Here is a 55,840-nt window from a genome sequence, read left to right as displayed (position 1 = left end):
TTTATATTTTTAAAAAAATTTACAAGACAAAGTCGGTACAACTCTCATGAGTCATACCGACTTATTTTATTGGCTATCTATTTCCCGATATCCCCTTTTTTCTATTCCTTAAAAAAATCATGAATATAGTAGGCTAATTGAAAATGAAAACAATCTTCTTGATTATTTAAAGCATAACCTGTCAGTTGTTCTATTTTTTCTAAACGATATTTTAATGTGTTTCTATGGATAAAAAGTTGTTTCGCCGTGGCATGCATATTTTTACTATTCTCTAAAAATCTTTTCAGGGTTTCAACCAAATGGGTTTCGTTAATTTTATCGTATTCATAAAGGGGAATTAACATTCTTTTATGAATTTTTTTTAGTACCTTGAGATTCTCAACTTCCCCTAATAAAGAAAAAATCCCCATCTCTTCATAAAATATAATTTCATTTTTATGATTTTTTTGGTTAGATACTTTTAGTGCTTGTCTTGCTTCCTCCATACTTTTCCTATATTGAGAAAGCTGATTGTATTTTGTGCCTATACCTATACTAGCAGTTAATCCAATCCCCTGTTGAATCTTTTCCTGTAATAAAGATAGCGTTGTTCTTAGCATTTGTTTGTCAAAGATCTCCCCATTAACCAACATAATAATAGCATCGTTAACGAAAAGAGAAAAACCTTTGTATGTATCCTTTAAAAAATTTTCTATTATTTGCTGAAATTCTTTTTTGAAGGCTATAACAGTACTTTCCTTCATCTGATTATCTTTGATAAAACTAGCAAAATTATCTAACTTTATTACAATCACCCTATGGCTTTGATCAAAATCATGCCCAATAAGTGCTGCTTGTTCTTTTAGACTTTTCGAATTTTCTCCTTCTAAAAAGAGAATTTGCTGTAGGAATTGTTCCACCTCGTTACATTGTCTTTCCCTATGAATAAGATAAGTACAAATATCTTGTGTCACTTCCACTAAGGGTACTTCCCATGGTAGTGTAAACAAAGGAATATTGAATGTATTAGCTAGTTCTATCACAGAGGTAGGTATTTTTTCAATGTAGGGTCCTATACATACGATGAGTCCAGCTAAGTTTTTTTCATGAATTTTTTCCATCAATTCAATAAAAACTGCCTCTTTGTTTCGAATCCCTATTCCTGTGATAATAACAAGTTCTCCACCATGTAACCACTGTGTAAGTTCTGTAACATCTTCAATAACTTCAGCTGCATAAACCCATCGAATATTTCTATCTAGCCCTTCTTTCCCTGCTATTAACTTCAAAGATTTTAAAGAAGGTAACGCAAATAATTCTTGGCAACAAATCGACATCTTTATCCCTTCTTCCATCGAGAAACTGCTTTCTTTTTATTGTAAAATCCCTTGCTTCATAAAACAAGGGATTTTCTATGTTTTTTTGTTATAAGCTTCTTTCAATTGCTTTTTCTAATACATTCATTCCGTCTTCTACTTGTTCTTCTGTCATAACCAAAGGAGGTAAAAATCGTAGGACATTACTGTAAATACCTGCATTAATAAATATAACCCCTTTTTGCAATGCATATTCAGTAATCCGTTTTATGATTTCTGGATAAGGTTCTTTAGTTTTTTTATTTTTCACAAACTCTATTGCATACATAGCCCCAACACCTCGGACATCCCCAATAACTTCAAATCTATCCTGCATGCTTTGTAATCTTTTCTTTAACTGTTTTCCTATACTTTCTGCTTTTGCAAGGATGTTTTCTGTTTCAATAACCTTTAAAACCGCTAAAGCAGCCTCGCAACCTAGGGGACTACCTCCATAGGTTCCTCCTATTTCACCTGCTGCTGGTGCATCCATGATTTCGGTTTTTCCAACAACAGCGCTAATGGGAATGCCTCCCCCGAGGCTTTTGGATAATGTCATTAAATCAGGATCTAATCCACATCCTTCACTGGCAAACAAGGTACCGGCTCTAGCAAACCCTGACTGTATTTCATCTACAATAAAAACAATATTATTTTCTTTACAGATTTTTTCTAATCCCTTTAGAAATGCTGATGGCTGTGGAATGAACCCACCTTCCCCCTGTATAGGTTCAACAATTAAAGCGGCAATATTCTCGGGAGATAATTCCCCTTTTAATAGATTTTTTACTTTTTCTAAACAACCCATATTGCAGTTTTCTGCACCTCCATATGGACATCTATAACAGTAGGCAGATGGAATTTTATAGGTTTCCGATGCATAGGGACCAAAACCATTTTTATAGGGTTTTACTTTACTGGTCAAAGTCATAGCCATATAGGTTCTTCCATGAAAAGCACATTCTAAAGAAATAATTCCTGGTTTCCCTGTATATTTCCTTGCTATCTTAATAGCATTTTCCACCGCTTCTGCGCCACTATTGGCTAGCATTGCTTTTTTTTCACCTGTTCCTGGTGCTTTTTTCGCTAATTCTTCCGCCAGTTTTATATACCCTTCGTACATTGTCACATGAAAACAAGGATGTACTAAACTCTCTACTTGTTCTTGAACGGCTTTGATCACTGCATCATGTCCATGGCCTATGTTCTGCATCCCAATTCCAACTGCAAAATCAAGAAATACATTACCATCTAGATCCTCTATCAGCGCTCCTTTAGCTGTTTTTGCCACGACAGGAGTGATGTTACCGACCCCTTTTGCCACATACTGCTGTCGCTTTTGGATCCATTCTAAAGATTTATTGCCTGGAACCCTCTTTGTTATTATTTTTCTAGCTGGAATTTCTCCTATGATTACTTTTTCTACGACACACTCCATTTTGTTCCCCTCCATTTTCTATATACATATATAAATTGCTAAATACTTTCTTCTGCTTCTATTGGAGATTCCTTGAGAGAAACTTCAGTATAGGATAATTTAGCCCAAACATAGAAGATTACACCTAACACTGTCCATCCAAGAACGATCATCCATTCATATGGCCAAATAAGAGCTGCTGGTGCTCCAGGTAGATATAGAACCATCATTCCTAAACTTAATACTACTGCTATAAACCCTACAGCTTTTCCGTTTTTTACTTTATATGGTCTTGGCATATTTGGTTCTTTGCAACGTAATACTAAGAAGGATAAAGCTACCATAAAATAAGCTACAACAATTGTTAAGCCACCAGCATCTACTAACCAAACCAACATACGTCTTCCCAGTAAAGGTGCAAAGGAAGAAAGAATTCCAATTAACAAAATAGCATTAGTAGGTGTTTTATATTTTGGATGCAATTCTCCTAAAAAAGCTGGTAATTGTTTGGAATGAGCTAATGCATAAATGGCTCTACTACCACCTACAAAGAAGGAATTCCAGCTGGTTATTATTCCTCCAATCCCTGCAATAACCATTGCTTTTGACGCTAAAGAACTATTAAAGAAAACCGCCTGCATCCCATCAGCAGCAGGTATAGTGGAGGCTTCTAATGCTTGTTTCGGTAGAGACAATGAAATCCCTAAAATAATCATCACATACCAGCCAATCGCCATGACCACTGATAAAATCAGTATCTTACCAATTTTTTCAAAGGGCATATCAATTTCTTCTGCTGCTTGAGGAATTACATCAAATCCTACAAACATAAAAGGTGTCATAATAGCAACCGCTAAAATCCCCTTCATTCCATCAATAAAAAGTGGTTGTACATACTGGCTATTTCCATTAACCAGTGATCCTCCGAAGAAGGACAGACCTACAACAGCCACCATTATCGTAACCGCTCCTTGCATTACTGCCACTGGTTTGACCCCATAATAGTTCAAAACTGTGATTGCAATAGAACTAATAACCCCCACCAATACCCAGGTCAAATACACATCATATCCTGCCACTGTATACATTTTCACTTGAAGATAGTTAGGAAATAAGTATTCAACTACTGTGGGAAAAGCAACCGCCTCAAAGGCAACTACCGAAATATACCCTAGAATAATGGCCCACGTACAAATGAAGGAAGCATTTTTTCCCAAAGCACGTTGACTAAAGACATGCTCTCCGCCACATTTCGGCATAGCAGCCGTTAGTTCTGCATAAGTAAGACCAACAAACAAGACCATTACTCCACCCAGCAAAAATGCAGTCATGGCCCCTAAGGTTCCTGCCTTATGGATCCATTCTCCTGCTAATACAACCCAGCCCCATCCAATCATGGCACCAAAGGATAATGCCATTACATCTTTTTGAGATAATACTCTACTAAAAGTCTCCTCCTTGTTTTTCATAACCTCTCCTCCTTATACATTATAGTTTTATTGAAAAATAATAATTAATAATAACATGATTTCTATTTTTAGAATTTCCTGCCTTTTGTTGAAAATCTATAAACATGCCACATATAATTCTTTTAAAGATTTTTCTTTACAGGGAATCGGATGATTAGAGATTGCATAAGTCATTGTTTTCATTGCATTTTCCACCAACCAATCTACATGGGTTTCCTTTACTCCCAATTGACTTAGTGTCACCTGTAAATCCAGCGCCTTCAACAATTTTTCAAAAGCTTTAACACATTGCAGTGCCGCTTCTTCTTTTGTCAATCCTTGCTCCTCAATACCTATTACTTTGGCCATCCTTAGAAATTTTTCTTGGCAGCCTTTATAAGAAAATTCTAATATTTTCGGAAATAATGCTGCCAATCCCTCTCCATGGGTAGCATTAAGTAGACCGCTGACAGGATGTTCCATACCATGGGGTAGTACCACCCCTGCCTGGTCAATGACAATCCCTCCTATCGTATTGGCATAAGCCACCTTTTCCCAGCTTTCAGTATCTGTTGAATTTTTATAAACCTTTGGTAAAAATTTGAACAGTAATCCTATCGCTTCTAACGCCATTTCCTCTATATCAGATCTGCTATTTTTTGCTAAAAATGCTTCAACCGAATGAGATAACGCATCAAATCCTGTAGCAGCAATCATGGAAGAAGGTAATGTCATCATCAACTCTGGATCAATAATGGATACTTTTGGATAAATATATGGACTTTTTAATGATTTTTTATCTTTGGTCTCAGGATTCGTCAAAACTGCTAAACTGTCTCCTTCACTCCCTGTTCCAGCTGTTGTAGTAATAGCAATGATAGGAAGGGCATTTTTGCCTTCTTTGCCAAAAATATAATCGGAAATATCTCCTTCATTAACGGCAGAAAAAGCAATACATTTAGCAGCATCCATAGAACTACCTCCCCCTAAGCCGATTACCACATCACATTCATGTTCTTTTAATAGACTCGCTGCTCTTTTTACTGTAGTAGTGAGGGGATTGGATTCTACTTCATCAAACACAACCGTATCTATATCCTTCTCCTTTAGATATCCAATCACACGATCAAGCACCCCAGTCTTTTTAGTGCTACTACGTCCCGTAACAACAAACGCACGTTTCCCATAGGACTTTGTTAATACTCCAATATTTTTCAAACTTCCTTTTCCAAAAACAAATTTTATCGGAACTTGATTGACTTTTTCTAACACTAGAAACTCCCCTTTCTTTTTCAAAAACACAAAAAACGCCACGGACATTTTCATGTCAGTGACGCCTTTGCCACTAAAATATAAAATTTTAAAACAAAATATTGATGTTGATATAAAAACGTTTCATTTCTCAGAATTATTTGATTATTAAACTATATCATAGTGTTATTTTTACGTCTATGCACTAATTTCCCAAATATGTTTGTGCATTTTGTCAATAGCAACATAAAATAAGACAAACGAAATGTCCCCATGACTTCTCATAGCAATATGTTTTACTCCTATACTTTGTGCATACCTTTTGGCTTCATTAAACTCCCTTTCTGGAAATGTAGAGGATCTAGCAGTAACTGCAATTACTTTTTCTCTTAATGCCTCTTGTGCTATCTTTAATAAAAAAGTGCTATCTACTCCTCCCGAAAAAGCAACTGCTACACTTTCAAGCCTTTTTATGTTTTCCCTTAATTTATTACATTTTTCTTGTATCATGTTATTAACCCTCCTTCTGTAAAACCCACTCTTTCCATTGTTCCTATGCTATTCTAGCATAAATTGATAACTGACAAACTATGTTTTAAGGAAAATAAACTATTACTTACTCACTCTAAAAGAGTTACAGCAGAAAACATAAGGATACTTTAACATATTTTTTACTCTCGAGGCTTTCATCTTTTATAATCCTTGTGGCTCAAAAATAACTCTAGTATCTATCAACATTTTTTTTATTTTTAGATATATTCTTTCTTTCGTTTCATTTTCTTCTATATTTACATCTATAGGAAGGAAATAATCCTCTGTACCTCCTACCCATACTAGTTTTAGATTTTCCGAATTCACTATCCTATTTATAGTATTTATATCTTCTTCTTGTATATCTTCTATAGCTGTTATAAGTATATTCCCTGCATTCAGCAATAAATTCGATACTTCAGCAAACTGTTGAAACTGTTTTTTTCTATTTTCTATAGAATTTTCTTGTTCTATTTCTGCATCCGTTCCCAAAAAGGTACTTTCGCTATCAAAATAATAGACATTTCTTCCCTCCGTAAAAAGTCCCCTTTCAATATAGGTTGCAATATCCTTCTTGTCTAAACCTTTTTCACCAGAGATCAAAACCATTATAGGTCTTTGTACAAATCGACTAGCTCTTTCTTTCCTTGTAACAGCATTTTCCTTCCACTTTATCTTTCTTTCATTAATTCTTTGACTTAACCAAATCTCCTCATTCTCTAAGCTGTCTACAATAATCCCCCCACCAGATATTTCGTAGTTGTCAATAAGGACAAATTTTGAGGTTTCTGTTGAGTTTTCTGCCTTATCAAATGCAATAGCTTTTTCTAATTTAAAAACCACTTCTGCTACTTCATGTCTTTGTACATACTGTCTTTCTGTATTAGATAAAGTGGAGGCATCAAGAACAGTTACTACCTCTTCAAGTTGTGCTTTCACCTTTTGTGTTCCTATTTTTAAATAATAGTCTCTAGTGTTATTTAAATCTTCTCTTCCTAACCAAAATAGTTTTGTTTTTATCTGGGTGGAAACCTCCGGCTTATTTTCTCCTGCTATACAGGCTAATTCCCCTCTAGTAATATATATCTGCTCTTCAAGGGTAAATCCTGTTGCACTTCCGACTGTATCCTCATCCATATTTGGAGCATGAAATCTCTCTATAGATTTTACTTTTGATTTTTTACCACTAGGATAAAAAATCACTTCATCTCCCACTTTTACTTTGCCTGTGTCAATGGTTCCCGCCACAATTCTTCTGTCGTCTCCCCCGGCGGTAAATTTATATACTCCTTGTACAGGCATTCTAAATATTTGGTTTTTAACATCCTTTTTATTTTCTAACTTATCTAATTTTTCTAATACCGTCATTCCACTATACCATGGCATTTTGTCAGAACTTGAAGTGATGTTTTCTCCCATGAAACCACTAATAGGAATAAAAGATTCTGCTTCTACTCCAATTTCCGAGAGAAAAGCTTTATATTCTTCTACAATTTCTTCATACCTTTCTTTCTTGTACTCCACAAGATCCATTTTGTTTATCAGAACAACAACTTGTTTTATTCCTAGCATAGATAATAGATAGCCATGTCTTTTGGAGTTTTCCCTTACCCCTTCCTTTGCATCTATTACCAGTAAAGCAGCTTCTGCTCTTGCTGCACCGGTAACCATATTTTTTAGGAATTCAATATGTCCAGGGGCATCTATAATAATATATTTTCTTTTTTGGGTTTTAAAAAATACCCTGGCAGCATCTATTGTAATTCCCTGTGCTTGCTCATCCTTTAAAGCATCTAATAGAAAAGCATATTCAAATGGCTTTGCATTTTTTCTACAGGTTTCCTTTACTTGTTCTAATTTTCCTTCTGGTAATGAATTGGTATCAGCTAAAAGCCTTCCAATAATAGTGCTTTTCCCATGATCTACATGTCCTACTATAACAATATTCATATTTTCGTTAATATTTGACTGTTGAGATTTTATCACTGACAATTGATTCTTATTTAAATTATTGTTCATCATCAATCCCATCCCTTGCTATTATTTGCTATTTTTCATGTAATATCCGCTACGCCACGGGGACGGTTCCTCAGTCTTCCCTACGGTTGCCGGCTTTGCCGGCAAGACAGACGAACCGTCCCCATGGCTCCCTCATGGCTCCGCTTGCCGCACTTATCGCACACTCTTGTTGCATTTACATATATCCAGCTTTTCTTAATTCCTCTAAGCCTCCGCCGTCTTCTTTATCCTGTGCTCTTCCACTTCTCTCAGCAATATTAGAAAATTTACCTGTTCTTAATTCCTCTACAATTTCTTCTACTGTACTGGCAGTTGACTCTACCGGTTGAGTACATGGACCACATCCCAGTGATCTATATCGCTTTCCTTCTCCTTTGTCAAAATATAAAGATACCATTGGAATCTTTTCCCGTAAAATATATTCCCAAAGATCTAATTCTGTCCAATCAAGAAGAGGATGTATTCTTACATGGGTACCGGGGGCAAAGTCTGTCTTATATTGGTTCCAAAACTCTGGAGGCTGCTCTCCAATATTCCAGTCATTTTTTTGATTTCTAGGAGAAAAATATCTTTCCTTAGATCTTGACCCTTCTTCATCGGAACGGACACCAACTATGACTCCTGTGAAAGCCGTTGGATTCTTTTCTGGCTCGTATTTGCCTGTTTCATGATTTAATCTAAATCTTGGACCTGTTCCATTCAATGTAGCTCTTAGTGCTTCTGTCTTTAATAATTTACAACATTCTAATCTACTGCAGTTTCCATGAGGAAAAGTATTTTTAGATGCCAAAGCTTCAATGTTTTGTCCATAAATCATATCAAGTTTCCATTTTTTTGCATAATTATCTCTATACTCAATCATTTCTGGTATCTTATAATGAGTATCTATATGAACTAGTGGAAATGGAACGTGACCAAAAAAAGCCTTTCTTGCCAGATGTACCAGTACAGTACTATCTTTACCTATTGACCAAAGCATACCTAAATCTTTAAAATTTGCATAAGCTTCTCTTAAAATATGGATGGACTTATTTTCTAGTTTCGTTAAATGATCCATTTTCATCCCCCTCTAATACGCATTAGAATCTTTCTTATTAATTTTTATATGATACTTTCTATTATCAGAGCTTACCACATACCAGTCCATGTAATCTCCATGATTTTTACTATATAGGTATCCACCTTTACCACCTATATCTGCTGCTAAATAATATTTGATAGCTTGTGCCGGACACTCTTTTAGACAAGCAGTACATCCCCAACATTCTTGTGAATATTTTATAAAAGCTTTATTTTCATCATCTTTATCAATTAGATTACCAGGACAAACATTACAACACTTACCACACGAGATACATTTATTTTTATCAATTCGTATGCTCATAAATTTTGTCCCTCCCAACTAATTGTCTAAATAAAATTTCTACATTACCATTTTTATATACTGAATTAATATATTTCATCCAGTTTTCATCATCTTTCTCAGGGAAATCAGTATTCTCTTGGTAACATCTCCATCTCGTTTCTTTTCTAGATTCTAAGTGTTTAATCAATACTTTGCATACATATAACCGATCGATAATCTCAAATATAGATAGCAAATCATATAAACTATTGGCCTTTAATGTATCTACTATATCGAAAAGTTCCTCAATACGTTTGGCTGCGATTTCTAATTTTGTCTTGTTATACATATAAGCCTTTGATATACCACCTGCATATTCATCCATAATTTTTTGCATAGCTATTTCAATTTCTTCGATACTGTGTTGGGATGAAGGATTATTAAAAAAGCTAGATATATATGTGATTTTTTCCCTTATTTCTTCACTATCCAGCTTAATAATTGCTACATCTTCTATTGTCTTTATGATGGACATAGCAGCTATTTCACCTTCTACAAAACATCCGGTCACATATTTTTTAGGACTTCCACCCGCTACATCTCCCACTGCATAAAGATTTTTCAAAGTGGTTTTCCTATCACTATCTATCCAATAACCACTGGCAGTATGACCTCCCACAATATATGGTTCGGTTCCTTCAATTTCAACATTTTGACTAGTTGGACCAGTATTCCCCTCTAACCATTTTAAAGTTTGGGCCGGAGCCATATTTAAGTAGGCTTTAAATAACTCCTCTTGTTGTTCTTCTGAAATTCCTTCTGTTTTTAAAAAACAAGGACCATTGCCCTTAAGATTTTCCATCACTGTAGAGTAAAGTCTCATATGAGTTGTAGGTTTGCCGTATTTTCCTACATACTCTTCACCTTTTCCGTTAATCTGTACTGTTTTTATCCCTTGAGCAATAGTACCTGTAGGTGCTATCGTATCTTTGCACCTCAAGGCTATAAATCTCATTTCAAAAGAAGTCATTTCAGCTCCCGCTCTAATACCCATAGCGTATCCGGTTCCCGTATTAAATGGACTGTACCACATTTTATGTTTAGAAAAAATAGGATTGTTTGGTTTATAGAGTCCTGAAGCTCCCCCGGTTGCACATATGGTCTTTTTCGCATAGATTTCATAAATTTTATTTTCTTTTAGAGAAAAACCTATAGCCCCAATGACATCACCATCTTTAAATAGATAGTCTACAATGTTTACATTATTTAAAACAGTGATATTGTCTTTATCTGTTACCGTTCCTGCAAGGAGAGGTTTTATGTTTTCACCATTAATTTTTATACTTCTCTTTCCCCTTTGTACATACTCACCATTTTCGTCTTTCAAAATTGGTAATCCTAAATCTTCAAGCTGCTTCATTACTTTATTAAGACCTTTTGCTATACTGTAAACCAAATCTTCACGAATAATTCCTTCAGAATCCTTTTTTACATATTCTACAAAGGATTCTGGAGTCTCACCTTTACCAATATAGGCGTTTATAGCATTGACCCCCGCTGCTAAACAACCACTCCTTTTTATATTGGCCTTATCTGTAATTACAACTTTTAAATTAGAATTTTCACTAATGGTAAGTGCACTGAAACAACCAGCGGTTCCCCCACCAATAATAAGTACATCTGTTTCTATCATCTTTATATCAAATTTCAAAACTACCACTCCTTTATCCGATAAATCCATTTACAGTTAAGTACTTGATTATTTCACTTGCACATTCGTCAACCCTTTGAATGTCGGTACGAACTATAATTTCAGGATTGATAGGTTTTTCATAAGGAGAATCTATCCCGGTAAAGTCTTTTATTTCTCTTGCTCTAGCTTTCTTGTAGAGTCCTTTAGGATCTCTACCCTCACATACGTTTAAAGAACAATCAACAAATATTTCAATATATCTATCTTTTAGCAGACCCCTTACATTATTTCTATCTTCTATAAAAGGTGAAATAAAGGCACTAAGTGTAATAATGCCGGCATCCACAAAGAGTTTGCTTACTTCTGCAATTCTTCTTATATTTTCTATACGGTCTCTTGTATTGAAGCCCAAATCTTTGTTTAAACCGTGCCTTATATTATCACCATCTAGTAAGTAGGTAGCTCTACCTGCTTCAAACAATTTCTTTTCTACCGCATTAGCTACTGTAGATTTCCCAGAACCAGATAAACCGGTAAACCAAAGTACCACTCCTTTTTGTTTTAATAAAGCTTCACGATCTTCTTTTTTTATATTAGTATCGTGCCAAACAATATTATTGTCACTCATCATTATAACCTCCTAATAAACACCAATTATACGCCAGTAGGTTAAAGCAAACACAGTAACTATTGCTATAGATATAATATTTAAAGCAAACCCTATCTTCAGGGTATCACTGGATTTTATATATCCAGAAGAAAATGCTATCGCATTAGGTGGTGAACTCATAGGAAACATAAAAGCTAGCCCGGAGGGTAATGCCACTAAATATACCGCTAAAGTAGAGGGAAGGCCTAGAGCTGCTGTTGTTTTTATAACTACTGGAAGTAAGATTACCACAACCGCTGCATTGGAAACCCCCTCAGTAAGAAATACGCTTATAGAAAACACAACCAGTATAAATCCTAAGGTAGAAAAATTCATATTAGAAATATAGTTTTGGTTTATATACTCTAGCAATCCGGTTTCCTCTAAGGCTTTTCCTAGAGCAATTGCTCCACCGTACATAAGGATTGCGCCCCAATTTATTTCTTTTTTTGCATCTTCCCAATCTATGACATTGAGTACAAAGAACAAGGCTGCACTAATAAGGGCTACATTAGCAATTCCAAATCTTTTACTATGAAAAATCCACATATAAATTGTCCCTACTAGTATGATTAATGCTTTGATCTCTTTTAGATGAATTTTACTCATTCTTTCTCCGGTCTCTGAAAACAGTTCTTTTAAGATTTCTGTATCTCTTGTTGAGACACTTACTTGTTTTGCAAGATAAATAGAAACCATGATCATAATCAAATAGATAGGTGGTGCCACTGCTATCATCCATTCCAAAAATCCAATGCTTTCGCCAGTAGCTTCTTCCAGAATACCTATGGCAAGAGGGTTTCTTGCACCACCCAGAAAGGTCACAACACCACCTAACACACTGCCCCATGCCAATGCAAAAAACATGTATTTTCCTAATATAGAACTACTATCTAACTCTAACCTTTTACTTATGGACATTAGTATCGGAAAAAGCATTGCTGCTACCGCATGTGCTGGCATAACATGGGCTAAAAAAGCAGATAATAGAAAAATCGAAAGTGTTAACTTATGGGGCTTATCTCCAAACCTTGACAAAAAATAATATGCTATTCTTTTATTAAGCCCAGAAGTAGAAATTCCAGCGGATATAACAAATGCACCTATAATAAAAAACAACGCCTTATTACCAAAAAAAGAATATATTTTTTCATCTGGTAGGACATTGAAGGTGGCTAAAAGCCCCATAACCATAAGGCTTGTAATAGCAAGAGGAATGACGTTGGTTATCCATAGAAAGTTTGCAAATAAAAATATAACCAATGCCTGGTATGCTTGTATCGACATATCTTGAGGAATATTTCCATTTGAAATAAATATAAAAAATACAAAAAAGGAAAATAATAGTAAAATCGCATTCTTGTATTCTATTAAAAATAATGTGATTAATGGTCTTCTATCTATATAAAAATTGCTCTTTGCTGTGGTCTTCACTAGCACATCCCCCCTATAGCCCGCTGGAATTAAAGGATTCATCTATACTTTTGATCATGAGTTTTTGTCTTAAATTTAAGGTTTCTAAAAGCATTTTCATTTTTATTTTATCTGCTAGAGAATAACTGATCTGTTTCTTATCTAGCAAAGGTATTGATTTTATTAGGTTACGTGAAGTTTTGTTAAAATCCTCATGGGATTTAATGAAATTTACCAGGGTAGTATCATCTTCCAACAATACAGGTATAATCTTTAGTGATAGTAATTCTTCTATCATACCTTCATTGTTTTGTGTATTTGCAAAAACCCAGCCACGTGGAAATAATTCTGTGGCAAAAGCCATTATTTCAATGTCTTCTTTGGAGTAAGTATTTGGGTTCTTATCAAAATAGATACCATGCACCCCATAAGAAAAATATTCTTCTATATGTTGTTGATCGTTAGGTATATCTGATTTTAAAATCACAAAAATATCAAAATGCTTTTTTATTATTTCAACAATCTTTTTCCCTTCAGTATCCTTCACATTCTCTTGAAAAGATAAAATTGTATATTTTGTTTGATATTTTACAATCTCATCTTCAATAAAACTCAGTATAGATTCTATAGAAGTATCCTCTATTACATCTATTGGGTGCATAATCCCCCTCCTTCTAAAGGCTTTTTAATGCCTGCTCTATATCCTCCAAAATATCTTTAGGATCTTCTATCCCTACAGATATTCTGACTAAATCTTCATAAACCCCCATCTGTTCTTTTTCTTCTAATGTATTATTCACACTTCTTCTATATCTAGAACATCAAGCTTAGGATTACCTATTGTCTCAGCAAATACTACTTTCGTTTTTTCCGTAATCTCGTTACTTAAAGTTGATTCATCTAGTTTATCTAGAAACTTTACGTGAATATTATAGTCTCCAAGGTTTTTAAAAAGATTATAGGTTCCTCCAAACACCCCAGAAGAGCAGATCATCTCATCGTTAGGTTTAAGAATATTCATTACTGCAAGATATACTGCCGACATGCCAGAGGATGTGGCTACAGCTGCCATACCACCCTCAATAGCAGCTATTCTTTTCTCAAATGCTTCAACACTTGGATTGGCTATGCGGGTGTAAACATAACCAGTATCCCTCCCTGTAAAAATATTCTCAAGTTCTTTTGCTGATCTATGCACAAAAGCATTTGAATAATAGATGGGTACGTTGGTAGCTCCTGTTTGATGTTCTCCTCTCCAGTTGCCATGAATCAATTTTGTTTGAAATTCCATTTAATCACCTTCTCAATCATTAAATAATATGGTAGAAAGATAACGCTCCCCAGTATCTGAAATAATCGTTAGTACTTTTTTTCCTTTACCTAACTTCTTTGCTACCTGAAGAGCGGCATAAAGATTGGCCCCTGCGGAAATACCAGCCAAAATACCTTCTTTTTTACCAAGCTTTTTAGCCGTTTCAATTGCTGCTTTATTACTGACTTGTATTATTTCATCATATACATTTACATTTAAGGTTTTTGGTATGAATCCAGCTCCAATCCCTTGAATCATATGGGCTCCTGCTTCTCCACCAGATAATACAGCTGATTCCTCAGGTTCAACACCAATAACCCTTAACCCACTTAAACTTTCCTTAAGAATTTCTCCTACACCTGTTATGGTTCCGCCAGTACCTATCCCTGCCACAAATGCATGTAAATCCTCCCCAAAGTCCTTGAGTATTTCCTGAGAAGTTGTTTTTCTATGGGCATCTGGATTTGCAGGATTTTCAAATTGCTGTAGCATAAGATACCCCTTTTCTTCCACCAGTTCCATAGCTTTTTCAATAGCTCCCTTCATACCTAAAGGTGCTTTTGTCAAGATGATTTCTGCCCCGTAGGCTTTAAGCAGTTTTCTTCTTTCCAATGACATTGATTCTGGCATGGTAAGAATTAAATTATATCCTTTTGTGGCAGCTGTAAGTGCAAGACCTATACCAGTATTACCACTGGTTGGTTCTATGATGGTATCTCCTTGTTTTATAAGCCCTTTTTTTTCAGCATCTTCAATCATATTCAAGGCGATCCTATCTTTAACAGAGCCTCCAGGGTTAAACATTTCCAGTTTTAAATAAACCTCTGCAGCATCATCCTCTGCCATATTATTAAGTTTTATTGTAGGTGTATTCCCTATGGTTTGAAGAATGTTATCATAAAGCATTTCCTATATCCTCCCTACTTTTTCTTGACAATAAGTAGGTTATATCCCTCATACTTATCATCTGTTTTTATCATTTCATGTCCTTCTGCTTCAAGGCTTTTAGGTACATTTACTATAGGGTCTCCATTGTCTAAGTAAAACCCTATGGTTTCATTAGATGAAATTTTAGCTATTTCTATTTTTGCCTTCACGAAATTCATAGGACACTTTACACCCTTCAGATCCACTATATTTAAAGATGTATCGTTAGACGCTCCAAGTGTATTTTGAGACGCTTCAATTTCCTGCTCCTTAGCTAATGTGATTTCTAACTTTGGGTTTAGAGATTCATACATTTGGCTCACCCTATGAATGAGATGTTTTACCGCTTCATAATGGTTTTCTAGACTATCTATGTCACCAAGTTTATAGTCAAGAAGATCTTCTATAAGATTTTTTATATCTTTCTTCATATATCCTGTATCTACAAAATGACCAACAAATTCCTTGAAAATTAGTCTATCTTTGGTGGTATCAACACCTTTCAATATTAAAAGGGCTCTTGCCGCTGAGACACTGGCATCATATAGCTTAATAGACGCTTTTGTTTTTTCAAATTCACTGATATGAGCTTGAGCGTTTGAAATATCTAGTTTGATAACATCTAGTACACCTGCACTACATTCACCTGGTCCCCTCCCTTTAAGAGAGAACTTTTCCTCTGAACCGAAATCATAATATAGATTAGGATTTTCAATCTCAGATTCTATAGTAGAAAAACCTTCAATAAGCTTATCTATAGCCACTTTTTCTTTTTCCACAAATTCGGTAAAATCTATTAACCCAGATGCCTTTTTCAAGTTGGCCAATCTATATAAAAGTTCTGGTATCTTTTTAGCTGGAATCGTTCCATAATCAGTACCTAAAACAGCTTTATCTACACCAACAGCCCCTCCAAATAATACAACATACATAGGTACCAATCCGTCCTCAACTCTTCTAGCTCTACCATATAGTCCGATCTCTCCTTTTTGATGTTGACCACAAGAGTTTTGACAACCTGAAATAAAAATTCTTGGAAGTTGTTGTTTTATAGCTTCATCAACATCTGAAAATCTATTTTTTATAGCGGACAATAGATTTTGTGATAAACATAGACCTAACTTACAAGTGGCAGCACCAGCACATGCAACAGAATTATCAATATCAAATGTCGAAGTAAAGTTACCTATAATATCTAGTAGCCTTTTAGCATCCCTACCTAGTAAATCTCTCACAAAAAAGCCTTGGGTATTGGTTAACCTTATAGAAGGTTCATAGTCCAAACCACCTATGAAATTAATCACTTTATCCAGATTTTCAACCTCAAGATTCCCATTTTCAGCATGAACATATAGGGCGTAATATCCTTTGTTCTTTTGCTCAAATACCAGGGGATTAGAGTTTTCTTCAGGTTTACTTATCGGTTTAGTCGGAATTTCCTCCTTAAAAAAGACCTCTATACTTCTTTCTATTTTGATCTTTTGTAAAGTCTCTTGGTATCTAGTCCTAAATGCTTCTTCTCCTAACCGTTGCAATATATATCTTATACGGGCCTTATGCTTGTTGGTTCTATCCCCTTCATCTTCAAATAGTTCCTTCATGGCTTCAACATGATATAGCACTTCTGAAGCAGGAATAAAATCCTCTAGCTTTATAGAAACATTAGGACTTCCTCCTAATCCCCCAGCACCATATACTTCAAAACCCATTTCACCATTTTGTATTTTTGCAACAAATCCTAAATCAGCAATCGTTGCATTTCCTGTATCCTCTGGAGAATTTGAATAGGCAATTTTATATTTTCTAGGAAGATTGAGCATTGTAGGGTCCTTAAGGGCATGCTCCGTTGTGGCTAAAGCATAAGGCGTAACATCAAACACATCATCTTGAGACACTCCTGACAAGGGAGAACACCCCACATTCCTTGCAGTATTTCCTCCTGTACCCCTAGTAACAATGCCTGTTTCCAAAAGTCCTTCCATGATGTTGACGGTATCGTCTAACGTAACTTTGTGAAACTGAATGTCTTGTCTAGTTGTAAAGTGAACATATCCATGGGAATATTTTTTTGCCAATTCACTTATTTTTTTAAACTGTTCTAAACTAATTACCCCTGATGGAATTCTAGTTCTAATCATATAAGTATCATTGTCTCTTTGTTCATATATTCCCATAGAAACTCTATAGGGTTTAAACCTTTCTGCCTCAATCACACCTTTTTTCAAATCTTCCACTTTAGTTCTATAATTTTTTTCTTCTTCTATGACTTGCTGAGGTATTTTTATCATCACATTTTCCCCCTTATAAATTAGATAAATACCCATTTAAGCTTTTCTACTAATTCATTAGAAATTATTTTAAAAAAGTTAAGTACTGGTTCCTGGTCTTCTAAGGATAGTATTCCATAAAGTATATTAGCATCATATGCCAATCGTTTATCTTCCTCTGATGGTCTAGAGGACGTATAAGGATGAGAATGATAGTTTCCCACCAACATATGCCCATCTGTTCTCATCTGTTTTATAGCAGTAAATTGCTCTTTTGGATCCATTGAAAAATGCTCACTACTTTGATCAATATTGGTAAGTGGATATATATTTTTTATTAAAATTTCATCATCTGTTTTAATACCTGCCAATAGTCCACAACATTCCAATGGAAATTGATCTTTCGCTTGCTTTACCATTTTGTTATAATTTTCTTTCGATATTTTTACCATCACTAGTTATCACCTCTTTAGACTGTTTAAGTCATACTATATATGTTATATCCGCTACGCCACGGGGACGATTCCATCGTTTTCCCTTTGGTCCTCCGCTGCCTTCGCGACACACCACTGTCCATGACTCGGTTATTTTATGCCTGACTGTAATATACTTAGTGCTATTTATCTGCCTCTGCTTATATTCCACAAACAGGTGGTTTATAGTCTGTATCTATTAGTTCTTTAATTGTAGGATCGTTGCCACATACACTGCATTTTGCATTATGTTTTATTTTTATTTTTCTAAATTCCATCGTGATAGCATCGTAGGTTAGTAAATATCCAGCTAAATTTTCCCCAATCCCTAATATATATTTAATAGCTTCTGTAGCCTGAAGTGTACCAATAACGCCACCCATAACCCCCAATACTCCAGCTTGACTACAGGTGGGAACAGCTCCTTCTGGTGGTGCCTCTTTAAATATACATCTATAGCAAGGTGTATTATTGTCTGGAATATAAGTTGTCAGTTGTCCGTTAAATCTTATGATTCCAGCATGGGAAAAAGGCTTTTTAGCAAGAACGCAGGCATCATTTATTAAAAATTTAGCGGAAAAGTTATCAGTACCATCAATGATGAAATCATAGTCTTGGTCTTTAATGATGTCTAATATGTTTGAAGCATTTGCGAAGGTATCATAAGTAATTACATTGACATCCGGGTTCATTTCATTGATGGTTTCTTTACCTGATATTACCTTTAGCTTACCAACATCCTTGGTTTGATGTATAATCTGTCTTTGTAAATTAGATAAATCCACCTTATCAGCGTCCACCAATCCTATAGTACCGACACCTGCTGCTGCCAAAAATATAGTCGCTGGAGCACCAAGCCCCCCTGTTCCTATAACAAGGACCTTTGCATCCAATAGTTTTTGCTGCCCTTCAACACCTACTTCTGATAAAATAATATGTCTTGAATACCTTTCTATCTGTTGATCGTTAAAATCCAAAACCTCCACCTCCCATGAAGTATAATAACTCTATAACATCATTTTCTTTGATCAATGTCTTTTCAAAATCATCCCTATCTACAATCTCTCCATTTAATTCTACAGAAACCATTTCCGGCATCTGTACCTTCTGAGTTACTAAGAGTTCTAATATATTCACTTCTTTTTCCAGTTGTTTTTCTTCACCATTCATTTTAATTTTCATTCAGAAGCCCTCCCAAAATTTAATTCATACTATTCCTATATGAAATATAGGGATTATTTTTAACAAATTTATCATATTGTGACGGTGTTGTCAATATTTTAATGCGAAAATTTTTCGAAAATTTTCTAAAGCCGATACTTTTCCTCTTGATAAAATAAAAACTCTCTTCTAACAAGAATTAATAAATCAACTCAAGTTCGAAGGGAGTAAGGTCAAGGCATCCTTTAAGACGTTTCTATCTAGGCTGAAGGATACCTAATTTTATACATATTGCGTTATGAATTTTTCTATAGTATCAGCTGTAGCCATTTCTAAAACTTTATCTGCTATTTCTTTCATTTCTTCATAGGATAAACCTTGAATTTGTTTTCTTGCAGGAAGTATAGAACCAGCACTCATGCTAAATTCATCAAGTCCCATTCCTAATAATATAGGAATTAGTCGTGGATCTCCAGCTACTTCACCACACATTCCTACCCAAATCCCTGCTTCATGTCCATTCTTAATTACCATATTTATCAGCCTTAGAACAGCAGGATTAAAAGGATTGTATAAATATGAAATTTTTTCATTCATTCTATCTACAGCAGTTGTATATTGAATCAAATCATTGGTGCCTATGCTAAAGAAGTCTACTTCCTTCGCCAGCATGTCAGAGATAATAGCTGCAGCGGGAATTTCTATCATAATCCCTACTTCAATATGAGATGAATAGCCTATATTATCTTTCTCGAGATCCCTCTTTACTTCTTCTAATACTTCATTGGCTTGTCTAATTTCTTCTAAGGAAGAAATCATTGGATACATAATTTTTAGATTGCCATATATACTTGCTCTTAATAACGCTCTTAACTGGGTTTTAAAGATGTCTTTTTCTTCTAAACAAATTCTAATAGCTCGATATCCTAAAAAGGGATTCATTTCTCTTGGTAGATTCATATACGGCAACTCTTTATCTCCACCAATATCTAAGGTTCTAATAACTACAGGTCGTTCCCCCATAATTTCTAATACTTCTTTATAGGCTTGAAATTGTTCTTCTTCAGTAGGAAGACTTGTTCTATCCATATACAAAAACTCTGTTCGATATAATCCAATTCCTTCTGCTCCATTTTCATTAGATTTTTTAGCATCCTTTGGATTTCCTATATTTGCTCCTAATTCTACTCTTCTTCCATCCCTAGAAATAGTATCACTATTTACTAGTTTCCTTAACTCTTTTTTTTCAGCCATTTCTTTTTCTTTTCGCGCCTCATATTCAGCTATCATCGACTGATTTGGATTCACCATAACAATCCCTTCACTGCCATCAAATATGAGAAAATCTCCAGTTTTCACATTTTCTGTTATACTTCCTAAACCTACTATTGCAGGAATTTCCATAGATCTTGCCATGATAGCGCTATGAGAAGTTCTTCCTCCAATGTCCGTAATAAAACCGATTACTTTTTCCTTATCCATTTGTGCTGTATCAGATGGTGTAATATCATGGGCTACAATAATTACTGCTTCTTCTAGTTCTGCTAAATTTAACATCTCTTTCCCAAACAGATTCATCATCAATCTTTCTCCTACATCTCGAATATCAGCAGCCCTTTCCTTCATATATTCGTCCTCCATAGATTCAAAAATAGAAGCCAACATATTTAGTACATCCTCTAAAGCTGCTTCAACATTTAACTTTTCAGATGTAATTTTTTCTTCAACATTGCTGATCAATTCAGGATCTTCTAAAATCATCAAATGAGCGTTTAAAATATTTTTTTGTTCTTCATCTGACTTGTTTTGGATAGCTTCAACTTGTTGTTTTGATAACGCTAATGCCTTTTGTAGCTTACCTTTCTCATTTTCAAGATTTTCGATAGTATTACGTTGAATATTTAAAATTTCTTTTTCTAAAACAAATGCTTTTCCTATAGCAATTCCTGATGAGGCACCAATTCCTTTAAACATTTCTTCAACTCCCTACTCTTCACCAAAATTAAACTCAAACAGAGTGATTATTGCTGCTAAAGCTTCCTTTTCATCAGAACCATCAACTCTAATCTCTATCTCATCTCCTTTTTTAGCGGCCATAGCCATAACTCCTAAAATACTTTTAGCATTTCCTTCCCGATCATTTTTAACTATCGTAATATCACTTTGGTACTTACTAGCCTCTTTTACCAATAAAGTAGCTGGTCTTGCATGTAATCCTGCAACGTTTTTAACTGTAATTTTTTGACTAATCATGTTTTCTCTTCCCTTCTGATTAAATAAATTGTTGATTGCGTATGGATAAAAACAGAATAGAGAAGCTCCCTATTCTGTTTTTATAATTTTTTTAATATTACTCATTAACCTTCTTCTTTAATAATCCCGTAAGAAGTGCAGTTACTACAGTACCTACTATAATTGCTACTGCATATCCACCTAGGTTTCCTACAGCATTTGGTATCGGTAATACAAAGAGCCCTCCATGAGGTGCTCTTAATGTTGCTCCAAATACCATCGATAATGCACCCGCTACAGCAGATCCTGCTATAATTGAAGGTATTACTCTAACTGGGTCTGCAGCTGCAAATGGAATAGCACCTTCAGTAATAAACGCCAGACCCATGACCCAAGCTGCTTTACCTGCTTCAATCTCGCCCTTTGAAAACTTATTTTTATATAGGACTGTTGCTAAAGCTAGCCCTAAGGGTGGTGTCATACCTGCTGCCATGACTGCTGCTTGTGGCTCGAAAACGTTAGCACCTAAAAGACCTACCGCAAAGGTGTATGCTGTTTTATTAATCGGACCACCCATATCAAAGGCCATCATTGCACCTAATATAGCTCCTAATAATAATGCATTTGTACCGCTTAAGCCTTGAAGCCATGCTTTCATGACATCCATGATTCCTTTTACTGGTATACCTATTACATAAATCATTAATAATCCAACAAATAAAGATGATAATAACGGTAAAATCAATATAGGCTTTAGACCTTCAAGTCCCTTTGGTAATTTAATTGTCTTTTTCAAGAATTCAGCTGTATACCCTGCTATAAGCCCTGCAATTAATCCACCTATAAATCCCGCACCAATTTGAGAAGCAAGGGCACCACCAATTAATCCAGGTGCTAATCCAGGTCTGTCTGCAATTGAGTAGGCAATGTACCCTGCTAATATTGGTATCATTAGGCCAAAGGCTGCCCCCTCACCGATTTGCATTAAAGCAGCTGCCAAGGTTCCTTCCTCTTGAAATGCTTCTATACCAAATATAAAGGATAGGGCAATGATTAATCCTCCTGCTACTACCAATGGTAACATAAAAGACACTCCTGCCATTAAATGCTTAAAGGCACCAGTTCTTTCTTCACTTCTTTGTTTTTTTATATCCTCTACTTGCTTTGATAGATCCGGTTTCTTGGCTTCTAATTTTGTTGCTCGTTCAATTAGTCCTTCTGCATCCTTTATTGCTTCAGAAACTCCAACCTCTAAAATAGCTTTTCCTTCAAAACGTTCCTTTGAAATGGTTGCACCTGCTGCAATAATTACAGCATGAGCTTTTTGAATCTCCTCCATGGTCAGTTCATTCTCCACTCCAACAGAGCCCTGAGTTTCAACTTTAATATCAATACCCTTCTTCTTTGCGGCTTTTTCCAATGCTTCTGCTGCCATATAGGTATGGGCTATCCCTGTAGGACAAGAAGTTATTGCTACTAATTTCATATAAATCCCCCTTTTCTATAATTATTCATTAAATACTTCTATTACTCCCTCTTCACTTGTTGCTTCCATCAGCTTTGTACGTATCTCTTCGTGCATCAACTTTCTGGATAGCTGACCTAACACTTTTAAATGTTCGTTATCTGATCCCTCTGGAACTGCAATAAGAAAGAATATATAGCTAGGTTCATTATCCAAAGCTTCATAATCTATACCTTTTTTTGACTTGCCAAAGACAATTGATGGCTTTGTGACTACATCTGACTTTCCATGGGGTATAGCAATTCCCATCCCAATCCCGGTTGTTGACTGAGCCTCTCTATCCATTACTGTTTTGAAAAAACTATCTTTGTCTTTTACAATTCCCTCCTTTACTAGTGGACTAATTAACTCTTCTACTACCTCTTGCTTGCTTTTTGACTTTAAGTCTAAAATCATAAGGTTTGAATCTAGTACATCTCTTATTTCCATCATAACTCTCCTTTTATCTTAGTGTTTTAATCTCTACTTGTTCTTTGAATTCCTCTATCTCGTGAATCTGGTGCAAGGTAGTACCTTTGCTTACACTTAATGTCGCTGCTGCTACTGCTAGTTTGAAAGTTTCTTTTAACTGATAATTCTTCATGATACCATAGGAGAAAGCTCCTACCATTGAATCCCCTGCTCCTACTGTGCTCTTTACTTCTACTGGTATGACTTCTGCCTTTAATACTTGATTGTCACTAACCAATAACGCTCCTTTATCTCCCATCGACACCACTACAAAGTTAATACCTTTATTAATAAAGCTTTTACAGTAATAAATTACATCTTTCTCATCATTTATTTTAACTTTTAACGAGCTTTGTAATTCATGAATATTAGGTTTTATCATATATGGCTTAGCATCGATGCCTTGTAGTAATCGATCTCCTTCGGCGTCCAGTATTGTTTTACATCCTTGATTCCTAGCAATCTGAATCAAATCATTATATATTGTATTTGGCAGACCCTCTGGAATGCTTCCTGCAAAAACCATTACTTTGCTTATTTTCGCCCACTGCTTTATTTTGTAATACAGTTCTCTTAAATATACTTCTTCTATTCTTTTTCCTCTATCATTTATGTCAGTTATAATACCTGCTTCAGTATCTACAATTTTTATATTGGTTCTAGTCTCTTGATTAATCCATACAAAATCTGTTTGTATTCCCTCATCCTCGAGACATTGATTTATCCATTTTCCACTTTCGCCACCTACAAATCCAGTGGTTAAGGTATTTGCCCCTAAAGATTTTACCACTTTAGAGACATTGATTCCTTTTCCCCCCGCTTCTACTCTAGAATCTTGTATTCTGTTCACTACTCCCGGTTTAAAGCCATGAATCTCCAATGTTTTATCAACTGCGGGATTCAGCGTTACAGTTGTAATCATATTGTCCTCCTTAAGTGTAGATAATCTGTATATTTTTAGACTGATATTTCTCTAAGATATTTTGATCAATTTCTTCATCTGTAATGATGCCATCAATTTCATCTAGCCTAGCAATTCTTGCAAAGGATACTGTCCCAAACTTGCTATGATCAGCTACAATATATATTTCCTTCGCTGATTGAATCATAATGCTTTTTGTATGGGCTTCATCAACATTAGGTGTAGTACATCCATCCTCAATAGTAATGCCATTAGTACCAATAAAGGCCTTATCCACTCGCAAACTCTGGATAATCTTATCTGTTATGGGCCCTACAATCGAAACGATTTCCCTACGAGCATAACCTCCTGCTATTATTACTTCCACTTCTTTATTATTTAACAATTCTAATGCTATTAACATTGAGTTAGTTAGTACTGTAACATTTCTAGCCTGTATATTTTTTGCTATTTGAAGTGTAGTAGTTCCCGCATCTAAAATAACAGTATCATTATCCTCTATAAAGGCGGCAGCTTTTTTGCCAATTTCAATTTTCTCCTCTATATTCGTCAGTTCTTTTTCGTTCATGGTAGGCTCAAAACTTGTATTCTCCAGTTTCACTGCTCCTCCATGAGTTCTTTTTAGTAATCCCTCCTGTTCTAAATCCTGTAAGTCTCTTCGTATAGTAGATTCCGATACCTGTAGCGCCTCCGTCAAATCATTTACTTGAATCCTATAACTTGTATTTAGTATTTCTAGTATTTTTGCTTTTCGTTCCTCCGCAAACATTTTCATCCCTCCCTAAAATGATTATTTGGGAATAGTTTTATATGCTTTTGTATGATTATCTTTGAATGTTTTTGATCGTATTTGATTATTTATGATTATATCATTAGTAGAATCTTATGTCAATTGATTGAATTTGATTTTTTCCCAATTATTTATGCATCAAATCTTTTAATATTATGGGTAACCAACTACAGAACTTAAGCAGATGACTGAAATCTATGATTTCATGTCAGTCGCTTATACAAGGTGAAATTTTGATATACTAAGGGCTACATTTGCAGCCCTTAGTTTTGGGCGAAACTGTAGACCGTGTATATCAAAATTAAAGTTTAAAATTGGTTATCTATAGTAATTTCTAAAAATATAGATTTAATGTGAAATTTGAATATAAAGAAGAAGGACTTTAATACATTTGAAAAAATAGTATAAGTAAAATATAATTGAATATGAGCATACGTACTAATTATTTTAAAAAGGGGTAGAAAAGAATATGAAAAAAAGTATAAAATGCATGAAAGACATGGATTTGTTTCAAGCCCTTGATGATATAGAAAAGCAAAAGATTGTAAAACTTGCACAAGGAAGAAGCTACTTAAAAGGTGAGATAGTATTCTCTGAAGGTGAAAAATCTGATACTATATATCTCATACGTTCAGGACGTATACTTCTTTTTAAAGTTTCTGAAGAGGGCAAGAAAATTATCCTTGATATTCTCGAGGAAGGTGATATCATTGGAGAAAATACAATTTTTGATGATATGTGTCATACTTTCAGTGCTAAAGCTATAGAAGATGCTTTTGTTTGTAGGTGCTTTAAAAGTGATTTTTCCAAGCTTCTTATAAACCCTGATATTTCAATTAAAATCATCAAATCACTAACAGATAAGCTTAATAACTATACTGATACAATGGCTAATATGGCTTTTTGTGATGTGAAAAACAGAGTTTTAAATACGCTTATACGTTTGGGAAGAAAATATGGAAGCATTACGCCAGAAGGTATCAAACTCGACATATACTTAAGTCATGAGGATATTGCACATCTTATAAATGCTTCAAGGGTAATGGTAACCAATACTATAAAGGCATTGAGGAAGGAAGGTAAAATCTTTGTTTCTAAAAGGCATTATATTATTAAAGATGAATCCTTGATTAAAGGTAAGATTAGAAATTTGTAAAAAATTTATTATTTTTGTAAAATACTTTACAGAAACAAAAATTTAGATATGTTAATATGTACATAAATAAATTGAAAGGAAGTGAATATTTATGGATGTACGTGAAACTATTAAATCTCAAATTATTGGAGCATTAAAAAATGCTGATTTTCCAATCAGCTCTCCTGATGAACTGCTGGCAGCATTTCCATTGGGTGCAGATACAACATGTCAGGCAGGTGACCTAAAAGTCACAGCTGGTGACGCTGGTAAACTACTTAAAGCAGATGATTTCCCATTTAAAACTGCAGAAGATGTAGGAGAAACGATTGTAAGCCGTGCGGGGCTTTAGAGAGTTAAAAAATCAAACCTTAAGAGGTTTGATTTTTTTGCCAATTTACCTACTACGGACTCAGGCGACTCTTTTGAATCGAACCTTTCCTGCCGGTCGCCTCTTTAACAGATGATAAGGCATACCAACACCAAGTTCATTTTCATCCCATTTTACAGCAAATCTAGTATTGGCACATAATCATGAAATATTTAAGTCATTTGATTCATAAGGCGTAGCAGTACATTCAGTCTCAAGCATTTGATTGTAGATAAACCGTCCACATCCAAAAGTCTTCTTGATGGGTTCTTTTTATTCTTTATTAGGATATATTCGATATTTATAGGCTTTGTTCATATCTTTTCGCCTTGGCTTTCGATATATCGTTTTAAACTTCTAACAATTAACCTTTAATTCTCTCAACTCTATACCCAATCTCTTTATTTCTTTTTCTATAGCACTCTCTAATCAGATCTTCTTCTGATGAATCTGTTCCCATATAACTATCGAAGGTTACCTGATTTCCTTCACCATAGTACTTTTTTAAAAGCCTTTTTTCCATTTCTTTTTGAGATGCTAGTGTATAATCATCTAATATGTGTTTTACATTAAATCCTTGTTCCCTCAATTCCCTTCCCAACAAAATGCATCTGTGACAGTTCATTGGATCTTGCTTTGCTCCCATTAAGGCAATTCTAAATCCCTTATTACAACCAACTTTTAAACGCTCTATCCCTTTTAAGAAATCTTTGTCATATATGACTTTTTCAAAGTCCGCATATCCTTCTCCCGTATATAGACTTTTATCTACTCTTTGGACTGCAAATTCCTTTCCCATATAAATATATATGTATCCATTGTCAGTAAGTATTTGGGAAATAGTTTCTTTATTGTATTGGACATTATACTTAGAATAGGGTGTTCCTCTAATGTCCACTATACAATTTATATTGTATAGTTTTAGCATATCTAGCAGCCTATCTATCGAATAATTTGAATGTCCTATCGTAAATATATCCATACTTCCCTCCTACCTTTTCTATCTACCATCCTACTTCTATTTTAACATTATTTGGGCCACATAAGCTAAATTTATTCTTATAGTATTTTGGTATTAAATATATATTATTTACAAAGCTTCTATTCTTTTTTAATGGTGCTCAAAAGCATATTCGTTTTTATAATAAAAAAAATAACATTAAAAATATTAACTTTCATTATGATTTTAGGATTATTTTTAACTGCTTGTACAAAAGCAGAAGATGTACAGATTTTAAGAGTTGCTGCTACTCCAGTCCCCCCACGTCGATTTATTAGAATTTGCAAGACCGAAATTAGCTGAACATGGTATTAAACTTGAAATTGTTGAATTCTCTGATTTTGTAACACCTAACCTTTCTTTGGGTGAAGGCAGTACTGATGCCAATTTGTTTCAACATTTACCCTACATGGAGAACTTCGCTAATGAACATAATATTGATTTAGTAGCGTTGGGAAGAGTAAACCTAAACCCAATGGGATTGTATTCTAATGAAATTGAAAGTTTGGCAGATATTAAACAAGGATCTACAGTATCTTTAACCTATGCTTCAAGACCTAATATTTTACCAAATAATTGAGATGCTATTATAAAACAAACAAAAGCACATAGTTCTGATAATTCTGCATCTGAAAATTTTTCTTTCATTATATTTATAGTTTGATCATCTATTTCATGTGGGTCTTCTGCTACCAGCAGAGCGAAGTTTACAGCCAAAGACTCCCTTACATCTTCATAGGTGTCTTTAGGTTCCCCTTTGGACATTCAGTAGCTACATTGATTTTTGTAAGCTAAGCTTCTTCTAATTTGTTCTTTTAATTCACTATTCAATTTACCCTGTTGGGATAATGTTTCAGCAAGTTCTTCCCAATTAGCTAATATTAGTTTATTATGTCCTAATAGTTTCTGAAATGGAGTCGTCCCTATCTTAGAAAATTCAATTCTTGACATAGTATATTACCTCCTAAATATAGTCTTCTTTTACTCCACATTCTATTATTGTTGATAAAAGAAAATTAGTGGTCGTTTCTTTTATTCCTTTTATTTTCCATAGTTCATCAATAAATTTTGTTACGTTTATGGTACTATTGCTTCTAATCTTTAACATCATGCACCATTCGCCAGATAATCTATATATGTGTTCAATAAATACATCTGTTAGATGAATATTACCAACTTCTTCTACAAATAAATTAAAACTTGATGAATTTATTTTCACATAAATTAAACACTGTATATCGTAACCAAGTTTGTTCCAGTTTATTAGGGTTGTATATTTCTTTATTATTTCTTTTTCTTCCAACTTTTTTATTCTTTGGTGAACAGCTGGTCTAGATAAGCATAGCTTTTCTGCAATTTGTTTATGGGTTTGTCTACCGTCCTGTAGAAGTATTTTTATTATCTCTTTATCTAAACTATCCATGTTATCCCTCCCTAATCAATATGTTATCACTAACTTGACTATTTGTAACTATTATTCATTAATTTCAATCAATTAGTTATAATAATCGCATTTTAAATTAACTATTGCTATATTGATCTTTAATTATTACCTAAAATAGATTGTAGTGCTTACCATAGGTAATATAAAATTATACAACAATAAATTACCACAAATTAATACATAGGATCATAAATTCTACAACTCTATGTATAGTACAGTCTTGCTATGTTATCCTTTGATAGGTAAGTCTAAATGAGTAATATATACCATGATCCTTATATATATTACTCATCTAAGAAAACCTCAGTCAAAGTAGCTCTCTTTTCCTTATTTATATTATTTTCATCAATCATTTAGTCTCGGTTTATTCATTTAAATAATAAAAAAACAGAGTAGGTAGTATCTTATATTACTTACCTTACTCTGAAAGTTTATATCTATTTAACGTTATGGCAAGATTATGCTTTTACAGTACGGTCAATGATTTAATTGGTGGAGGCGTGGTGGATGAAATCCACGACATCAGTGAGATAAAATACCCTTTGCCGATGTCCCTTTAGTTTTATAAATATAATTCCATTTTTAAGTCAGATTCTATGTATTTGTTGTTAATAATCGGCACTTCAATAAAATTAAATTTTTTGTAGAGTGCTATTGCTGAATTTAGTTTATGATTTGTATAAAGGATTATTTTCCTAGTGTTCTTTTGCCTAGAAACATATAAGCAATGTTCCATTAACTTTTTTCCTATTCCTAAACCTTGATATTTTTCTGTTACTGCAAGCTTTGCTATTTCAAATGTAGTATCATTCACCCTTATCAGTGATACAGTCCCTACTATTTCCTCACCATATTTAGCTAAGAAAACACTTCCACCTTTATCTATAATTACTTCTTTAGGATTACTTAGAATTCTTTCATCTTCAGGTTCTACTGAAACATACTTCTCGAGCCATTCATAAGAAAGTCTCTTAAAATCATTATGGTATTTTTCTTCAAACTCGATTAATTCTATCGTATTCACGTATAAACACTCCTTTCAAACTTCAAATAAGAATAAACTTCTATAAGTTAATATTTCGTTCACTCAAGTACTTTCTTTTACCGCCTTTTTTGACTATTTCCCAATCAGTTTCAATATTTTTTCTTATTTTATAAAGCAATTTTAAAATAGTCTCTTGCTCTTCTTGGGTAAGCCCATTAAGAGCCATCTTGTTGGAGTATTCCTCCTCTCTTTTTAAAAATGGATAAAGCCTCTTTCCTTTTTCTGTTGGATAAAGCTTTAATATTTTCTTATTATCACAATCAATCAATTTTTCAATTAATCCACTGGATACGAGATTTTTTATTGAACGCGATGCAGTAGTTCTATCTACTTTTAACATTTCTGCAATTCTTTCTTGAATTATTCCTGGGTTTTCACATATCCTCACAAGATATAAATATTGCCCTCTAGCAAGTTTAAACTCTTTGAATTCAATATTGCTTATAGATTCAAAACATCTTGCAATCATGCCAACTTCTCTCAAAATTTCTTTCACTCCATCACCCCATTTTAAAATATTAAACATTGAATTTTATTGCATTTACAACAATATTATACGTTAATATTGTTGTAAATGCAATATTTTTTGAGTTGTCTAGACTATTGAATAATTATATTATTTTTTTCTATACAAAAATTTAAGGTAGTCTTAAGCTTTCGTTAAAAATGATTTTGAATTATCCTCTAAGGAATTTTGAGATTAATAGACAGTCATAAGTCAAGGTCGACAATAGTCTATATAATACATCTTGTTTGATGATGTTCACATGTGAATACTATTTATGATAAACTTCTTAGCAGTCATACTAAACTTTGAGCATAAACAAAAGACCGTATCAAGTCAATTGACTCAATACGGTCGAGGGTTTCACTGGTGGAGGCGAGGCGTAGCAGGTAAAATCCACAACATCAGTGGGACAAATCACATGCCCCCCTCGTCCCTACATTTATAATATTCCCAAGATGGATAAAGCTATAGGAAGCCAGATTGTTACTATCATAACCATACATACTTGTATTAAACCTGTAGATCTGGACATTTCACTTATCTTGTAATACCCTGTCATATAGGTTAAAAGGGGCACAGTATCCAGTGGAAGTAAATAACAGTTGGCCACACATAGTCCTAATGTCATAATCATCAAAACTGGGCTGATATTAGCGGCTCCTGCTAAATCAATGAGGGGAGCTACTAACATAGATATTAATGCAGGTGCTACAGGAACAAATATTAGCATAAAAAATACTGCCACACCTACAACAAAAACCATCCCATATATAGGGAAATGAATAGTATCAGGAAATATTGTAGCTGCAATCCAATTGCTCACCCCATTAGCAACCAAAGAATTCCCAATTGATATGATTGTACCTACTAAAAAGAAAGCTGCCCAACTGACACTATCTAAAAATTCTTGCCATGTTAATATGGAAATCTTAGGTAGGAAAAGAAAAGAGAAACCAACTATCGCTACTAATGTTATATTGAAGGCTGGTATCCAAGAGCTTAGAACCCATAATGCAAACATAATGCTCACTAAAGACAATACATATCTTTCGCTGAAATTTAGTCTAGATGGTACATACAGTGTTTCTATGTATTTACGAATATCTTCCGAAGATAATTCTACTGGAGGATATACCTTAATAATAATAAGCCAAGCCAAAGGGAGCATAATAGTGACTATTGGTATCCCACAAACCATCCACTGTACAAAAGTGATTTTTATACCAGTTAATTGTTCCAATAAATTTATGCTCATTAAATTTAATGATGAACCAGCAGGTGTGATCATTCCACCTATCATGCTTGCAACTGGTAATCCAATCATAAATGATTTTCCTGTACTCTTTCTTTCTGATTCATCCTTGTAAATATTCAAGAACTGAAGAGTAATGGTGATAAATATCGCTGTAGTTGCTACATTAGACACAATAGATGATATCAAAGCAGCACAAATCATAATGGACAACAAAATCATTTTGACATCTTTCCCAAAAAAGGACATGATTTTCACCAGCAGACGCTTAGATAATGGAACTTTTGTTATGGCGGCAGAAATCCCAAAGGATACTAAGACAAAGAAAACAATAGGATTCGTATAACCATTTAGCGCTTCAGGAATGCCAGATACAGCCTTAAAAAGAACCAATAACCCAATACCAAGTATACAGGTCACCCCTATAGGTATGGGTTCTGTTATTAATAATATCAATATAGCAATAAGAATCCCTAAGGTATTTCTCCCTGCTTCAGTTAATATATTACCAGTTGGAATAAAGTTCATACCAATTAAAATAGTAATTGCTAACAGTAAACCAATCACTTGTACTTTTTTCATATAGGCCCCTCCATCAATATAATAGAAGGCGCATATAAACATATAGTATTTTATTGCACCTTCATCATTATTTTAATATACAAGTTTTCATTATTTACGAGCAGCAATTTCTTCTTGCATCTTCTTTAAACTTTCTGGTGTGATTTTATACAGCATCACGATAATTACTAATCCTACACCAATAAATATAGCAGGAACTAATGCAATACCATTTTTAATTCCTTGTATCAACTCAGGTGTTGCTGTCATATCTGCAACATAACCGGCAGAAGTTAATACAGCTGTTATTACTATACTTCTTACAAAAATTGCCGTTTTTATGGGAAAACTAATTAAAGACATGATAAATCCACGGGCATTTTTTCCAGTCTTCCATTCACCATAGTCTACAGTAGCAGAATACATGGCTACTCCTAAAGCATCAGGCATCCCATAACCTAAATATGCTACAAACATGATGATCATGAATGACAAGTAATTCATTGGTAATACCCAAACAGCTATTAATCCGATGATAAACAAAGCTAGAGATAAAATGTATGTATTTCTTTCACCAAATTTTTTAGCGAGAGGTGCCGTAAGCATAGCTCCAAAGAAACAGACTACATTCAATCCTGTCATAAATATTGTTATCATTGCTATATTTTCAACAACATATTTAAAGTAATAAAATGCTAACCCAAAAATTACGAATCTTCCCAGGTACCTTCCTAACTCAGCCAACATAAGTCCAATCAATGGTGGATTGACAACAATTTGCTTTAACATTTCACCAATAGACATTTTCTCTTCTTCTTTAACTGATTTCTTAGTCTCTCCATGATGTGCATAATCTTTTGTTATAGCAAACAAAGACAAGTTACAAAGAATCATAATAATTCCTGTAAATACTACTGTAAGAGTAAAGCCAATAGCTTGATTACCCAAACGCGCTCCTATAATAGTAGCCATTTTAAAACCAATCAGTGAGAATCCAATTGCTCCTAATGCATTAAACATACCTCGATTTGATGCCATAGATATTCTTTCTTCTCTTATGGTAGTCATAGAATTATTCATAGCAATATGTGCTGCATAATAAATATTCCAAATCAAGTGACTGACAATAAAACCAACCATGATGATAATTGCATTAACATTTTCCGGACCTATTTTTATAAATTGAAAAATGAAAAATAATACAGCAAAGGGAGGCCCTACCAATAACCATGATCGATACTTACCACCAAATTTCAAGTTACTCTTTTCTAATATAACTCCTGCAGTGGGTACCCATATAATGTCAAAAATACTTGTAACCATCAAAATTGTTCCAGCTAAGGCTACAGGAATCATTGCAAAATCTGTTAAAAACGCAGCAAAATAGAACACTTCCATGTTTACAAATAATTGAAAACCAAAGGATGGTAACCCATAGAGATTGATGATGGATTTTCTTAAAGATTTGCTTGAAGACTTACTTATATTTTCCATAATATCCCCCTTTAAATATTTATTTACATCATACATGTTATAGTTTTTAATTTTTGTAATAATCTGAATTTTTTTTATAACACTGTGCTTAAAGCTATAAAAGTATTAGCTGAAAACAGTATTATCCAACCCAACTTTGGCACATTTTAACTCCTTCAGCTGCGTTTGTAGTATACGCATCTCCTCCGATATACTTACAAGCTTCTTTTGTCACTGGATTACCACCCATGATAACTTTTACATCATCCCTTAAGCCCGCTTCCTTTAAGCCATCAACAGTATCCTTCATAGCCTCTAAGGCCAATGTCAAAACACCACTCATACCAACAATGTCTGGTTGTACTTCCTTTACTTTATTTACAAAAGCACTTACTGGTTGATCTATACCTATATCATATACTTCAAATCCAGCAGCAACCGCCATACTCTTAAATATATTTTTCCCGATATCATGTAAATCTCCATGAACAGTACCTATAACAATTTTTCCTTTTTTGATAGAGTCACAATTTCTTAAAGCTGGTTTTAATATATCAATCGCTTCAGCAAGTAATTCTCCCGAGAAAATTAAATCTCCAACAAAATAATCTCCTTTTTCAAAAATATCTCCTACCATAACCATTCCTTTATGACATGTATTGATTACTTCTTGGACTTCCTTATCTGTTGGATTCGTACTTATAAATTTATCAAGTATTTTCATTACTTTTTTTTCTTCTAATTCCCCTACTGCTTTCGTTAAATGATCCCACTTAGACATATCACGATTTCCCCCTTATGATTTTATAAGTATTTAATATAAAATTTTTTTGTTAAATACCTAAGTTTTCTGCAAATAACTAAGCTGTATAATAGAAAATCATAGAAATTCAGATGAAAACTTTGCAATTTAATATTTCCTCAAACTTTATTCAATAGCTTAGCATCACTTATCTATCATTAGAGAAATGATGACCTTAGCGACGATTGGCTATTGAATAAAGCAACTATTCATTTTCTCTGAAAAGTGAATTCTATAGAAAGAGTGCGAATATAAATTTGTACATAAGCTCTTCATAATTCTGTATCTTGTCAGCCTTTAAACCCTCATCACTGACGATAGGATTCTCTTCCTTATACTCTTCCCACGTTTGATAATATTCTGATTTTATATTCATCTTTTTCCCTCCTTAATAGATTGCGTGATCTCTAACATACTCGGTTACTGCAATTAAGTTATCTATATTGACATCATCCATACTTAAAGCAGACTTATCAAATTCAAACATATATCCTCCACCGGGTGCTAGGATATCTATTAGTTCCTTAGCTTTGTCAATACATTCCTCTTTCGTAGCAGTTTTAAGCAATGTTAATGGATATAATCCTGATATAATATGTTTTCCCTGAAGTTTTTCCTTAATGATTTTAGGATCACCATATTCAAATCTCATCCGAATCCTACCAGGAAGGTCCGCAAGGTAATCAATAAATCGCATCCAGTCATGCTCTACAAATAAATCTACACCTTGACCAGCTTCAACCATGGCTTCAACAACTTTTTTGAAGGTTGGCCAATAGAATTTTTCAAACTGTTTATTATTTAAGTAAGGTGCCATATGTAATGGTATAAATCCTTTCTTTAAAATAGATGGATTTGGATTCATATGTACTAATAATTTAATCATGTGTGGAGTAATAGCTTCACAGGCTTCTACAACTTTATCAGGCATTCTCCTCACGTCCATATTAATTCCTGAAAAGGAACGTAAAAAGTCAGCCAAAAAGTCAAAGGGTGCCTCTCCGAAACCATGAGTAACTATGGTGGCATAACCGTACTTTTCAACTATTTTGCCTATTGTCGCACCATAGAAAACGTTTTCATCATTATATGCTTTAAATGCTTTCCCTAAAGTAAGAGCTTTTTGCCCTGAAGATACGTCTAATGCCTTATATAACCTTGGCAATAATTTATCCACCATCATTTTATAAGGATCTTGAATAAATTCATCATATTCTGATGGTTCTAAGCATGCAATCTCAGGATGCTGCATTTGTCCCGAACTAGACATAATAATGGCTTTAGCTCCCAGCATTTGATAATGCATGGGGTTTCGAAGAGTCATTGCTACAGGTGCTAAATCTCCATAGAGTCTTGAACAAGCTTTATCATATACATCATAAACAATACTATTATCCCATTGTGCTTGTTTTAAATCATGACCTGCCAATTGTATAGCTGCTTCCCAACCTATATTGTACATAATAGGTACTCTTTTAGGTATTCTCCCTTCATATAAATCTGTAAATAGCTGTTGTCTGTCCTTTTGGAGTTGTTTGATATCTGCCATGTATTTTCCCCCTTCTTAATTAATTGTAAAGGCTTGTGCAAAGCACATCTTTTACATGATGATTAAAACCATTTCTAAATATTATATATATATAAATTTATATCTATATAATATTACATTTTTTCCCTTAATGCAATGTTTTTTGTTATAAGCAAGAAAAATGTGTTATACTTTTTTAAGTAAGGAGGTTTTTAAATGGCACAGTATAGAAAAGGAATGGATACAAAACATAAAATTTTATTTGTTTCAAAAAAATTATTTGTAGAAGATGGATATATCAATACTTCCTGTAAAAGAATTTGCGAAGAAGCTGATGTGAATTTAGGATTAATTCATTATCATTATAAAAGCAAAAAAAATATTGCTTCCATTATTTATACTTATTTTCTTATTGAAGTGAAAGATTTCGTGAAGAGAATAATGAGTGAAAAATTTCATAATTATGAATTAAAATATGCAACAGCTGTTGAAAACTGGATTTTTATTAATTTACTTTTAAGTGATGAACGCTATAAAAGATTCTATTATGAAATATGCAAAGAAAATTTTTTAATAGATGAGAATACAAAGGTTATCGAATTTTTTTATAAGCTACACGTCAATACTTATAATTTAAATATTACTCCAAATGAAGTGAAATTGATTCGTGTTGCAAATGCAGCACTTACCATGGGGCTAGTGGTGAAATATGTGGAGAATTATTTTGATATGACACTGGATGAACTATGTGAATATAAAATACGGAATATGTATCGTTTTATGAAATTAAGAGAAGATCAAATAGATGATATCATCGATGTTTCATATAATACCTATAAAAAAATTGATGTGAAATTAACAGATTACTTTAAATTAACTGAGGAAATTTAAAGTTGAAAACTCTCAGTATTTATCAATCAGAACATGAAACAGTCCATAACACTGTAGCCTACAATTATCAAAATTGATATTTATAGGCTACAATAAAAAAGAGTGCGCAATTAAAGCTATCTCATTATAGTACAATCATTATTGATGAGTCCATTTACATACACGAAGCATTTAAAAGATAATGATCTGTTTCCTGTGTAGAAGAATTATTTATATTACTTGGTGGGGTCAATGCTTGACTAAACAAACCCACGATTTTAAATTCAAAATAGGGACAAACAACCTGTTCCCTCGTCTTCATTGGTACAATGAACCTATCCCCTGTATACCTATAACTTCTTCTTCTTAGGCTTCGGCATAGGCAACTCTTCACAAGTTTTCATAATAAATTCTCTCAAACACACTCTATCGTCTAAAGAATCAATAACAAAATGAGGTTTTGCCCCTGTGTAAGGTGATGCTTCTTCTGTACTCAATAAAGCTGCTCCTGCCACTGTTTTCTTTACAAAAAATTGATTATCACATATAAGACCTATAATTTTCCCGTTACAGTAGATTCCATATTCACCAAACATCTTCTTATACGTAATGTTACCAGCACCACTAATTTGCTCACATACATACTCTACAAAGTCAAGTGTTGACGCCATATATATACTCCTTTACCTTGAACACCATTTTTTACACTGTTCAATACGTTTCCCATTATCACCTTGTTTTTCATCATAGGCAAATTGATTTAATACTTTACAAGGAAAATTACTACAAGTACCGCAATGTAGAAACTGCTGACTTTCACAACAATCCTTTACAGGACAGCTTTTTCCCCAAAAAGGTTTTTCAATGCTAACACATCCTTTACAATTCATCTGCTCCCTATACTCACATGTACTGCATAAAATACCACATCTTGACTCAATCATCTTTCTGCTCCTTTATCTTTTTTAACCATTCTATCGAATAGAACATGACAACTGGTTGTCATGTTCTATTTATATTTTTTCAGGATATTCATCGCTTGAATTTTTAATTCGGAGCATATCTCTTTGGGTTCAATAACTTGAACCGTATCACCGAAGCTCAAAATCCAGTTCAGCATGTTCTCTCTGTTTACGAACCCCATCTTAAACAACAATTTTCCACTGTCTATTTGGGTAAAACTGTCTACACCGTATTCTTCAATTAAACGATATTTAACCCTTTCATCAAACACAGCAACAAGCTTTATTTCTTCTTTAAAATATCGGTCAAACTCCGTTCTTTCCTGGAGTAATTCTCTTTTAAGAAAATATTGTTCAGTATGACATAAATTCCACAGTCGGTTTAATTTAAATAGTCTGAAATCCTTTTTCTCTAAGCAGTATCCGAATATATACCAAGATGACCATTTGAACACAAGTAAATATGGCTCGATGGACTTGTCCACCTCACCTTTGCTGTAAAAATAGCGAAATGAGATTACTATTTGCTCCTTAATTGCAGATTTTATACTTCCAATCTTTTCTGGCAAACTATTTTTATAATGTGAAGAAAGATCTACCCAAATACTATCTGTTAAAGAAAGCATAGCATCTTTTTCCGATGAAAACTTATGAACAAGACGGTCAGTATATGAAATCTGAGATATACTGTCAAGACTTTTTAGTCCAATAAATATGGCTTGTACTTCATCTATAGTGAATATTGTCTTATCAATCCTATATCCCTCTGCAATGGATATACCCCCATCATACCCCTGTGCAGTAACTACAGGAATTCCAGCCTTGCAAATATCTTCAATATCTCGGCTAATTGTTCTTCGTGACACCTCAAATTTCTCTGCAAGGAAAGGTGCAGTAACTTTCTCCTTTTGGAGTAATATTGTAATAATTCCGATTAATCGATCTATCTTGATGATATACACCTTCTTCCTATCTTTCATCTAGCTTGGGATTTATGATTAATACGCCAGATTCGTAGCATATAAAAACCTGAATTTCAGCTGTGCTGGTCAAATAATTCATGATACATTCTAAATCATGGGGACAGTCTATCTTACCATTTCTAAACTATTTCCAGTACAACATACTAGAGTAATACTAATGCTTCTCTTTAAAGAAATTTCCCTATATAATTACATTTTCCTTCTTTTTTCATTCTATTAGTTTCGACATCAAAGAATTATTATCAAATCAACTACAGTTTTGTACTTATAAAACATTCTTATATCTCAACCTATTCTTTAGACTTTCAAGTCATAAAATGCATACACATGCAATGCATAGAATATCAATATCAAGTATATTAGACATGATTAACCTCCAAATTAATTTTATTTATTATATCATGTCCGAGTTTTTACTGTCTAATTAAGTGTATCCTATTCCACTCCAAGAAACGGGAGAAAGCCAAATATCTACCACATATCCCGATGCACGACTTATGAACAATAACAATAATAATGTAGAAGTTAGCTACAATGTATAAACCACGGTGGATGCTAAACATAAGTTAATAGTAGATTATAAAGTGTCTAAGAAGTCAAATGATTTAGGAGAGCTTGACAATATGGCTCTAAGGGCTAAAAAAAATTTTAAGGAAAAGGGTTTGCCCTCCAATCGCATAACTGCCATTGGAAGGCCCTTAAAAGTGCGCACAATTATTTTGCCAGCCAGAAACTGTGCCTTTATGACAATTATTCAATCCGGCACATATATACTTAATCTTGTGAAAAAACGCGAAGCATTTCTGTTTTTGAGGATGGTGAAAACTCCAAAATACTTTTTTCTAATTTCTGTAGATTGTTTTGAATATAGTTTGCATCAATGCCCGGCGGCGCGTAAATGGAGAAAAGAACATCTTTAGTTGATGCTGTAATACGGCTTTTGTAATCAGGGCCTCGCAAAATGCTTGATATTGCGCCGCTGCCATCACAAAGCATCAGGTCTCCGCTTACAGCCGTGACTTCTTTTCCGGAGATAGATTCATAACTCTCCGCGTCGGTTGCGGCTTTCAATTGCAATGGCAGCCACAATTGGGCTAAATCATGACCGGCAGTAAGGAGCATACTATCCAATTCCCATAAGAACATTGCCTGTAATAAGCCTGATTCTGTATGCAGTGGTTTTTTACCTTGCAGCACGGATTCCAATTGCGCAAGGACAGGATAGCTGTAACCAAATCTTTTATAATAGGCTACATAGGCTTGAATGGGATAAAGCGTTTTTAGCTCTTTTCTGCCCAACTGACCGTATTTTTGTTTTAATCCGGTAATGACCTCTGCTTCTTCCCAATTTTCATACGAGCTTACGGGAGATACGCCGTGCATAATCAAGAATCCCATCTTTACTCCCGGAAAAGAAATACTTATGCTTTCATCAAATTTGAACATGATATACCTCCTAGCTTTCTCGATATTACATTGAATGTAGATTTGCTTGCCGCAGCACAAAGGATTAACGCATTCCCTCAAAAGTGATGCATAGAAAAATGGAAGTTATTGTAAAACTACCTAATTTTTCGGAAAAGACGTATCCTGTCACGACTGATGTTCCAGCCAGCGAAAAAACAAGCAGTAAGTAGATTTTCTCCTTAATATTTCTCAACCCCAAAGCTTCCTTTATGTCACATGGACTATTGCAACAAAACGAATCTTTGTTATAATTATATCGTGATAACTGGTATACTTTAAGTACCAGTATATCCGTATTTTTATAGAGCCAGTTGGAGGGGTTATTATGTGGGGAATCGTATTGCGTTATCAAGATGAAATCAGCTTATCTCGTCAAATCTTTCTTTCATTCAAAGAACGTATATTGACAGGCCAAATTCCACAGGGAGAGGCATTGCCGTCTACCCGGGAGCTTGCAAAAGGGTTGGGTGTTTCCAGAAATACAGTCTGTGAGGCGTATGATATGCTCTTAGCGGAAGGCTTCATTGTCAGCCGTCAGGGCGCGCCGTCACGCGTTGCGGAAGGGCTTTATCTTGACACCTATAGAAAAGTGAAGTTACCAACAGAAATAAAAAAAGATAAACCACCCATCTTATGGGACTTCAAAACGGGTCAGCCGGATTTATCCCTTTTTCCGTGGCCGCTTTGGAGCCAAATGATACGGGGTGCAGCAAACTATCTGCCCATTAAGCAATTGGAGTACACCGGCCCTAAAGGATATCAGCCTTTATGTGAGGAAATTGCCATGTGGTTGCTGCGCAGTAGGAGTATGGAAGTCAATCCAGAAGATGTATTTATAACAGCAGGGGCAACACAGGCGCTTCATTTGCTTGTGGATTTACTCCATAAAAAGGAACATGCTTTTGCTTTAGAAAATCCCTCCCATCCGGGAATCCGTACAGTCATTACCGACAAAGGATATCCCCTGCAATGGATGCCGGTAGATGAGCAGGGGGCGAATATTTCTTTTCTCGAAGGTAAAGCTGTTTCAGCGGTTTATGTTACGCCTTCCCATCAATTCCCATTAGGAAGTATTCTTCCGGCTGGTCGCCGTGCTGCGCTTATACGCCTTGCAATAGAAAATGATTTTTATGTTATTGAGGATGATTATGACAGCGAATTCCGCTATTCCGGTTCTCCTGTAAGTCCGATTTATTCAATGGATTCCTCTCATGTAGTTTATATAGGGACTTTCAGCAAAACACTATTCCCCGCGCTTCGGCTGGGCTTTGCTGTGCTACCCAAACCGCTGCAGGCAAAATGGAGGCATTATCGAAACTTTATGGATGTTCAAAATCCTATTTTGGAACAAGCTGCTCTGGCTGAATTTCTAAACAAGCGGAAAATGGATAAGCATGTTCAGCATATGCGGCGGGTATACGGCGAAAAAAGAAAGTTTTTATTGAGTTCTATAGAACATGCTTTTGGAAACGCTGTACGTCCTTGGGGAGATGCATCCGGCCTGCATGTGGCGCTTCAATTTCCAGGAATGGGATTTGGGAAACAGTTTGTGCGAGACAGCATGGAGGCGGGCATAAGGGTATACCCGCTAACGCAGTATTGCCCCGCACAAAATAACCATAAAGATAAACTTCTTGTGGGGTATGGACATCTAAGCCATGTGCAGATTCAAGAGGGTATCCGGGCGCTGTATCAATTGATGGCAAGAGAAACCTAAAGAAATTCTCAACTGCATCAAAGGAATTTCCTGCCACCCCCTATTCTGCTATTTTCTCTTCACATCTGTCTTAGGGTTTTTTCTATTTATTGATGTTTTTTTGCCATGTATAATTTCTTCAACGGCTGTAATCTTTCCGTTCAATATGCTAACAGGTGTGACATCTATATTTATACCCTTCATCATTTTATACATTATGAATTTTTCCCGATCTCTCACAATATTGTAGACTACACCCTCTTTATCCATCCTACCTGTACGACCAGCCCTATGAAGGTAATCAATTGGATTTAGAGGTAAATCCATATTGAATATATGAGATACATTTCTGAAGTCCATTCCTCTAGTAAATATATCTGTTGTAACTAAAATCTTAAGCCCACCCTTATTAAAAGTAGCTAAGATATGTTGACGATCTTGATTTTTAGTCCTTGTTTGTATACCTCCAACAGATAATCCAAAGGATTTTAATTCCTTTACAAATCTATCCACGTTTTCATTTTTATTGATAAAAACCAAAGACTTAGCTGGTTTTAATACTTGCATAAGCTCTGCCAAAGTTCCCGTTTTCTTTAATGCTTTACTTACTATATATAAATGTTTAATTTTTGATGGGACAGGCTTAGCATTATCTAAGGATATATATTGAGGCTTTTTCATTAATGATTGAAGAATACTTAAGGCATCCTTTGAAAGAGTGGCAGAAAAACTTACCAACTGTCTATCCTTCAGAGTAGTATCAATCACTGCATGTACCTTTTCTTGTAGTCCTTGTTCCAGCATTTGATCAACCTCGTCTAAGACTATCATCTTTACGCCATGCATCTTTATCTTTTTTAATCCGATAATATGTATTAGTCTTCCAGGTGTGGCTATAATAAGCTGCGGCTTATTTTTTAATTTGTCAAGCTGTCGATTAATGTCCATTCCTTCCACCAATGGGATTGCAGTAATATTTGTATTTTTAATAACATGCTCTGCTTCTCTATAAATTTGAAGGCTAAGCTCTCTACTTGGAGCCAATACAAGCATTTGAAGTTCTTTCTTCTCAGGGTGAATTTTTTCTATCATTGGTATTAAATAAGCCAGGGTTTTTCCTGTTCCTGTTTTGGCTTTACCTACCACATCCTTACCCTCTAGAATATGGGGAATAGAATCGGCTTGTATCTCAGTAGGGTTCTTAATACCCTCCGTTTCAAGATTTTCTAATATAAATTGTTTAAGGTTAAATTCTTCAAATTTTTTACTCACAATTATAATTCTCCTTTTAACAGGTCTACTAAACCATTACTTTTTTTGTGTTATCTCCTTACCTCTTAGCTAAAACTCTGTAGGGCTAAAGTTGGCAGATTCTTATATACTGTCCAAATTCTTTAATCTACTTATATATATTACCATAAACTGTCTTAAATAAGATTATTGCTATGTAATAATCTCAATAATTATTTAGTAATAGCATAAGGCTGGTTTTAAAACATTTAAAGCTTTTAAGCTCTTATACTCTTTTAATTATTTAATTCTTTTCATTTTTTCAACTCTTTTACTAAGAATTCTTCTTGATTTTTTTGTTTTTACAAAAAAATCAATACAATATAGTATCCCTATTTATCAGATATTACAACACAAAATCAGGTGAAGTTTCTGTTTTTTATATATTTTTAATATGTGGAGACAGCCCTGGACTTTCACCAGCAAATATGATCCAGTTTTGTTGAACACACACCAGTAAAAAAGCGCACATAGAGTTTATCTATGTACGCTTTTATTTAGTTATTCTACTGTTACAGGTTTCGCAATATTCATTAGTTCATGAACATCATTGCCTCTTGACAAAAATATCTATAGTTAGGATTTAGTATGGATAAGCTTTTTCTAAATCTTCCTCCCATATCGCATTTTCTACTCCATCTACTTTTAAAATTTCATCAAAAAACCTTTCATTTATAAGTTTAGATGGTAACTTCACCATAAATCTGATTTCTATCATATTATCTTCATCTTCTTCAATATTATCTTCATCTTCTTCAATATTATCTTCATTAATTACCTTAATATCTTTAATGACAACATTATTTCTCCCCATTATTTGACCTATATCACCTACTAATCCTGCCCGCTCTTTACAGTAGATTATTAATTGTTTATACTTCGATTTAAATACTTTCTTTTCTAAAACACCTAAACTCTTTAATGTAAACAGAACAATAAAAGTAGTTGCAAGTCCTCCTAAATAATATCCATTTCCTATAGCTAAACCAATACCACCACAAACCCAAATACTCGCAGCAGTAGTCAAGCCCCTAATATTGTTTCCTGTACGTAGAATGGTCCCTGCTCCTAAAAACCCAATACCACTTACTACTTGAGCTGCTAATCTGGCAGGCTCCCCGCCATTACCGTCCGTACCCAGCCCTTGAAACCCATACATTGAAATTAACATAATCAAAGTAGAGCCTAAAGTTACTAATACATGTGTTCTAAGTCCTGCAGGGCGATTATTAGCTTCTCTTTCCATACCAACAATACCCCCTGCTATAGCTGATAAAGTTAACCTTAAAATAACTTCTCCATCACTTAACAATGGTCTCTACCTCCCTTAAATTTACCCCTGAACTAAATAATCTTTTAAATAATCTTCTTGTTTAAAATTTTGATACATACTTCTAGAAGCTATAACATCTACTTCTGTATCTAAAATATTCTTGATAATAACTTGCCCTACTTTGATTGGTGTCTTAACCTCTACTCTGTTAATCAGCTCCATTGCTTGCATTATCAGATGTTTAGGAATAGGCCCCGATGTTCGAACGGGAAGCCTCTTTAATGGAGCATTCGATATTCTTATAGTTGTAGTCAATACCCTTGTAGGGTTTGTCATTTCTTTAATCCCGTGATCAACCCCCCTAAGACATTTGTTTCCCTCAACAACATATCCTATTTGACTTCTATTATCTCTAATGACTTTTAAGTTGCAACCTAAAGGGCACACAATACAAATCATATCTTTAACTTCCATGGTTATGCCTCCTCTTTAGCAACTTCTACATAGATTTCATCACTATACCCTAGAGTTAATTTACTTAGATCTATCTTAATCGTTTCCATTTCTCCAGGAGTAACATGGTTTCGTTTTACTTCTTTTATTACTTCACCATTACTTTTAACAACGAGCTTTATGTCTTTATAGATGTTATCTACACGCATCATCAACTCAACTGTTTGTGTTGTACTATCTAATCTAATTTGATGTGGAACAACGTATCTTACCCCATTTCTGCCCTTAAGCCTTATCGTCTTACAATTGCTTTCTATCTGACCCTTAATGTATTTAGCAGCACTACTACCCGCTCTTTTACTTTCTTCTGTAACCCAATCTACTAGATCATGAACATGCACAACATTACCACAGGCAAAAACTCCTTCAACAGATGTTTCCATAAATTCATTTACAATTGGACCTCCTGTAACATTGTGAAGTTCTATCCCTGCAGATTTGGAAAGTTCGTTTTCAGGAATCAGTCCTACAGATAATAGTAGGGTATCACATTCAAACTTTTTTTCTGTCCCCTTGATTGGTTTAAACCTTTCGTCTACTTGAGCGATAGTTACAGCCTCCACTCGGTCATGTCCTTCAATATTAACTACAGTATGACTTAGATAAAGTGGAATGTTAAAGTCCTCTAAACATTGAACTATATTTCTTGTTAATCCTCCTGAGTATGGCATTAACTCTGCAACGGCTAGTACATTAGCCCCTTCAAGCGTTAGACGTCTTGCCATGATTAGTCCAATATCTCCTGAACCAAGAATAACGATTCTTTTTCCAATCATATAGCCTTCAATATTAACAAATCTCTGTGCTGTTCCAGCTGTCAAAACTCCCGCTGGCCGAGTTCCAGGAATTCTAATCGCCCCTCTAGTTCTTTCTCGACAACCCATTGCTATTATTACAGCCTTAGCTTGAATATACAACATTCCATCTGTTGAGTTCATAGCTGTAATCATCCTATCCTTTGTAACCTCGAGGGCCATTGTATCTAATTTATACTCAATCCCCATAGTTATAAGCTCTTCAATAAACTTTTCTGCATATTCTGGACCTGTTAGCTCCTCTTTAAAAATATGTAGCCCAAATCCATTATGAATACATTGCTGAAGAATTCCACCTAGTTCTCTATCTCTTTCTATTACTAATATTTTTTCTATTCCATTTTTTCGAGCTTCAATAGCGGCTGCCAGTCCTGCAGGACCTCCACCGATTACGACAATATCATAGTATAACACAATGCTCACTCCTACCCCTCACTTATTTTGTTGGTATTGCTTGGTTTTACCTGTTAATATATAAGAATCTAGACTATCCTTCATAACTTCAGTAATGTCTATTTCCAACTCTCTTGCAATAATCTCCATTACTCTTGGAGCACAAAAGCCACCTTGGCATCTTCCAGAGCCTGGTCTTGCTCTCCTCTTTACCCCATCCAATGTTCTTGCTCCTGCCTTTCTTTTAATAACATCTACAATTTCTCCTTCAGTAATGTGTTCACACCGACAAATAATTCTTCCGAATCTAGGGTCCTTTTCAATAAGCTTTGCTTTCTCAACATCAGACAATTCCATAAAGTGAATATTAGGTCTTCTATATGGATTAAAATCTTGTTTTATTTCTATATTCTCTATTCTTCTCTTTACTAATTCTATGACATACTCCGCGATGGCAGGAGCTGCTGTAAGACCCGGAGAATCAATTCCTGCTACATTAAAAAATCCTAAAGATTCCTTTGATTCTTCAATAATGAAATCTTGAGTCCTGATCTTTGCCCTTAATCCCGTAAAGGAAGTAATAACATTTTGAAAGCTTATTTGCTTCAAGGTATGTTGAGTATGTTCATTAATAGAAGTTAGTCCCTCAAGTGTCGTATCAAAGCTAGTTTTGCTATCTACATGCTCTGATGTTGGACCAATAAGTAAGTTGCCATGAACTGTAGGCATAATAACGACTCCCTTACCAGCTTCTGAAGGGCATCTAAAAACTACGGTATTAACTATATTTCCTACTGATTTATCAAATAGATTATATTCACCTCGATTAGGTAATATCTCGAAGCTTGCGCTATTTACCATATTGTTAATATCATCAGAATGTAGCCCAGCACAGTTTATTATTATTTTACTTTCAATCTTTCTATCTCCAGCTGTTATACTATAGCCATCTGTTATTTTATCAATATCCTTCACTGGACTATTTAATAGTAATTCGACGCCGTTTTCTAATGCGTTTTCAGCTAATGCAATGGCTAATTCCCATGGCCCAACAATTCCTGCAGTCTTAGCATAGAGAGCACCTACTACCTCTTCACTTAAATTGTTCTCCAGTTTTAAGACGCTTTCCTTATCTAATATTTCCATTTGAGGAACACCATTTTTTATTCCTCTTTCAAATAATTCTTGTACTGTTTCCATCTCCTGTTTATTAAAGGCTGTAACTAAAGATCCTATTCTTTTAAAGGGAACATGCAGTTCCTTACATACCTCTTCATAGAGTTCATTTCCCCTTACATTTAATTTAGCTTTTAATGTTCCTTCTGCAGCATCATATCCTGCATGAACTATAGCACTGTTTGCTTTTGTAGTTCCATTGGCTATATCATTTTCCTTATCGATTAATAACACGCTTAATTGATATCTTGAAAGCTCTCTGGCTATAAAAGTCCCTGTTATACCTGCTCCAATGACTGTGATATCATACATTGTCTATTCCTCCCTTATAAAATCTTATAAACCATACACACGAAAATCTTAAAGTAAATATATAACAAAGTCTTCCTTCGGACGATTTAAAGGATGACTTTGTTGAAATACATTACGGAAATTATGACCTATCCACAACTTATGAATGTGCATAATTTCCTATGTATTATAAGAAACATTTTTACTATATTGCTAATATTTAGCCAATAAGATTGGTATATCTCATATATTTTTAAAATTAGAGGTGTAGTAATATATTGCTGAGAAGATAAAAAGAGTCGTGTAAACAACAACCTATTTTAAATAGATTTAGTTCCACGGCTCTCCTATTCTCGGCCCTAAATATTTTTTTGTAATTAAATCATCATATATATTACACCCTATATGGTTTTTATTTTCAAACAAATAAATCTATCCTGTATCCATTCACAATAAACAACAAAAAATAAATTGTTACTATAGTTCCCATAAATCTTTTTTACCGACCGATGCTCCCAAAGCTTCTGCCTTTAAAACCTCCTTACATCCTGTTTGTTACTTACATCTAGATTTATTACAGTTCAAAACTATAATAAATCTATCATGTCTTTAACAGAATTAACCACATAATCTGCTCTAGTTTCACTTTTTCTATAATCTTCTTGTTTCGTTTCACCAGAATAAACTAATACAGAGACTATACCTGCATTTTCTCCAGTCTTAATGTCTGTATATAATCGATCTCCTACTATTACCATATCTTCTTTCTTTAAACCATATTTTGAAGCAATACTTTCTACTATTTCTTTATTTGGCTTGCCTATTACTTTTGGAGTCTTTCCAGTAGAAGCTTCTATTAATGCAGCCATTGCACCTGCATCTGGCATGAATTTATCATTAGGCAAAGGACAGTTGAAATCTGGATGTGTAGCTATGTATTCTACCCCTTCAGATATGTATTCACATGCTGCCCATAATTTTTCATAAGTTAACGTGGTATCAAATCCTAATACTACATAATCTATGTTTTTATGTCTTTCTTTTTCTAAAATGAAGCCTTCTCTTATAAATTCTTCTTCTAAAGCTTCAGTTCCTAATAAATAAATTTTAGCGCCTTCTTTTTCTTTTTTTAAGCACATCGTAGTAGCCTCTCCCGAAGTAAATACTTCCTCTTCTGAAGCTTGGATACCTAATCTATTAAGCTTCTCTACATATATTTCTTTGCTTTTTGATGAATTATTAGTAAGGAAAATATATCTTTTTCCTTGATTTTTGATGGTTTCAAGAAATTTTTTTGATCCATCAATTAATTCATCTCCAAGATAGATCGTTCCATCCATATCCAATAAATATACGTTTTTTTCTTTTAAATTCTCCAAGTTCTTCCTCCTTCTATCTTTCTAAGCTTATTTAAATAAGTTTAGAGTGAATAATGCAACACCTTCAGAATAAGTAACTAGAATAAGCACAGTCATTAATGCTAGTATGAAAGGCCAAACATCTTTTATAAAGTCTTCTAACTTTACATCTACTATAGAACATACTGTAAACATCATAGATCCAAATGGTGGAGTTAATCCTCCAATCATTATATTTACTATAAATATAATTCCGAAATGTACAGGATTTACACCAAATACTCTAACTGCTGGTACTAACAATGGAGCTAATATTACTAATGCTGCTCCACCTTCGATAAACATTCCTATAAATAATAACAATAGGTTGATTACCATTAATAATACAAAAGCACTATCGGTCATACCCATAAGTGATTCAGTAACTATTTGTGGGATTCTTTCTAATGTAAGATAGTAACCAAATACTTTAGCACTTGCAATGATAATCATTACTGCACCAGTGCCCTTTACCGTATCCATTAATATTAATGGTATATGTTTTAATTTTAATTGTTTATATACAAAAAACCCTACTATTAAAGAAAATAATACTGCTATTCCTCCTGCTTCTGTAGGAGTGAACATTCCCATTCTCATTCCCATTATTATTCCAAAAGGAATAAATAATGCCCAAATAGATTTGATAAATTGCATAAAAATTTCTTTAAAAGATGACATTTTATTTCTACTTGGCTTATAATCTCTTTTTATCGAAATAATATGAACAGCTATCATCAAAGCTATAGCCATCAATATACCTGGCATATATGCAGCTAAGAACATATCTCCTACTGAAACATTTGCAATGATTGCATATAGTATAAGATTTGTCCCTGGGGGGATAACTGGACTTATTGCTGATGAGGCAGCAGTTATTGCAGCTGAAAATGGTTTTGAAAAACCTTTTTTCTCCATTTCAGGAACTAATATTTTAGATTGCATAGCTGCATCTGCGTTTGCAGAACCTGAAATTCCACCCATTAGCGCACTTAGTAATACATTAACTTGAGCCAGTCCTCCTTTAGTATGTCCTACTAAAACGTCTGCAAAGTTCATCAATGCTTCACTTATTCCTGAATAATTCATTACAGAGCCTACCATAATAAAGAACGGAACTGCTAAGTAGGGAAAAGATTCTACTGAAGTTACAAATTGTTGAATGATCATTTGCATAGGCATTGAAGAATTAATAAATATAAAATAAAATAGCGAAGAACCCATTAAAGCATATGCTATTGGTATATTTAGAAAAAATAAAATAAATAGAACTATAATTGGATAAATAGATTCCATGGATTATTTCACCCCCCTAGTTTTTAACATTTTCATTTATAAATATTTTCTTGAAGCTTTGTATTGAAAAATAAATTGAATACAAAGTAATAAGTGCAAAAGAAATTATTATTGATATATAAATATATGTATAAGATATCTCTAATGCCGCTGTTATCTTTGTAGATCCTACTACATATTTATAACTAAAGTAAAACATAAGACTAGACAAAATAATTACAACTATAGAAGTGAGAAATTCTACTACATTTCTTCCCTTTTCAGGTAATACCTTCATTAATACTTCTACACCTATAAGATTTTTTGTTTTATAAGCATTGGCAAAGCCTAAGAATATAGTCCAGACAAATGCACCTACAGCAACTTCTTCTGCCCAATGATATGTAAACTTTAAAAAGTATCTAGTAAATACGTTCATAATTACTATAACAGAAGTTATAGATAAGAAAAAGCTCCCTACATAAAGCTCAAAATCTTTTCCAAATCTTTTTAAATAATTATTCATGTCTACCTCCTATAAGATTAACAGCCTCTTGGCAATTGCCAAGGGTTGAGTTTCATTGTTTTCCTTAAAAACCTTTTATTTTATTCCTTCACTTTTGTGGGAGGAATTTTTGATTTTAATATATACAAATGGAAAATTCGTACATGGCAAAATATTTTCAAAATCACTACTGAAAAAGGGATGAACTTTTCCTTTTCAACATTAATGGAGGTATTTATAAGCAACCTGTACTAATTTTACATTCTATTATCAAGATTCTGTTCTCATAATGACGAGAGGCTATATTATTTTAAAGTTGGAAAGAGATTTACTCCTTCCAACTTTTTTACTTACTATATCATAAAAGATAAATTACTTTAAATTTTGTTTTATCGCATCTAATTCTTTTACTAACTCTTCATAGATACCTGGAGTCCATTTATCGAACTTTGTATATACTGGAGCAGCCGCTTTAAGGAAAGCGTCAGCATCTACTTCGTGGAAATTTACGCCTTCTTCTTTTAATAAAACTTCATACTCTGATTCTAGCTTAATAGTTTCAGCTAAGTTGTCTTCCATACCTTTTTGGAACTCTTCTGTCATAATAGTTCGTTGTTCATCAGTTAAACCATCCCAAAGCTTAGTTGAAATTGTAACTGCAGAAACTCCTAGTAAGTGGTTTGTTATAGAGTATTCTTTAACATTTTCGTATTGTTTAGTTCCATAGTAAGTCATTATAGAACCTTCTACCCCATCTATTACTCCTTGCTGAATTGCTGCATAAGTGTCAGGATAAGGCATTGCAACAGGGTTACCGCCCATAGCTTCTATAGTATATGTATATAATTGACTGGTTGGAACCCTTATATTTAATCCCTTCATATCATCTGGAGTTTTAATTGGTTTTTTAGTCATCATACTTCTAAATCCAAATACCCAATCTAGAGAAAGTACTTTTATACCGTATTCTTCCTCTATTTGTCTATTTAGATTTTGAACTAAATCAGTTTGAGTCATAGCAAGGTACTCATCAAATGTTTGATATAAAAATGGTCCAGTTACAGCATTATAGTCTGGTACATAATCTCCTAAGAAGTTTATACCATCTACTAATATCCAATCAGAACCTTGAACTATTTGTTCCATACCATCTTTACCTATTGGTAATGTACCACTTGTAAATAATTGTAGTTCTAGCGAACCGCCACTTCTTTCATTGATAGCTTCTACTACTTTTTTCAATGATATTGCAGTTTGCTCATCATCAACAAATTTTGTACTAACTTTAATAACTTTCTTTTCTACATTACTACTTGGTACATCGGCACCCTCACCACTAGCAGGTGCTTTATCATCGCCGCCACCACATGCCGCTAAGGACAAAGTCATAGCTAGTACTAATAAAATTGCCAAAAACTTTTTCATTAAATTTCCCCCTCTTGTTTAGAATATATTCTAAATATCCACTAACATAATATAACCTAACTTTTCACTTGTCAACACAGTCAGATTATTGATAGTGTCAATTTAAAGAAACGTTTTCACTTAGACTTTATACAGCCTGCTAAATCCCTTCGGAATCTCCTTATCAGCTCTTACAGATACGCCAGTATTACACATTAATCACTTAAGTAAACGTTTTAATTTTATCTTTAACATCCAGTTTCCCCACATTTTCGAAACGTTTGCCCTTAAGTGCTTCCGCTCTAAGTTTTTCTGCAATACCAGATATTTCAGGCAGACGGGATTTAAATCGTATCCCTTTAAGCTACTTCAAGCTGTCATAGGAAGGCACCGTTGCACTATCTCCTACGAAAGTAACCTGCTTGATACATTTTCCTGCAGCTATTTCATCCCCTCTTGATCATTGCTTACTTTTTATTGTCTTAAAAAGGGTACAAAAAAAACCAACAATATAAACAACACATAGTTAATATCGTGTTATTTATTGTTGACACTCCAATTCTCCTGTCATTACTATTATATTTTTCATAATTTCTCTGCTCAAACTAGTAAGTATTTTATATTTGCTACACTAAACAACTCATATATTATGAATTATTCATATATTATCATATTTCTTTTCCTTTGTAAAGTACTTTATATATTGCAGAAATAGAAAAAACAATAGGATTTTTTATTTTTCCAAACATTGCATAGTTTAGTCCTTTATGAGTTCTTTTTACTATAAAGAGTAGTAGAAATTTTGATGCTATAATAGTCCACAAAAGAGACTCCCCTTGGCTTTAATTCTCGTCTCCCCCGTCCTCCAGCAACATAGCCATAAAAATACTTCTATAATATGAGGATTTACTGAAAAATGACTATCATGTCGAATGTAAAGTTTAATAAATTATATTATGTCAGAGAACCGTCCTTGTTACACCTGTATTCCTATTCTTCATAACAAATGATGGGAGTTCCTTCTTCTATATTATCAAAAATTGTTTTAGCTAAATATAATGGAATATTTACACATCCATGGCTTCCATTTCTCTTATATATATCACCTCCAAAAGAATATCTCCAACTTGCATCGTGTATTCCTATATTTCCGTTAAAAGGCATCCAATAAGTTACTTTAACTTCATAATTTGCTCCTCTTAAAGTTGATTCTTTTTGTTTATAGTTAAGCATATAAGCTCCAGCCTCAGTAGCATTCCCTCTATTTGGATTCCCTGTTACTACAGCACCATTAGTTATAAGTTTTCCATCTTTATAAAACCATAAATATTGCCATGTTATATTGATTTCTACATAAGTATCACCTATGTCATCTTCACCCCTAGATAAAGCCTTTTGGGTATATATAGGTTCTTTTCTAATAACTTCACCAAGTTTTATATTTTCCAATAATACTTTTACTTCAGCACTACGATTAATTTTCCATCCATAAAATCCACCCTTAACTTCTACTATTTTATTTGTGGATGTTTTAAATTCTCTTGCTACACCAACTGTATCATATTTTTTACTCAGTCTTTGTACATATTCTAAAACTTCTTTTTCATTTATTACCACTTCTAAATCTTCGTCAACGCTAAGCCATTGATTTATTATATCTCCATCTAGTATTTCATTTTCACTTCCAAATATATAAGTGATTTTTGTTAATACATACTTATCTAGTAAATTCTTAGTTTCAAAAGCCTTATCAGAGCTTAAAGTGTACCTTGGATTTTCGTAACAAAGATTTTGATTTAAGTCTAATTTTGTTTCTCCTTTTAATATACTCATTTCAATAGCTTCGCTTAATTTATCTTTATTCACCTTATTTCCATATACTTCTTTAATTATTTCATATGTACCATTTGAATAGCTAAAACTTACATTTTGAGGTTCTATAATGTCTTTATTTAAACAGTTTAATTCATTTATTCTATTTTCTAAGTTATCTTTATTATAAATAAATAAATCATCTACATAATACTTTTGATTCTTTAATAATGAACTTATCCATTTAAATGAACTCTGTAAATGATAAATTTCAGAAATGCTATTTTTTTCATTGTATCGCATCCCTATATCCTGTGCTGTTATTTCTTCTACTTCCATGTTTCTTTCAATTAACTGTAACTTATAATCTTTAATATAACTTCTAATTATATCTTCTATATCATCATGTGCCTTTAATGAGACATCTACTCCATTTATTACTGTATTGAAAAAGAAATGATTAGTAAAGTATAATGCAATAAGTAAATATACTAGTAAAATTGAAGCTATTAAAATAATATTATTTCCTGTAACCTCACATTCAACAAATTTTTTTATATTAATATTCTTCATAGCAATTTCTACCTTTCATCAAATATACAATTTATTTAAATATAATGACTAATTTATAATATGTTTGTATTTTTGACTTTAAAACTTAACTATAAGATAGTAACCTTAAAACTTTTTATCGTACTTTACTTGAGTTAAGTCCGATAAAAAACCGTATCGTATTTCTTCAATACGGTCTATGTATTCATGGGTTTGTTTGGTGGAGGTGAAAAAATGCTGTTCTCATTACCACCATGAGAACAGCATTTCACTTGTTAAATCAATAATCTTAACTTTTTAATTGTTTTCTTACCAATTTGGTGGAGGCGAGAGGAGTCGAACCCTTCCTATTGGTCGGCTCCTTTACCTTCTGCTTCTCTAAGATCAGTCATTGTTTTATCTCGTCTCTGACCTCCTCCATCAATCTAATGCGGATTTGACCAACCTATGTTCTTTTTCATCCTTCAAGCGTCTATTTTTTTACTCTTAAGCTATATACTAAAAAATGTTTGTTATCATCTGTTATCATCTAAGGTAACAGTCTAAATAAAGCATACAAAACTAAAACATTATTAGTAGTCATATCAATTTAATATTTTGTTCGTGATTTCCATCCGTTAGAACCGCTCCCTTGGTCTGCTGTACCATCAATAATTATACTGAAATCCATAATACTATCTTTCTACTATAATGGCCGTTCCCTGTCCTCCCCCAATACAAAGTGTTGCTAAACCTGTCTTAGCATCCCTCTTTTCCATCTCATATAATAGAGTAACTAAAGAGCAAAGGGACGTCAGAGCGCGCCAAAAATCCAACAATTGGATAAGACAATCTTGATATAGCATACATAAAATCGCCCATAATAGTAGTAAGGACGGTGATATTATGA

56 protein-coding genes and 1 pseudogene are annotated in these 55,840 nt (G+C 33.9%); 5 read left to right on the top strand and 52 right to left on the bottom strand.

The genetic code is table 11. The annotated features are described in order from the left end of the window. Positions 1 to 101 precede the first annotated feature (101 nt). The 25 genes from CHB72_RS20765 to CHB72_RS20645 all read right to left on the bottom strand — a co-directional run bounded on the left by CHB72_RS20765 (position 102) and on the right by CHB72_RS20645 (position 25,138). A complete protein-coding gene (locus CHB72_RS20765; RefSeq protein ID WP_176431516.1) occupies positions 102 to 1,316 on the bottom strand; it encodes a PucR family transcriptional regulator in 1,215 nt (404 codons plus the stop codon). 88 nt (positions 1,317 to 1,404) lie between these two features. Further along, on the bottom strand, positions 1,405 to 2,772 hold the full coding sequence (gene gabT / locus CHB72_RS20760; protein WP_089284794.1) for a 4-aminobutyrate--2-oxoglutarate transaminase: 1,368 nt from the start codon (positions 2,770 to 2,772) through the stop codon (positions 1,405 to 1,407). Positions 2,773 to 2,810: 38 nt separating this feature from the next. Next, entirely contained in the window at positions 2,811 to 4,220 is a 1,410-nt protein-coding gene (locus tag CHB72_RS20755; protein WP_089284793.1) for an APC family permease, read from the bottom strand. A 96-nt stretch (positions 4,221 to 4,316) separates the two neighbouring features. Continuing rightward, a complete protein-coding gene (locus tag CHB72_RS20750) occupies positions 4,317 to 5,471 on the bottom strand; it encodes an iron-containing alcohol dehydrogenase (protein ID WP_242975219.1) in 1,155 nt (384 codons plus the stop codon). A gap of 177 nt (positions 5,472 to 5,648) precedes the next feature. Further along, entirely contained in the window at positions 5,649 to 5,960 is a 312-nt protein-coding gene (locus CHB72_RS20745) for an asparagine synthase-related protein (RefSeq protein WP_089284792.1), read from the bottom strand. A 183-nt stretch (positions 5,961 to 6,143) separates the two neighbouring features. Next, positions 6,144 to 8,003 (bottom strand): GTP-binding protein, encoded by a 1,860-nt coding sequence (locus tag CHB72_RS20740; protein ID WP_089284791.1) that lies wholly within the window; start codon positions 8,001 to 8,003, stop codon positions 6,144 to 6,146. Between the two features lie 172 nt (positions 8,004 to 8,175). Then, positions 8,176 to 9,057, bottom strand: a complete 882-nt coding sequence (gene cysD, locus CHB72_RS20735; protein WP_089284790.1) for a sulfate adenylyltransferase subunit CysD — start codon at positions 9,055 to 9,057, stop codon at positions 8,176 to 8,178. A 12-nt stretch (positions 9,058 to 9,069) separates the two neighbouring features. Continuing rightward, positions 9,070 to 9,384 carry a 4Fe-4S dicluster domain-containing protein gene (locus CHB72_RS20730; RefSeq protein WP_089284789.1) on the bottom strand — a complete coding sequence of 105 codons (315 nt, stop codon included), beginning with the start codon at positions 9,382 to 9,384 and terminating at the stop codon, positions 9,070 to 9,072. Beyond that, positions 9,368 to 11,065, bottom strand: coding sequence for an adenylyl-sulfate reductase subunit alpha (locus CHB72_RS20725; protein ID WP_334293338.1), 1,698 nt, complete (start codon positions 11,063 to 11,065; stop codon positions 9,368 to 9,370). Before CHB72_RS20725 ends, CHB72_RS20730 begins: the two co-directional genes overlap by 17 nt. Before the next feature lie 4 nt (positions 11,066 to 11,069). Beyond that, complete coding sequence (cysC, locus tag CHB72_RS20720; RefSeq protein ID WP_176431515.1) at positions 11,070 to 11,666, bottom strand: adenylyl-sulfate kinase; 597 nt, start codon at positions 11,664 to 11,666, stop codon at positions 11,070 to 11,072. A 12-nt stretch (positions 11,667 to 11,678) separates the two neighbouring features. Next, positions 11,679 to 13,121: an SLC13 family permease gene (locus tag CHB72_RS20715; protein WP_089284786.1), complete on the bottom strand. Its 1,443-nt coding sequence runs from the start codon at positions 13,119 to 13,121 to the stop codon at positions 11,679 to 11,681. Positions 13,122 to 13,134: 13 nt separating this feature from the next. Further along, positions 13,135 to 13,761, bottom strand: a complete 627-nt coding sequence (locus CHB72_RS20710; protein ID WP_089284785.1) for a hypothetical protein — start codon at positions 13,759 to 13,761, stop codon at positions 13,135 to 13,137. A 13-nt stretch (positions 13,762 to 13,774) separates the two neighbouring features. Then, entirely contained in the window at positions 13,775 to 13,900 is a 126-nt protein-coding gene (locus tag CHB72_RS20705; protein WP_089284784.1) for a PLP-dependent transferase, read from the bottom strand. Beyond that, complete coding sequence (locus CHB72_RS20700) at positions 13,897 to 14,391, bottom strand: PLP-dependent transferase (RefSeq protein WP_089284783.1); 495 nt, start codon at positions 14,389 to 14,391, stop codon at positions 13,897 to 13,899. Before CHB72_RS20700 ends, CHB72_RS20705 begins: the two co-directional genes overlap by 4 nt. Before the next feature lie 12 nt (positions 14,392 to 14,403). After that, the gene (cysK, locus tag CHB72_RS20695) at positions 14,404 to 15,318 is read right to left on the bottom strand and encodes a cysteine synthase A (RefSeq protein WP_089284782.1); all 915 of its coding nucleotides are present in this window, start codon (positions 15,316 to 15,318) and stop codon (positions 14,404 to 14,406) included. Positions 15,319 to 15,332: 14 nt separating this feature from the next. Further along, on the bottom strand, positions 15,333 to 17,627 hold the full coding sequence (locus CHB72_RS20690; protein ID WP_089284781.1) for a sulfurtransferase TusA family protein: 2,295 nt from the start codon (positions 17,625 to 17,627) through the stop codon (positions 15,333 to 15,335). 20 nt (positions 17,628 to 17,647) lie between these two features. Then, positions 17,648 to 18,058, bottom strand: a complete 411-nt coding sequence (locus tag CHB72_RS20685) for a M67 family metallopeptidase (RefSeq protein ID WP_089284780.1) — start codon at positions 18,056 to 18,058, stop codon at positions 17,648 to 17,650. 182 nt (positions 18,059 to 18,240) lie between these two features. Next, on the bottom strand, positions 18,241 to 19,065 hold the full coding sequence (locus CHB72_RS20680; RefSeq protein ID WP_334293337.1) for a HesA/MoeB/ThiF family protein: 825 nt from the start codon (positions 19,063 to 19,065) through the stop codon (positions 18,241 to 18,243). Then, positions 19,046 to 19,261, bottom strand: a complete 216-nt coding sequence (gene thiS, locus CHB72_RS20675) for a sulfur carrier protein ThiS (RefSeq protein ID WP_089284778.1) — start codon at positions 19,259 to 19,261, stop codon at positions 19,046 to 19,048. The genes CHB72_RS20680 and thiS overlap by 20 nt, the downstream gene beginning before the upstream one ends. Before the next feature lie 261 nt (positions 19,262 to 19,522). After that, positions 19,523 to 21,214, bottom strand: coding sequence for a phosphoenolpyruvate--protein phosphotransferase (ptsP, locus tag CHB72_RS20670; RefSeq protein WP_089284777.1), 1,692 nt, complete (start codon positions 21,212 to 21,214; stop codon positions 19,523 to 19,525). A 12-nt stretch (positions 21,215 to 21,226) separates the two neighbouring features. After that, the gene (locus tag CHB72_RS20665) at positions 21,227 to 21,493 is read right to left on the bottom strand and encodes an HPr family phosphocarrier protein (protein WP_089284776.1); all 267 of its coding nucleotides are present in this window, start codon (positions 21,491 to 21,493) and stop codon (positions 21,227 to 21,229) included. Positions 21,494 to 21,590: 97 nt separating this feature from the next. Then, on the bottom strand, positions 21,591 to 22,958 hold the full coding sequence (locus CHB72_RS20660) for a PTS fructose transporter subunit IIC (RefSeq protein ID WP_089284775.1): 1,368 nt from the start codon (positions 22,956 to 22,958) through the stop codon (positions 21,591 to 21,593). Between the two features lie 21 nt (positions 22,959 to 22,979). Further along, a complete protein-coding gene (locus CHB72_RS20655; RefSeq protein WP_089284774.1) occupies positions 22,980 to 23,426 on the bottom strand; it encodes a PTS sugar transporter subunit IIA in 447 nt (148 codons plus the stop codon). A 13-nt stretch (positions 23,427 to 23,439) separates the two neighbouring features. After that, a complete protein-coding gene (gene pfkB, locus CHB72_RS20650) occupies positions 23,440 to 24,369 on the bottom strand; it encodes a 1-phosphofructokinase (RefSeq protein ID WP_089284773.1) in 930 nt (309 codons plus the stop codon). 10 nt (positions 24,370 to 24,379) lie between these two features. Further along, positions 24,380 to 25,138 carry a DeoR/GlpR family DNA-binding transcription regulator gene (locus tag CHB72_RS20645; protein WP_089284772.1) on the bottom strand — a complete coding sequence of 253 codons (759 nt, stop codon included), beginning with the start codon at positions 25,136 to 25,138 and terminating at the stop codon, positions 24,380 to 24,382. Positions 25,139 to 25,628: 490 nt separating this feature from the next. Between CHB72_RS20645 and CHB72_RS20640 the strand changes: the two genes are divergently transcribed. Both CHB72_RS20640 and CHB72_RS20635 read left to right on the top strand, forming a co-directional pair. Next, a complete protein-coding gene (locus CHB72_RS20640; protein WP_089284771.1) occupies positions 25,629 to 26,315 on the top strand; it encodes a Crp/Fnr family transcriptional regulator in 687 nt (228 codons plus the stop codon). A gap of 91 nt (positions 26,316 to 26,406) precedes the next feature. Then, positions 26,407 to 26,646: an MTH865 family protein gene (locus CHB72_RS20635; RefSeq protein WP_089284770.1), complete on the top strand. Its 240-nt coding sequence runs from the start codon at positions 26,407 to 26,409 to the stop codon at positions 26,644 to 26,646. Positions 26,647 to 26,826: 180 nt separating this feature from the next. Here the strand turns inward: CHB72_RS20635 and CHB72_RS27530 are convergent. Further along, a pseudogene (locus tag CHB72_RS27530) lies at positions 26,827 to 26,982 on the bottom strand (helix-turn-helix domain-containing protein). Between the two features lie 46 nt (positions 26,983 to 27,028). Then, positions 27,029 to 27,646 carry a DUF488 domain-containing protein gene (locus tag CHB72_RS20625; protein ID WP_089284769.1) on the bottom strand — a complete coding sequence of 206 codons (618 nt, stop codon included), beginning with the start codon at positions 27,644 to 27,646 and terminating at the stop codon, positions 27,029 to 27,031. A 259-nt stretch (positions 27,647 to 27,905) separates the two neighbouring features. Between CHB72_RS20625 and CHB72_RS20620 the strand changes: the two genes are divergently transcribed. Further along, positions 27,906 to 28,244: a MetQ/NlpA family ABC transporter substrate-binding protein gene (locus CHB72_RS20620; protein WP_089284768.1), complete on the top strand. Its 339-nt coding sequence runs from the start codon at positions 27,906 to 27,908 to the stop codon at positions 28,242 to 28,244. On the opposite strand, the gene CHB72_RS27130 is transcribed toward CHB72_RS20620, so the two are convergent. The 10 genes from CHB72_RS27130 to CHB72_RS20580 all read right to left on the bottom strand — a co-directional run bounded on the left by CHB72_RS27130 (position 28,208) and on the right by CHB72_RS20580 (position 36,298). Continuing rightward, positions 28,208 to 28,429, bottom strand: coding sequence for a hypothetical protein (locus tag CHB72_RS27130; RefSeq protein WP_207652618.1), 222 nt, complete (start codon positions 28,427 to 28,429; stop codon positions 28,208 to 28,210). The two genes, CHB72_RS20620 and CHB72_RS27130, sit on opposite strands and share 37 nt — an antisense overlap. Then, the gene (locus CHB72_RS27125; RefSeq protein ID WP_207652617.1) at positions 28,430 to 28,615 is read right to left on the bottom strand and encodes a hypothetical protein; all 186 of its coding nucleotides are present in this window, start codon (positions 28,613 to 28,615) and stop codon (positions 28,430 to 28,432) included. A 13-nt stretch (positions 28,616 to 28,628) separates the two neighbouring features. Beyond that, a complete protein-coding gene (locus CHB72_RS20610) occupies positions 28,629 to 29,087 on the bottom strand; it encodes an Lrp/AsnC family transcriptional regulator (RefSeq protein WP_089284767.1) in 459 nt (152 codons plus the stop codon). A 583-nt stretch (positions 29,088 to 29,670) separates the two neighbouring features. Further along, the gene (locus CHB72_RS20605; RefSeq protein ID WP_089284766.1) at positions 29,671 to 30,132 is read right to left on the bottom strand and encodes a GNAT family N-acetyltransferase; all 462 of its coding nucleotides are present in this window, start codon (positions 30,130 to 30,132) and stop codon (positions 29,671 to 29,673) included. A gap of 40 nt (positions 30,133 to 30,172) precedes the next feature. Further along, complete coding sequence (locus tag CHB72_RS20600) at positions 30,173 to 30,649, bottom strand: MarR family winged helix-turn-helix transcriptional regulator (RefSeq protein WP_089284765.1); 477 nt, start codon at positions 30,647 to 30,649, stop codon at positions 30,173 to 30,175. 451 nt (positions 30,650 to 31,100) lie between these two features. Then, a complete protein-coding gene (locus tag CHB72_RS20595; protein WP_089284764.1) occupies positions 31,101 to 32,495 on the bottom strand; it encodes an SLC13 family permease in 1,395 nt (464 codons plus the stop codon). Between the two features lie 90 nt (positions 32,496 to 32,585). Beyond that, positions 32,586 to 33,968, bottom strand: coding sequence for an MFS transporter (locus CHB72_RS20590; RefSeq protein WP_089284763.1), 1,383 nt, complete (start codon positions 33,966 to 33,968; stop codon positions 32,586 to 32,588). Positions 33,969 to 34,089: 121 nt separating this feature from the next. Beyond that, on the bottom strand, positions 34,090 to 34,728 hold the full coding sequence (locus CHB72_RS20585) for a cobalamin B12-binding domain-containing protein (protein ID WP_089284762.1): 639 nt from the start codon (positions 34,726 to 34,728) through the stop codon (positions 34,090 to 34,092). A 253-nt stretch (positions 34,729 to 34,981) separates the two neighbouring features. Then, positions 34,982 to 35,125 (bottom strand): hypothetical protein, encoded by a 144-nt coding sequence (locus tag CHB72_RS26800; protein ID WP_176431513.1) that lies wholly within the window; start codon positions 35,123 to 35,125, stop codon positions 34,982 to 34,984. Between the two features lie 12 nt (positions 35,126 to 35,137). After that, positions 35,138 to 36,298 (bottom strand): uroporphyrinogen decarboxylase family protein, encoded by a 1,161-nt coding sequence (locus CHB72_RS20580; protein ID WP_089284761.1) that lies wholly within the window; start codon positions 36,296 to 36,298, stop codon positions 35,138 to 35,140. Between the two features lie 195 nt (positions 36,299 to 36,493). Between CHB72_RS20580 and CHB72_RS20575 the strand changes: the two genes are divergently transcribed. Further along, positions 36,494 to 37,168 carry a TetR/AcrR family transcriptional regulator gene (locus tag CHB72_RS20575; RefSeq protein ID WP_089284760.1) on the top strand — a complete coding sequence of 225 codons (675 nt, stop codon included), beginning with the start codon at positions 36,494 to 36,496 and terminating at the stop codon, positions 37,166 to 37,168. A gap of 329 nt (positions 37,169 to 37,497) precedes the next feature. Here the strand turns inward: CHB72_RS20575 and CHB72_RS20570 are convergent, their stop codons facing one another. The 4 genes from CHB72_RS20570 to CHB72_RS20555 all read right to left on the bottom strand — a co-directional run bounded on the left by CHB72_RS20570 (position 37,498) and on the right by CHB72_RS20555 (position 40,538). Further along, on the bottom strand, positions 37,498 to 37,818 hold the full coding sequence (locus CHB72_RS20570; RefSeq protein WP_089284759.1) for a TfoX/Sxy family protein: 321 nt from the start codon (positions 37,816 to 37,818) through the stop codon (positions 37,498 to 37,500). 12 nt (positions 37,819 to 37,830) lie between these two features. Further along, positions 37,831 to 38,091: a DUF3795 domain-containing protein gene (locus CHB72_RS20565; protein WP_089284758.1), complete on the bottom strand. Its 261-nt coding sequence runs from the start codon at positions 38,089 to 38,091 to the stop codon at positions 37,831 to 37,833. A gap of 65 nt (positions 38,092 to 38,156) precedes the next feature. Continuing rightward, positions 38,157 to 39,071, bottom strand: a complete 915-nt coding sequence (locus CHB72_RS20560; RefSeq protein WP_330397098.1) for a helix-turn-helix transcriptional regulator — start codon at positions 39,069 to 39,071, stop codon at positions 38,157 to 38,159. A gap of 795 nt (positions 39,072 to 39,866) precedes the next feature. After that, a complete protein-coding gene (locus CHB72_RS20555) occupies positions 39,867 to 40,538 on the bottom strand; it encodes a hypothetical protein (RefSeq protein ID WP_089284757.1) in 672 nt (223 codons plus the stop codon). Between the two features lie 346 nt (positions 40,539 to 40,884). Between CHB72_RS20555 and pdxR the strand changes: the two genes are divergently transcribed. Then, positions 40,885 to 42,276, top strand: coding sequence for a MocR-like pyridoxine biosynthesis transcription factor PdxR (gene pdxR / locus CHB72_RS20550; protein WP_089284756.1), 1,392 nt, complete (start codon positions 40,885 to 40,887; stop codon positions 42,274 to 42,276). Positions 42,277 to 42,324: 48 nt separating this feature from the next. Here pdxR and CHB72_RS20545 read toward each other — a convergent pair whose 3' ends face one another. From CHB72_RS20545 to CHB72_RS27520, 11 genes are all read right to left on the bottom strand, one after another. Continuing rightward, the gene (locus tag CHB72_RS20545) at positions 42,325 to 43,527 is read right to left on the bottom strand and encodes a DEAD/DEAH box helicase (protein ID WP_089284755.1); all 1,203 of its coding nucleotides are present in this window, start codon (positions 43,525 to 43,527) and stop codon (positions 42,325 to 42,327) included. Positions 43,528 to 44,128: 601 nt separating this feature from the next. Continuing rightward, positions 44,129 to 44,857, bottom strand: a complete 729-nt coding sequence (locus CHB72_RS20540; protein ID WP_089284754.1) for an MgtC/SapB family protein — start codon at positions 44,855 to 44,857, stop codon at positions 44,129 to 44,131. A 21-nt stretch (positions 44,858 to 44,878) separates the two neighbouring features. Beyond that, positions 44,879 to 45,292, bottom strand: coding sequence for a DUF1667 domain-containing protein (locus tag CHB72_RS20535; protein WP_089284753.1), 414 nt, complete (start codon positions 45,290 to 45,292; stop codon positions 44,879 to 44,881). 2 nt (positions 45,293 to 45,294) lie between these two features. Beyond that, on the bottom strand, positions 45,295 to 46,560 hold the full coding sequence (locus CHB72_RS20530; RefSeq protein WP_089284752.1) for an NAD(P)/FAD-dependent oxidoreductase: 1,266 nt from the start codon (positions 46,558 to 46,560) through the stop codon (positions 45,295 to 45,297). Positions 46,561 to 46,578: 18 nt separating this feature from the next. Continuing rightward, positions 46,579 to 48,027, bottom strand: a complete 1,449-nt coding sequence (locus CHB72_RS20525; RefSeq protein WP_089284751.1) for an NAD(P)/FAD-dependent oxidoreductase — start codon at positions 48,025 to 48,027, stop codon at positions 46,579 to 46,581. 566 nt (positions 48,028 to 48,593) lie between these two features. After that, positions 48,594 to 49,385, bottom strand: a complete 792-nt coding sequence (locus CHB72_RS20520; protein ID WP_089284750.1) for an HAD-IIA family hydrolase — start codon at positions 49,383 to 49,385, stop codon at positions 48,594 to 48,596. Between the two features lie 27 nt (positions 49,386 to 49,412). After that, positions 49,413 to 50,699 (bottom strand): TRAP transporter large permease, encoded by a 1,287-nt coding sequence (locus CHB72_RS20515; RefSeq protein ID WP_089284749.1) that lies wholly within the window; start codon positions 50,697 to 50,699, stop codon positions 49,413 to 49,415. A gap of 16 nt (positions 50,700 to 50,715) precedes the next feature. After that, positions 50,716 to 51,204, bottom strand: a complete 489-nt coding sequence (locus CHB72_RS20510) for a TRAP transporter small permease (protein WP_089284748.1) — start codon at positions 51,202 to 51,204, stop codon at positions 50,716 to 50,718. Between the two features lie 351 nt (positions 51,205 to 51,555). Further along, the gene (dctP, locus tag CHB72_RS20505) at positions 51,556 to 52,608 is read right to left on the bottom strand and encodes a C4-dicarboxylate TRAP transporter substrate-binding protein (protein WP_176431514.1); all 1,053 of its coding nucleotides are present in this window, start codon (positions 52,606 to 52,608) and stop codon (positions 51,556 to 51,558) included. Positions 52,609 to 53,577: 969 nt separating this feature from the next. Beyond that, on the bottom strand, positions 53,578 to 54,972 hold the full coding sequence (locus CHB72_RS20500; RefSeq protein ID WP_089284747.1) for a L,D-transpeptidase family protein: 1,395 nt from the start codon (positions 54,970 to 54,972) through the stop codon (positions 53,578 to 53,580). 653 nt (positions 54,973 to 55,625) lie between these two features. Next, positions 55,626 to 55,840, bottom strand: a 215-nt coding sequence (locus CHB72_RS27520) for a hypothetical protein (RefSeq protein WP_242975218.1), incomplete at its 5' end; no start/stop codon positions are given.

The organism is Anaerovirgula multivorans (genome assembly GCF_900188145.1).
In the GTDB taxonomy this organism is placed as follows: domain Bacteria; phylum Bacillota; class Clostridia; order Peptostreptococcales; family Natronincolaceae; genus Anaerovirgula; species Anaerovirgula multivorans.
The sequence above is the reverse complement of the archived record's forward strand: the minus strand, read 5'-3'. Positions and strand labels throughout refer to the sequence as shown.

What these genes read in the sequence shown, in the direction of transcription:
- CHB72_RS20765 (WP_176431516.1), bottom strand. Translation starts at nt 1,316, where the DNA reads ATGTCGATTTGTTGCCAAGAATTATTTGCGTTACCTTCTTTAAAATCT.
- gabT (WP_089284794.1), bottom strand. Translation starts at nt 2,772, where the DNA reads ATGGAGTGTGTCGTAGAAAAAGTAATCATAGGAGAAATTCCAGCTAGA.
- CHB72_RS20755 (WP_089284793.1), bottom strand. Translation starts at nt 4,220, where the DNA reads ATGAAAAACAAGGAGGAGACTTTTAGTAGAGTATTATCTCAAAAAGAT.
- CHB72_RS20745 (WP_089284792.1), bottom strand. Translation starts at nt 5,960, where the DNA reads ATGATACAAGAAAAATGTAATAAATTAAGGGAAAACATAAAAAGGCTT.
- CHB72_RS20740 (WP_089284791.1), bottom strand. Translation starts at nt 8,003, where the DNA reads ATGATGAACAATAATTTAAATAAGAATCAATTGTCAGTGATAAAATCT.
- cysD (WP_089284790.1), bottom strand. Translation starts at nt 9,057, where the DNA reads ATGGATCATTTAACGAAACTAGAAAATAAGTCCATCCATATTTTAAGA.
- CHB72_RS20730 (WP_089284789.1), bottom strand. Translation starts at nt 9,384, where the DNA reads ATGAGCATACGAATTGATAAAAATAAATGTATCTCGTGTGGTAAGTGT.
- cysC (WP_176431515.1), bottom strand. Translation starts at nt 11,666, where the DNA reads ATGAGTGACAATAATATTGTTTGGCACGATACTAATATAAAAAAAGAA.
- CHB72_RS20710 (WP_089284785.1), bottom strand. Translation starts at nt 13,761, where the DNA reads ATGCACCCAATAGATGTAATAGAGGATACTTCTATAGAATCTATACTG.
- CHB72_RS20700 (WP_089284783.1), bottom strand. Translation starts at nt 14,391, where the DNA reads ATGGAATTTCAAACAAAATTGATTCATGGCAACTGGAGAGGAGAACAT.
- cysK (WP_089284782.1), bottom strand. Translation starts at nt 15,318, where the DNA reads ATGCTTTATGATAACATTCTTCAAACCATAGGGAATACACCTACAATA.
- CHB72_RS20690 (WP_089284781.1), bottom strand. Translation starts at nt 17,627, where the DNA reads ATGATAAAAATACCTCAGCAAGTCATAGAAGAAGAAAAAAATTATAGA.
- CHB72_RS20685 (WP_089284780.1), bottom strand. Translation starts at nt 18,058, where the DNA reads ATGGTAAAAATATCGAAAGAAAATTATAACAAAATGGTAAAGCAAGCG.
- thiS (WP_089284778.1), bottom strand. Translation starts at nt 19,261, where the DNA reads ATGAAAATTAAAATGAATGGTGAAGAAAAACAACTGGAAAAAGAAGTG.
- ptsP (WP_089284777.1), bottom strand. Translation starts at nt 21,214, where the DNA reads ATGTTTAAAGGAATTGGTGCCTCATCAGGAATTGCTATAGGAAAAGCA.
- CHB72_RS20665 (WP_089284776.1), bottom strand. Translation starts at nt 21,493, where the DNA reads ATGATTAGTCAAAAAATTACAGTTAAAAACGTTGCAGGATTACATGCA.
- CHB72_RS20660 (WP_089284775.1), bottom strand. Translation starts at nt 22,958, where the DNA reads ATGAAATTAGTAGCAATAACTTCTTGTCCTACAGGGATAGCCCATACC.
- CHB72_RS20655 (WP_089284774.1), bottom strand. Translation starts at nt 23,426, where the DNA reads ATGGAAATAAGAGATGTACTAGATTCAAACCTTATGATTTTAGACTTA.
- pfkB (WP_089284773.1), bottom strand. Translation starts at nt 24,369, where the DNA reads ATGATTACAACTGTAACGCTGAATCCCGCAGTTGATAAAACATTGGAG.
- CHB72_RS20645 (WP_089284772.1), bottom strand. Translation starts at nt 25,138, where the DNA reads ATGTTTGCGGAGGAACGAAAAGCAAAAATACTAGAAATACTAAATACA.
- CHB72_RS20640 (WP_089284771.1), top strand. Translation starts at nt 25,629, where the DNA reads ATGAAAAAAAGTATAAAATGCATGAAAGACATGGATTTGTTTCAAGCC.
- CHB72_RS20635 (WP_089284770.1), top strand. Translation starts at nt 26,407, where the DNA reads ATGGATGTACGTGAAACTATTAAATCTCAAATTATTGGAGCATTAAAA.
- CHB72_RS20625 (WP_089284769.1), bottom strand. Translation starts at nt 27,646, where the DNA reads ATGGATATATTTACGATAGGACATTCAAATTATTCGATAGATAGGCTG.
- CHB72_RS27130 (WP_207652618.1), bottom strand. Translation starts at nt 28,429, where the DNA reads ATGTCCAAAGGGGAACCTAAAGACACCTATGAAGATGTAAGGGAGTCT.
- CHB72_RS27125 (WP_207652617.1), bottom strand. Translation starts at nt 28,615, where the DNA reads ATGTCAAGAATTGAATTTTCTAAGATAGGGACGACTCCATTTCAGAAA.
- CHB72_RS20610 (WP_089284767.1), bottom strand. Translation starts at nt 29,087, where the DNA reads ATGGATAGTTTAGATAAAGAGATAATAAAAATACTTCTACAGGACGGT.
- CHB72_RS20595 (WP_089284764.1), bottom strand. Translation starts at nt 32,495, where the DNA reads ATGAAAAAAGTACAAGTGATTGGTTTACTGTTAGCAATTACTATTTTA.
- CHB72_RS20590 (WP_089284763.1), bottom strand. Translation starts at nt 33,968, where the DNA reads ATGGAAAATATAAGTAAGTCTTCAAGCAAATCTTTAAGAAAATCCATC.
- CHB72_RS20585 (WP_089284762.1), bottom strand. Translation starts at nt 34,728, where the DNA reads ATGTCTAAGTGGGATCATTTAACGAAAGCAGTAGGGGAATTAGAAGAA.
- CHB72_RS26800 (WP_176431513.1), bottom strand. Translation starts at nt 35,125, where the DNA reads ATGAATATAAAATCAGAATATTATCAAACGTGGGAAGAGTATAAGGAA.
- CHB72_RS20580 (WP_089284761.1), bottom strand. Translation starts at nt 36,298, where the DNA reads ATGGCAGATATCAAACAACTCCAAAAGGACAGACAACAGCTATTTACA.
- CHB72_RS20575 (WP_089284760.1), top strand. Translation starts at nt 36,494, where the DNA reads ATGGCACAGTATAGAAAAGGAATGGATACAAAACATAAAATTTTATTT.
- CHB72_RS20570 (WP_089284759.1), bottom strand. Translation starts at nt 37,818, where the DNA reads ATGGCGTCAACACTTGACTTTGTAGAGTATGTATGTGAGCAAATTAGT.
- CHB72_RS20565 (WP_089284758.1), bottom strand. Translation starts at nt 38,091, where the DNA reads ATGATTGAGTCAAGATGTGGTATTTTATGCAGTACATGTGAGTATAGG.
- CHB72_RS20555 (WP_089284757.1), bottom strand. Translation starts at nt 40,538, where the DNA reads ATGTTCAAATTTGATGAAAGCATAAGTATTTCTTTTCCGGGAGTAAAG.
- pdxR (WP_089284756.1), top strand. Translation starts at nt 40,885, where the DNA reads ATGTGGGGAATCGTATTGCGTTATCAAGATGAAATCAGCTTATCTCGT.
- CHB72_RS20535 (WP_089284753.1), bottom strand. Translation starts at nt 45,292, where the DNA reads ATGGAAGTTAAAGATATGATTTGTATTGTGTGCCCTTTAGGTTGCAAC.
- CHB72_RS20525 (WP_089284751.1), bottom strand. Translation starts at nt 48,027, where the DNA reads ATGTATGATATCACAGTCATTGGAGCAGGTATAACAGGGACTTTTATA.
- CHB72_RS20515 (WP_089284749.1), bottom strand. Translation starts at nt 50,699, where the DNA reads ATGGAATCTATTTATCCAATTATAGTTCTATTTATTTTATTTTTTCTA.
- CHB72_RS20510 (WP_089284748.1), bottom strand. Translation starts at nt 51,204, where the DNA reads ATGAATAATTATTTAAAAAGATTTGGAAAAGATTTTGAGCTTTATGTA.
- dctP (WP_176431514.1), bottom strand. Translation starts at nt 52,608, where the DNA reads ATGAAAAAGTTTTTGGCAATTTTATTAGTACTAGCTATGACTTTGTCC.
- CHB72_RS20500 (WP_089284747.1), bottom strand. Translation starts at nt 54,972, where the DNA reads ATGAAGAATATTAATATAAAAAAATTTGTTGAATGTGAGGTTACAGGA.